This is a genomic window from Burkholderia oklahomensis C6786, assembly GCF_000959365.1.
Taxonomy (GTDB): Bacteria; Pseudomonadota; Gammaproteobacteria; order Burkholderiales; family Burkholderiaceae; genus Burkholderia; species Burkholderia oklahomensis.
Genome location: NZ_CP009555.1, coordinates 568,383 through 623,375, shown reverse-complemented (window position 1 = coordinate 623,375; position 54,993 = coordinate 568,383). Strand labels below are relative to the sequence as shown.

Sequence of the window (54,993 nt, the reverse complement as noted above, 5' to 3'; positions counted from 1 at the left end):
AGCCCGTACGGCGTGCCGTTCGCGAGCGCGAGCGCTTCGTCCTCGTCGGCGAACTTCATCGCGGCGAGCACGGGGCCGAACACTTCCTCCTGCGCGAGCCGGTGCGCGTGCGGGACGTCGCGCAGCAGCGCGGGCGCCTGGTAGAAGCCCGTTTCGGGGGCGTCCGGCACGACTTCGCCGTGCGCGGCCATCACGATGCCGTCGTGCTGCGCGTCGGACAGGAAGTCCCACACGCGCTGCTGCTGCCTCGCGCTGATGAGCGGCCCGCAATCGAGATCGGCCCGGCCGGGGCCGACCTTCAACCCGTTGAACGCGGTGGCGAGCCGCTCGACGAGCGGCTCGTAGACCGCCTTGTCGATCAGCACGCGGCTGCCGGCCGAACAGGTCTGGCCGCTGTTCTGCACGATCGCGGACACGAGAACGGGCAGCGCGGCGTCGAGGTCCGCGTCGGCGAACACGATCTGCGGCGACTTGCCGCCGAGCTCGAGCGTGACGGGCGCGTGGTGTTCGGCCGCCATCTGCGCGACGAGGCGGCCCGTGTCCGGCGAGCCGGTGAACGAAATGTGGTCGATGCCGGGATGGCGCGCGAGCGCCGCGCCGGCTTCATGGCCGTAGCCCGTCACGACGTTGAACGTGCCGGCGGGGAGCCCGGCCTCGGCCGCAAGCGTCGCGACGCGCAGGATCGACAGGCACGCGTCCTCCGACGGCTTGACGACGCACGCGTTGCCCGCGGCGAGCGCCGCGCCGACGCTGCGCCCGAGGATCTGCATTGGGTAGTTCCACGGCACGATGTGCCCGGTGACGCCGTGCGGCTCGCGCAGCGTGAGCACCGTGTAGCCGTCACGGTAGGGCAGCGTCTCGCCGTGCAGCTTGTCCGCCGCGCCCGCGTAGAACTCGAAGTAGCGGGCGAGCGCGTCGGCGTCCGCGCGCGCCTGCGTGAGCGGCTTGCCGGTGTCGCGCGACTCGATGAGCGCGAGTTCTTCGCGGCACGCGGCGACGAGCATCGACAGCCGGTACAGCATGCGCCCGCGCTCGGCCGCGCTCGCCGCGCCCCACGGGCCGTCGAACGCCGCGCGGGCCGCGTGCGCGGCCGCGTCGACGTCGGGCGCCGTGCCGCGCGCGAGCCGCGCGAACGGCTCGCCGTCGGACGGATCGATCACGGCGATCGTCTCGCCGCCCGCGGGCGCCGCCCATGCGCCCGCGATGAAGTGCTTCGCCTCTTCCATGCTCGCTCCCGGCTCGTCCGCCGTGTCTGATCGTTGCCCGATTATCGGCCGAACGCGACCGGAGCGCCATCGGGCGATTGGCTATAATGCGCATTCCATCGGAGGCGCCCGCGAGGCCGCCATCCGTCCCGATTCCCATCCGAACTTCAGAGAACGCTCATGAGCTTCAGCAACGTCCCGGCCGGCAAGGATCTGCCGCAAGACTTCAACGTGATCATCGAGATCCCGGCGCAAAGCGAGCCGGTCAAGTACGAAGCCGACAAGGAACTCGGTCTCCTCGTCGTCGATCGCTTCATCGGCACGGGCATGCGCTATCCGGTGAACTACGGCTTCATTCCGCAGACGCTGTCGGGCGACGGCGACCCCGTCGACGTGCTCGTCATCACGCCGTTCCCGCTGCTCGCGGGCTCGGTCGTCCGCGCGCGCGCGCTCGGCATGCTGAAGATGACCGACGAATCGGGCGTCGACGCGAAGCTCGTCGCGGTGCCGCACGACAAGGTCTGCCCGATGACGGCCAACCTCAAGTCGATCGACGACGTGCCCGGTTACCTGAAGGACCAGATCAAGCACTTCTTCGAGCAGTACAAGGCGCTCGAGAAGGGCAAGTGGGTGAAGGTCGAAGGCTGGGACGGCATCGACGCCGCGCACAAGGAAATCACCGAAGGCGTCGCGAACTTCAAGAAGTAAGCCGGCGCCCGCGGCGCCGTCCGGTTGCGCGAAACCGCGCGTGTCTCGTCACGAGGCCGCGCGGTTTTGTTTGGTGCGCGCGCGGCGGAGGCGGAGTGACGCGGCGGATTCGGTCGTGTGCTTGTTTTTGTTCGTGTCCGCGGTCGTGTTCGCGCTTGCCGCGGCCGCGCGAATGGTTTTTGCTCCATTGGCGGCACCCGAAACCGCTGATGGCTTCGATGGCTTCGATGGCTTCGATGGCTTCGATGGCTTCGACACCTTTTGCACTTCAGCCACTTCAGCCGCCTCGATCGCATCAGACGTACCGAGCGCCCGAGCAACATCGCGACGAGACGCCGCCCTCGATGCTCCCGACGCCGCGACCGCCGCGACGACGTTCGCCGCATCCGCGACTTCGCTCGCGCCCGCCGCCGCCCCGGCATCCGTCGCCGCCGCGTCGCCTTCTTCGACGACAACCGCCGCCGGCAGCACCGACTCGAGCGTGCGCCCGCCCGCCGCGAGCTCGCGCTTTTGCGCGGCGGTGAGCCGCTTGACCCAATATTCGGCGCGCGACGCGCTCGAGCGATCGGCGAGCTCGAACGACGCGAGCACGGCCTTCGGCTTGCGCGCGCGCGTGTAGCGCGCGCCCTTGCCTTGCGCGTGCTGCGCGAAGCGTGCGGCGACGTCGGTCGTGATGCCGGTGTAGACGCTGCCGTCCGCGCATTCGATCAGATACAGGTACCAGGACATGAAGGGCGGCGTGATGCGAAGCCGCCAGTGTCGCAGAAATTGCGCGGCGCGAGCGCGCGATTCGCCCGTCGGTTCATCTGGCGGCGGCCCCCCGGTCGCGCGGCTAGCGGTGCGCGACCGCGTGGCCGGGCCGCGTGCGCGTCACGGGCGCTTCCTGGATTCGCCGGAAGATCGCCGCGGACACGAGCGTCACCGCGCCGACGCAGACGAAGCTCAGCTTGAAGCCGAGCAGCGCCGAGCCGGTCTGCTCGCCGAACAGGCTCGTGAGCCCGCTTCCCACCGACGCGCCGAGCCCCATCGACAACATCTGCACCATCGAATACAGGCTGTTGCCGCTCGCCGCGTCGCGGTGCGGCAGGCCTTTCAGCGTCACGCTGTTCATTGCCGCGATCTGAATCGAGTTGATCGCGCCGAAGATCGCAATCAGCGCCATTTCGGCGACGAGCGGCGTGTCGGGGCCGATGGCCGCGAACAGCGCGATCACGGCGCCGACGATCAGTGTGTTGACGAACAGAAACGTACGATAGCCGTAGCGGCGAACGAGCGGCGCGATCCACGGCTTCGCGATCACACCCGCGATGGCGGCTGGCACGAGCATGAGCCCCGAGCGCAACGGAGAATAGCCGAATTCGAGCTGCATCATCAGCGGCAGCAGGAAGGGCGTCGCGCCGATGCCGATCCGCGAGACTAGGTTGCCGGCGAGGCCGACTGCGAAGTTCGGTTCGCGCAAGAGTTCGAGCCGGAAGAGCGGATTCGCGCGCCTGCGCGCATGGGCGACGTACACGATCGCCGCAGCCGCGGCGATCGCGGTCACGCCGACGGTCCAGTCCGTGTAGCCGCCGTCGGACAACGAGTCGATCGCGAGCGAGCCGGCGATCATCGCGATCGACAGCAGCGTGTAGCCCGTGTAGTCGAACGGCGGAGGATCGATCGGCTCGTCGCGCGGCATGTAGCGGTGGACGGCGACGAGGCCGACCGCGCAGATCGGCAGGTTGACGAGGAACACCCAGTACCACGACATCGACTGCGTGAGCCAGCCGCCGAGCGTTGGGCCGAGGATCGGCCCGATCTGGCCGAAGATCGACACGAACGCGAGCGCGGCCACGTATTCGTCGCCGGGCACGCCGCGCAGTACCGCGAGCCGGCCGATCGGCAGCAGCATCGAGCCGCCGATGCCTTGTAGCACCCGGGCGACGATGAGCTGCGTCGCGCTCGTCGCGGCCGAGCAGCACAGCGAGCCGAGCGCGAACACGACAATCGCGACGAAGAACACGCGACGCGTGCCAAAGCGATCCGCGAACCAGCCGGACGCGGGTGTGAGTGTGGCCATCGTCAGTGTGTAGGCGGTGACGACGCCGTGCATCGAGAGCGCGTCCTGGCCGAGCGCGTGGGCGATCGACGGCAGCGCCGTGTTGACGATGGTCGTGTCGACGGACTGCATGAAGAACGCGGTGGCGACGATCCATAGCAGCGTCGTTCGGGAAGAGGTGTTGGGCATGAGCGCGGACCGATGAGTTGGGTGCGTCGCGCCTGGCGCGCGCGACGCAAGCCCCGCCGCCTCGGGCGGCGCGCAGCGCTTGCCCGAGATCGTCGGGGGCGTTGGTTAGTGGGCGCGCGTGTCGAGGCGCGTGGCGGGCGGCAGGCCAGTGGCCGGAGCGGCGCTCGCCGCGCGGGCCGCTCGGCGAGCGCCGGGGGGCGGGAAGCCCGATGGCTTGCGCCGCCACGCTGGTTTCGAAGACGCCATTTCAAACGGCGTTTCGGGACTGATATCGAGCGATAAGAATGGTCGGCGCATGCCGTTTGGAATCGGCAGATGGAATGACATCATTTAATACTCCTAATTGATAATCCGCGTGAAGATTCTCAACCAAAAGATCAAAATGTCTCCCCATCCTCTCCGACCGCGTCAGGCGGTGCGCCGAAGGGTGAAGCTAGCGGGTGGCCCTGGAATTTGAACGTTTTTATCGATTTTCAGAATATCGATTCTGAAAATCAGAAACAGGGACGAAAGCGAATGAAATCCGTTTCTCTCTATTTCGGTGCGCATTAAGCGCAACGAAAGTCTGGGGGTTTTGTACGAATATTGCAACCGAATAATCTTTCAATTTCCGATTTGGAACGAATGATAATCAAATATCTCGCATAACCTGTTAAGGGAAATGAATGGCAATGCCGTTTTGGAAGCCGGTGTGCCGCGCGAGCGCGACTGCCGGCCGCGGGACGAGGCGCGCGCGGGCGTCGCGTCGTGGTCAGCGCTCGCCGTCCTTGAACGGATTGTGCTCGCGCAGCTCGTCGACGTACGCGTGGATCTGGTTCGTCTCCTGCGCGAGGAAGCGGCCGACCGCGTCGGCGAACGCCGGATGCGCGAGCCAGTGCGCGGAGCGCGTGACGGTCGGCATGAAGCCGCGCGCGAGCTTGTGCTCGCCTTGCGCGCCGCCTTCGAACGTGTCGAGCCGCTCGTCGATGCAGAACTCGAGCAACTGGTAGTACGCGGCCTCGAAGTGCAGGCACGGCACGTGTTCGAGCGCGCCCCAGTAACGGCCGTACAGCGTGCCGCCGCCCGCCGCTTCGCGCTGATAGACGGCGAGCGCGCTCGCGATCGGCCGGCCGTCGCGCTCGGCGATCACGAGCAGCAGGTTCTCCGGCATCGTCGCGCCGATCTCGCGGAAGAAGCCGAGATTCAGGTACGGGCTCGAAAAGTGCTCGCGGTACGTCTGCCGGTAGCAGCGCGTGAAGAAGCGCCAGTCGGCGTCGGTCGCGTGCTCGCCGCGCACGCGGCGGAACGTGACGCCGGCTTCCGCGACCTTGCGGCGCTCCGCGCGGATGTTCTTGCGCTTCTTCTGTTCGAGCGTGCCGAGAAATTCGTCGAAGTCGCGATAGCCGTCGTTCAGCCAATGGAACTGGACGCCTTCGCGCAGCATCATCCCCATGTCGGCGAGCACGCGCGCCTCGTCGTCGCTCGGAAACAGCACGTGCAGCGACGACACGTCGCTCTGCTCGGCGAGCGCGACGAGCGTCGCGGCGAGCCGGCGGCGCGCGTCGTCGCCGACGGCGAGGAGCCGGCTGCCTTGCACGGGCATGAACGGCACCGCGCACAGCAGCTTCGGGTAGTACGGCAGCGCGTTGCGCTGATACGCGTCGGCCCACGCCCAGTCGAACACGTATTCGCCATACGAATGGCTCTTCGTGTAGACGGGCGCGGCCGCGACGAGCGCGCCCGCCGCGCCGTCCGTCAGCGTGACGAAGCGGGGCGCCCAGCCGGTGCCGTCGACCGCGCAGCCCGCGCGGTGCAGCGCGCTCAGGAAGGCGTGCTTCAGAAAGGGCGTCGGGCGCTCGGCGCGCGCGACGAGCGCGTCCCACTCGGTGGCGCTCGCGTCGAGCGGAGACGACAGGATGCCCATGCGATAATCGCAGCGTTCGTGTTTCAACGATCTGAATCCGTTTCGTTCGTGCCCGGTTGTATCCGTTCGTACCCGTTTGCACCGTCGGTCGGGCGCGCTGCCGCGCCGGCCCTCCGTGCGTTTGATCAAAGCCGTACGCGCTGCGGTCCGAGGAGGCCGCGCTGATCCCGTGATGAAGACCCGTATCGCACTTGCCCAACTCAACGTCACCGTCGGCGATTTCGCCGGCAACGTCGCCAAGATCGTCGCCGCCGCGCGCGCCGCGCACGACGCCGGCGCGCAGCTCCTGATCGCGCCGGAACTCGCGCTGTCCGGCTATCCGCCGGAGGACCTGCTGCTGCGCCCCGCGTTCTACGCGGCGTCCGACGCGGCGCTCGCCGAGCTCGCCGCGCTGCTGAAGCCGCTCGCGGGGCTCGCGGTGCTGGTCGGCCATCCGCAGCGCGCGGCCGGCTCGGGCGCGTCAAGCGCCGATGGTAATGCAAACCGTCCGATCGAGCGCGGCGTCTCGCCGACCGATACCTACAACGCGGCGTCGCTGATCGTCGACGGCGAGGTCGTCGGCACGTACCGGAAGCAGGACCTGCCGAACACCGAGGTGTTCGACGAGAAGCGCTATTTCGCGACCGACGCCGCGCCGTACGTGTTCGAGCTGAACGGCGTGAAGTTCGGCGTCGTGATCTGCGAGGACGTGTGGCATGCGTCGGCCGCGCAGCTCGCGAAGGCGGCGGGCGCGCAGGTGCTGATCGTGCCGAACGGCTCGCCGTATCACATGAACAAGGAAGCGGTGCGGATCGACATCCTGCGCGCGCGGATTCGCGAGACCGGCCTGCCGATGATCTACGTGAATCTCGTCGGCGGCCAGGACGAACTCGTGTTCGACGGCGGCTCGTTCGTGCTCGACGGCGCGGGCGAGCTCGTCGCGAAGATGCCGCAGTTCGAGGAAGGCAACGCGGTCGTCGAATTCGACGGCGCGCGGCCGCTGCCTGCGCGAATCGCGCCGGAGCTGTCCGTCGAGGCGCAGGTGTATCGCGCGCTCGTGCTCGGCGTGCACGACTACATCGGCAAGAACGGCTTTCCGGGCGCGATCATCGGGCTGTCGGGCGGCGTCGATTCGGCGCTCGTGCTCGCGGTCGCGGTCGACGCGCTCGGCGCCGACCGCGTGCGCGCGGTGATGATGCCGTCGCGCTACACGGCCGACATCTCGACGACCGACGCGGCCGCGATGGCGAAGCGCGTCGGCGTGCGCTACGACGAGATCGCGATCGCGCCGATGTTCGACGCGTTCCGCACGTCGCTCGCGGGCGAATTCGCGGGCCGCGCCGAGGATGCGACGGAGGAGAACATCCAGGCGCGGATCCGCGGCACGCTCTTGATGGCGCTGTCGAACAAGTTCGGCTCGATCGTGCTGACGACGGGCAACAAGAGCGAGATGGCGGTCGGCTACTGCACGCTGTACGGCGACATGGCGGGCGGCTTCGCTGTGATCAAGGACATCGCGAAGACGCTCGTCTACCGGCTCTGCCGCTACCGAAACGCCGCGGCCGAATACGGCAAGCTCGACGTCATTCCGGAGCGGATCCTGACGCGCGCGCCGTCCGCCGAGCTGCGCGAGAACCAGACCGACCAGGACAGTCTGCCGCCGTACGACGTGCTCGACGCGATCATGCGGATGTACATGGAAGAGGACCGGCCGCTCGCGGAGATCGTCGCGGCGGGCTACTCGGAGGCGGACGTCAAGCGCGTCACGCGGCTCATCAAGATCAACGAGTACAAGCGCCGCCAAGCGCCCGTCGGCATTCGGGTCACGCATCGCGCGTTCGGGCGCGACTGGCGCTATCCGATCACGTCGTGCTTCACCGAGAGCATCGACTGATGCGGCGCGCGGCGTAGAATCGGCTGACGATTTTCATTCATTCGAAGCAAGGGGCACATCATGAAACGCATCACCGCCATCATCAAGCCGTTCAAGCTGGACGAAGTGCGCGAAGCGCTCGCCGAAGTCGGCCTGACGGGGCTCACCGTGACGGAAGTGAAGGGCTTCGGCCGCCAGAAGGGCCACACGGAGCTCTACCGCGGCGCCGAGTACGTGGTCGACTTCCTGCCGAAGATGAAGATCGAGGTGGTGGTCGCGAACGATCTCGTCGATCAGGTGATCGACGCGGTGATCGGCGCCGCGCGCACCGGCAAGATCGGCGACGGCAAGATCTTCGTGTCGGACGTCGAGCGCGTGATCCGGATTCGGACGGGCGAGGAGAACGAAGCGGCCGTCTGAGGCCGGATCGCTCGGAAGCGGGAGACCGTCGGCGCGGCGGGGCCGCGCGGCTTCGGCCCGCGCGGCATAAAAAAAACGGTGCGATACCCATGGGCATCGCACCGGTACGCGCCTCTCGCAGCAGCGTGAAAAGACTCGCTATCGGTTCAGACGATCCGGCGTTTGTGCTTAGAACAGATGCTGGATGCCGGCGTACACGCCCGTCTGGCTGCCGCCGAACTTCGGATTGCCGGTCGAGATGTCGGTGCCCGCGCCGTTGGCGTTCAGGCCGAAGTTCGCGGTCTTGCTGTTGCGCACCGTCGCGACCTGAACGTCGAACAGTGTGCGCTTCGAGATGTTGTACGAGCCGCCGACCGTGTAGATGTTCGCGTTGCCGCCGCCGTGGTTCGCGTTGACGTGATACACGGCTGCGATCAGCGCGGCTGCCGGCGTGGCTTGCCACGTCACGCCGCCCCAGACCTGCTGGGTGCCCGTGATGCCGTTGTTGGCGACCGGGCCGCCGCTGCCGTCGGCGTGCGACGACTGGTAGGCCGCCTGCAGCTTGAACTGGCCGAGGAACACGTTCGCACCCGCGAAGTATTCGCGCGAGTAGTTGAACACGTCGGAGAACTTGCCGTTGCTGTCGCGCGTTTCATCGTAGATGCCGCGCAACTGGAACAGCGACGTCGTGTAGGTGATCTGCGCACCGGCCGCGCGGCCCGGCTGGCCGGCCGTGGTGTTGCCGTTGAAGCTCGTCGAGTTCGAGAACGAGAACTGGCCGTAGAAATCGAGGCCGTAGTACTTCGGCGACTGGTACGACACGTTGTTGCTGGTCTTGTTCCAGTTGCGGCCGCGCACGAGCGAAGCCGTCGACCACGACGACTGGCCGAACGGGTCGAAGTCCCACACGCCGTTCGCGATCGCGAGTTCGCGGCCGAGCAGCAGGGTACCGTATGCGTCGTTGGAGATGCCGATCGTCGCCCAGCGATTCCAGAGGCTGCCGCCGCCCGGGCCGTTGCCGCTCATCGTGTCGAAGCTGCCTTCCAGCTGGAACACGATCTTGTTGCCGCCGCCGATGTCTTCGGAGCCCTTCAGGCCCCAGAGGCTCGTGCCCCAGTCGCCGCTTTCCGCGCGCCAGCGGCTCGAGCTGCCGCCGTTCGCGCTCGGCAGGCCGCTCATGTATTCGATGCCGGCGTCGAGACGGCCGTACAGCGTCACGCTGCTTTGAGCGTGAGCCGCCACTCCGGCAGTCGCCAGTACTGCCGCGAGCATAACTTTCTTCATCATCTCCTCCATACCCTGTCAAAAAGTCAACCCAGAACTGCGCAACATGTCCGGCTTTGCATGCCGGACAAAATGGGTAACCAGAGAGACCGCGTGCAGGCCGGGTGGGCGACGCACTGAGCGAGCGGACGGAATGCCGTTTGCGGGCCCGTGCGGCCGGGATGGCCTACCGGGGTCTCCTGTCGTCATGAAGTAAAACTACATTTCATGACTTTCGTTTTGCTACTTTGGTTACTAATTTAGCAAAAATACACTTTTGTGGCGACGAAAATCGTTGTTTGACTAGCACGTGTCGCCAAATTGCCATATACGTGTGCGCAAACACGCCGAGCGACGTTCGTGGAGGCAGTCGGATCCCTTGTCTACCAAGGCACTCGCGGAACCCGGCGGGATGGGTCAAGGATTGCCACTATTGACGCTGGAAAAACGGGGGAGTAAGTGCGTCGGCGCCGATTGTGTCGGGAATTCGTAATGAAAATGCGCGGCCGCGGACCGCGCGCGAACGTCGTCCGGCCGGCCTCGGCGCGTTCGACGGCGGCCGGCGTCAGCGCGCGTGCGCGGGCGCCGACTCGATCAGTTGCGCGCGAATCCAGCGATGCGCATCGGTGCGTGCGTGCTTCGCGTGCGAATACACCTTCACCGTGTAGCGCGGGATCTCGAACGGCGCGGCGAAGATCCGGATCGGCGCAGCGTGGCGCAGCACCTCGGCCGCGTGGCGCGGGACCGTCATCAGCAAGTCGGAATCGGCGACGATGAACGGCGCCGCGAGCACCGTCGGCAACTGCACGGCGACCTGCCGCTCGAGTCCGAGCTTGTCGAGCACGTGGTCGATCACGCCGCGCGTCTCGTTCCACGGCGTGACGACAACGTGCCGCGCCGCGAGATACTGCGCGACGCTCAGGCGGCGCCGGATCGACGGATGGCGTTCGCTCGCGATCACGACGTAGTCGTCGGCGAACCAGTCGAAGTTCTCGATGCCGGGCGCGACCGCGCTCGTTTCTTCGTGATAGCCGAGCGCGAAGTCGAGCCGGCCTGCCGCGAGATCCTCGGTCGCGATCTTGCGGCCCGAATAGACGATCCGGAAGCGCAATTGCGGCGCGACGCGCTGTATCCTCGCGATGAACGCGGGCAGCACGGCGAACGCCGTGTAGTCGGTCGCGGCGAACACGAACGTGTGCGTGCTGCGTTCGGGCTCGAAGCGGTGCGCGCGCTGCATGCCCTTCGACAGCACGTCGAGCGCCTCGCCGACGAAGCCGGCCATGTCCTCGGCGCGCACGGTCGGCTGCATCTCGTTGCCGAAGCGCACGAACAGTTCGTCGCCGAGCGCGTCGCGCAGCCGCGCGAGCGCGTGACTCATCGCGGACGGGCTGATCGCGATCTCGTTTGCCGCGGTCGTGACCGAGCGATGGCGAAAGAGCGCGTCGAAGACGAGCAGCAGATTCAGATCGAGACGGCGCAGTGCAGGATGCATAGCATTCAATTAACGATGAAGAAAATGCACTTCTTGCATGAATCATTCGAACGTAGCATGACTGCCTCGACAGCGCTAGCCGGCATGGCATGTGCATTCTCATCGCGATCGGGCCAGGAGGGCCGCCACATGAATATCCGGATTCGCGCAGCCGCGGCGGGCGACGCCGCGCTGATTCTGCGCTTCATCAAAGAACTCGCGATCTACGAAGAGGCCGAGGACCAGGTGGTCGCGACGGTCGAATCGATCGAAGCGAGCCTATTTCGCGGCGCGTCGCCCGCGTGTGCGCTGATCTGCGAGGTGGACGGCGAGCCGGCCGGCTTCGCGGTCTACTTCTTCTCGTATTCGACGTGGCTCGGCCGGCAGGGGCTGTATCTCGAGGATCTATACGTGTCGCCGCGTTTTCGTGGCGCCGGCGCGGGCAAGCGCCTGCTGCACGCGCTCGCGCGGATCGCGGTCGACAACGGCTGCGGACGGTTCGAATGGAGCGTGCTCGACTGGAACGAGCCCGCGATCCGCTTCTACGAAGGGATCGGCGCGAGCGCGCAGAGCGAATGGGTGCGTTACCGGCTCGCGGGCGACGCGCTGCGCGCGTTCGCGAGCGAAGCGCCCGCGGACGTGGTCTGACGAGGCGGCAGGGCGGAGCGAGGCGCGGCATGCGCCGCGCCCGCCCGGCGGTTTACTTGAGGCTGCCGGACAGGAACTGCTTCAGGCGCTCGCTCTTCGTGCTGCCGAACACGTCGGCGGGCGCGCCTTCCTCCTCGACGCGTCCCTGGTGCAGGAACATCACATGGTTCGACACGTTGCGCGCGAAACCCATCTCGTGCGTGACGACGATCATCGTCCGGCCTTCTTCGGCGAGCTTTTGCATCACCTTCAGCACTTCGCCGACGAGTTCCGGGTCGAGCGCCGACGTCGGCTCGTCGAACAGCATCACGTCGGGATGCATCGCCAGCGCGCGCGCGATCGCGACGCGCTGCTGCTGGCCGCCCGACAGGTGCGACGGATACTGCTTCTCGACGCGCGGCGCCAGCCCCACTTTCTCGAGGTATTCGCGCGCGCGCTCCTCGGCCTCGCGCCGCGACAGCCCGAGCACGTGCACGGGCGCTTCCATCACGTTCTCGAGCACGTTCATGTGCGCCCACAGATTGAAGTGCTGGAACACCATCGCGAGCTTCGTGCGCACGCGCTGCAATTGCTTGGAATCGGCCGCCTTGAGCGCGCCCGTCTTGTCCTGCGCGGTGCGCACTTCTTCGCCGTCGACGAAGATGCGGCCCGCGTTGGGCTGCTCGAGGAAGTTGATGCAGCGGAGCATCGTGCTCTTGCCCGAACCGGACGAGCCGATCACGCTGATCACGTCGCCCGCGTTCGCGCGCAGCGAGACGCCTTTCAAAACTTCGTTGTTGCCGTAGCGCTTGTGGAGATCGTCGACGAATAGCTTGTGCATCTGGGTGTTCATCCGAGGCGGATCCGGAAATTCATTTGCCCTGCGGGCGCAGATACGCGAGCCAGCGACGCTCGGCGCGGCGGAACAGCCACACGAGCGTAAACGAGATCGCGAGGTAGAGAAGGGCGGCGATGCCGAACGCGTGGAACGACATGTAGGTCGCCGAATTGACGTCGCGCGCGATCTTCAGGATGTCGGGCACGGTCGCCGTGAATGCGACCGTCGTCGCGTGCAGCATCAGGATCACTTCGTTGCTGTAGAGCGGCAGCGCGCGGCGCAGCGCCGACGGCAGCACGACCCGCCGATACAGCGTGAACGTCGACATCCCGTACGCGCGCGCGGCTTCGATCTCGCCGTACGTGGTCGCCTTGATCGCGCCCGCGAAGATCTCGGTCGTGTAGGCGCAGGTGTTCAGCGTGAACGCGAGCAGCGTGCAGTTCATCCCGTCGCGGAAGAACGCGTCGAGCATCGGCGCGCCGCGCACGACCTGCAGGCTGTAGAGCCCGGTGTAGCAGAGGAGCAGCTGCACGTAGAGCGGCGTGCCGCGGAACACGTACGTGTAGAGCCAGACGGCGCCCGCGAGCCACTTCTTCTTCGACACGCGCGCCACCGCGAGCGGCACGGACAGGCAGAAGCCGATGCCGATCGACACGACGAGCAGCCACAGCGTGATCGCGAGGCCCGTGAAGCGATAGCCGTCGGTATACAGGTAGTTGCGCCAGTATTCTTGGATCAGTTCGATCATAGGTCAGCCTTGCGTACGCCCGTCGAATAACGCTTTTCGAGCCACATCAGCACGAAGTTCGAGATCGTCGTGATCGCGAGATAGATCGCGCCGGCGAGCAGCGTGAAGAAGAAGAACCGCAGCGTGCCCTTGCCCGCGTCCTGCGACGCCTTCACGACGTCGGCGAGGCCGATGATCGACACGAGCGCCGTCGACTTCACGAGCACCTGCCAGTTGTTGCCGATGCCGGGCAGCGCGAAGCGCATCATCTGCGGGAACATGATCCGCGCGAACACCTGCCAGTTCGTCATCCCGTACGCGCTGCCCGCTTCGAGCTGGCCGCGCGGCACCGACAGGAACGCGCCGCGGAACGTCTCGGTGAAGTACGCGCCGTAGATGAAGCCGAGCACGAGCACGCCGGCCGCGAACGGATCGATGTCGATCTGATCCCAGTTCATCAGATCGGTGAGCTGGTTCAGCCAGATCTGCAGGCTGTAGAAGAGGAGCAGCATCAGCACGAGGTCCGGCACGCCGCGAATGAGCGTCGTGTAGAGCGTGCCGATTCCGCTCGACAAGCGGTTCTTCGACAGTTTCGCAGCCGCACCGACGAGGCCGAGCAGAAACGACAGCGCGAGCGACAGCACCGCGAGCTTGACGGTCTGCCAGGTGCCGGAGAGTATCAGCGGGCCGTAGCCTTGAAGAAACATATGTAGTCCTCGACGACGCGTCGTGCGCGCCGCGAAAGACGCGTCCCGCGTGTTGCGCGAGACGCCCCGTGCGTATCATTGCCGCTCCGCCTTCGCGGATCGCGCCGCCGCCTGCGTTCGGGCAGGGGACGGCGCTTCGCAGCGCGTGGTGTCGACCGCTGGTGCTGCACGGGCCGCGCGCCGGTCGCGACGCGCGGCCCGCTCGGCGCCTACTTCGCCGAATAGATGCTGTACGGGAAGTACTTGTGCGACAGCTTGTCGTACGTGCCGTCCTTGTGCATCGCCGCGAGCGCGCGGTCGATCGCGTCCTTCAGGTCCGCGTCTTCCTTGCGCAGGCCCATCGCGGTGCCGTCGCCGAGCGTCTTCGGATCCTTGACGGCCGGGCCCGCCCACGCGAAGCCCTTGCCGCGCGGCGTGCGCAGAAAGCCGTAGTCGGCCTGCAGCTCGTCTTGCAGCGTCGCGTCGAGGCGGCCCGAGCCGAGATCCGCGTACACCTGATCCTGGTTCTGGTACGACACGACCGTCACGCCCTTCGGCTCCCAGTGCGCTTTCGCGAAGGTCTCCTGGGTCGAGCCCTGCTCGACGCCGACGTGCTTGCCCTTCAGCGATTCGACGCTCGGCGCGAGCGGCGAGCCCGCCTTCGCGATCATCCGCGCGGGCGCGTCGTACAGCTTGTCGGAGAAATCGATCTGCTCGCGGCGCTTGGCGGTGACGGTCAGCGACGACACGATCACGTCGAACTTCTTCGCCTTCAGCGCGGGGATGATTCCGTCGAGATCCTGCGGCGTCCAGACGCACTTCACATTGATCCGCTTGCAGACTTCCTTCGCGAGATCGACGTCGAATCCGACGATCTCGCCGCTCGGCGCGGTCGATTCGAACGGCGGATAACTGGCGTCGACGCCGATCCGCACGGTCTTCCACTCCTTCGCGAAGGCGCCGGCCGCCGCGAAGGCGAGGGCCGCGCACAAGGCGAGCTTCTTCATGTCGTTCCTTATCCTGACTTCCCCGCCGCGCGGCCGGATGCACCCGGGCATGCGCGCGCCGGGCGTATTCTAGGCGGCCAAAATTCGCGTTCGTCGATGCCGGCGCGGCCCGCTTTGGGGCGAAGCGCCGTCGACGGCGGCCAAAAGCGCGGTATTTTACCCGAACGCCGGCCGCGGCTTCGAAGAAACGGCGAGCGCGTCTCGGCGGCCGCTCGGCCGCCCGGCGCACGAGGCCGCGCGACGCATCGCGCCGGCTCGTTGGCGTCGCTGCATTCATATGCGCGGCGCGTTGCTTGCTCGGACGATTGCACGGATCGGCGCAACGATCCGGTGCGCGCGCGCAGGATTGTTGCGGATGCGCGCCGCCCCTACATTCGAGGAAGTCGATTTTTCAGTGGGAGGCGCCATGTTCCAGATCCGCCGCGCAGGCGACCGCGGTCATGCCAATCATGGCTGGCTCGATACGCGTCACAGCTTTTCGTTCGCCGACTATCGCGATCCCGATCACATGCACTTCGGCGCGCTGCGCGTGCTGAACGACGACCGCATCGCGCCGACGCGGGGCTTCGGCATGCATCCGCACCGCGACATGGAGATCATCACGTACGTGCTCGACGGCGCGCTCGCGCACCGCGACAGCATGGGCAACGGCTCGATCGTCCGCGCGGGCGACGTGCAGCGGATGAGCGCGGGCACGGGGATCGTGCACAGCGAATACAACGCGTCGCGGGACGCGCCGCTGCATCTGCTGCAGATCTGGCTGCTGCCGACCGAGCCGGGCGGCAAGCCCGGCTATCAGGAGGTGCGCTTCACCGACGCAGACAAGCGCGGCCGGCTGCGGCTCGTCGCGTCGCCGGACGGGCGCGACGGGTCGGTGTCGATGCGGGCGGACGCGTCGATCTACGCGGGCCTCGTCGACGGCGGCGAGCGTGCCGAGTTCGCGGTGCCGGCCGGGCGGCGCGTGTACGTGCACGTCGCGCGCGGCAGCGTGACGGTGAACGGCGAGGCGCTGGCGGCAGGCGACGGCGCACGCATCGCCGACGTCGAGACCGTTGCGTTCGAGCGCGGCGAGCGCGCGGAGGTGCTGTTGTTCGATCTCGCGTGACGCGATCGGCGGTGGGCGGGATGTCGGCTGGGATGTCGGCCGCGCGCTCGATCCCGGCACGGAGAGACCGGGCAACGAGAGGACGAGGCAAGCCGCGTGCCGATGCGAAAACACCGCGAGCGGGTGTGAGTCCGTTCGCGGTGTTTGCTTCAACGGCGGCCGGCCACCCGGCCGATAGCCGCGGACGAGATGCGGCCGACGAGATGCGCTCGGTCGGGGCGCGTCGTCGCTCCGATGAAGCCGGCCGGGCAGGGGATCGTCATGCAAAGCCGATCAAGCGGAACCGATCAAGCGGAACCGATCAAGCGGAACCGATCAAGCGGAACCGATCAAGCGGATCGATCCCGCGCGATCGCCCGGCGCTCGGCGGCCGAGCGCACCCATACCCGCCGAAAGCCATCCGGCCGGTCGCCCAAGGCCGCATCATGCAGCCGCAACGCGATCGATGGCCGGCACGACCCGCCCGAACCCGCCGGGCCAGGCCGCGCCGCCCGGCGTCACTGCTGCGGCGCGGGCGCCGACGCGCCCTTCGCCGCGCGGCGCTGCTCCCAGCGCTCCTTCATCTTCGCGTGACGTTCCTCCATCTTCGCGAACTGCTGCTTGAGCGCCGTGCTGACCGTCGCCTTCTGCTGGTCGTTCAGGCCGTTGTAGAACGCGAGCCACGCGGACGCCGTCTGCTCGCGCAACTGGGCGTTCTGCTGCTCGGCCTGCTGGCGCGCCGCGTGCATCGCGTTCAGGTCGAGGATCGGCTGGTTCCGCTGCGCCTGGAACTGCTGGCGCAGCGCCTCGTGGCTCTTGCGCATCGCCTCGCGGTTCTGCTTCATCGTGTTGACGGCGGCCTGCCACTGCTGCTCCTGCGCGGCGCTCAGGTTCAGCTTGTCGTGCACGCGCTGCATCATCATGAACGGGCCGCCGTCCATGTGGTGAGGTTCGCCGTGGCCGCCCGGCGGCGGCATGTCGGGCGGCGCGGCGTGCGAGACGGCGCTGAACGAAAGGGCGAGCACGGCGGCGGCGATGGCCAGGCGGGAAGTCTTCTTATACATTGAGCAACTCCTGTATTGAAAAGTCCGGTGCTGCGGCCGGCTCGGCGCCCGGGCGTTCGCGCCCCGCCGTCTGCCGGCATATCCGGTAAGGCGCAGCGTAGCCAAGCGGCGCCGCCGCCGTGTTACGCGCGCCGCGGTCGCGTTTACCGCGCATTACATTTTCCTTGCGCGGTAATCCGCAGTAACCCTTTCCGGCATTTGTTTCGTTCAGCCCCGCCAACCCGCACGGTAAACTTCACGCCATGACTACTCAGATCCTCATCGTCGACGACGACCAAGAACTGCGCGACCTGCTGCGCGACTACCTCGTGCGGCAAGGCATCGAGGTGTCCGTGCTGCACGACGCCGCTTCGCTCGAAAAGCGCCTCGAACGCGAGCGCCCCGATCTCATCGTGCTCGACCTGATGATGCCGGGCGTCGACGGCCTGACCGCGCTGCGTCAGCTCCGCGCGGCGGGCGACGACATTCCGGTGATCATGCTGACGGCGCGTGCGGACGACGTCGACCGCATCGTCGGCCTCGAGCTCGGCGCGGACGATTACCTCGGCAAGCCGTTCAACCCGCGCGAGCTGCTCGCGCGCGCGCAGGCGGTGCTGCGCCGCCGCCGCGCGACGCCGTCGGCGGCCGCGCCCGAGCAGCGCGAGCCGTACGCGTTCGGCCGTTTCGTGCTCGATTTCCAGGCGCGCACGCTGTCGGTCGACGGCAAGCCGGCAACACTGTCGAGCAGCGAATTCGCGCTCCTGAAGATCTTCGTCAACCATGCGCTGCGCACGCTGACCCGCGAGCGCCTGCTCGAACTGCTGCACGGCCCCGAGTACGACGGCACCGACCGCGGGATCGACGTGCAGGTCTGGCGACTGCGCCGGATCCTCGAAACCGATCCGTCGACGCCGCGCTTCATCCAGACGGTGCGCGGACGCGGCTACGTGTTCGTGCCGAACGGCGAGGCTCATGCGCAAACCCATTGATTCGCTGTTCGGGCGGCTCGCGCTCCTCGTCGTCTGCGTGCTGCTGCTGTCGCACTTCGCGTGGTATTTCGCGATCCGGCTCGAGCGCAATCAGTTCCAGACGCGCTATGCGGTCGAGGAGGCCGCGTTCCTCGTCGACGCGGTGCGCCAGCACGTCGAGCGTTCGCCCGACCAGCCGCTGCCGTCGCGCGTGCGGCTCGTCGCGCCGGGCAGCAGCGACGTGCCGGAGGCGAATCAGAATCTACCGCCCGCGTTGAAGCGCTTCGCCGACGACCTGCGCGACCGCCTGCCGCCCGGCACGCTGGTGCGCATCGGCCGGCCGGGCCATCCGCCCGTGCTGTGGGTGAAGCAGCCGACCGACCGCGACTGGATCGTCGTGCCGGTGCAGCCGCTGCGACCGCCGCGCCCGCTCGACCGGATGGTGCTCTGGCTCGTGATGATCTTTTCCGCCGCGGTGATGGCGGCGCTCTTCGCCGCGTGGCAGCTGCAGCAGCCGCTCAGCTCGCTCGCGCGCGCGGTCGCGCGCTTCGGCCGCGGGATGGCGGTGCCGCCGCTGCCCGAGCGCGGGCCGCGCGAGCTGCGCCAGCTCACGCACGGCTTCAATCAGATGGTTCAGCAGGTGTCGCGCGCGGAGAACGACCGTGCGGTGATGCTCGCGGGCGTCGCGCACGACCTGCGCACGCCGCTCGCGCGGATGCGGCTGCGCGCCGAGATGATGGAGGACGCGCGGCTGCGCGATGGCGTGGTGCGCGACGTCGACTCGATGACGCACATCGTCGACCAGTTCCTCGTATTCGCGCACGGCGACGCCGATCGCAGCGAGGCCGTGCCTGTCGATCAGGCGTGCGAGCGGATCGCGCGCACCTATCGCGCGGTGTCGCCGAACGCGCCCACCGTGCAGACCGATCTCGCGGCGGGGCCGGGCTTTCGCCTGTCGACGGCGACGCTCGACCGGGTGCTGTCGAACCTGCTCGACAACGCGCACGCATACGGCGCGCCGCCCGTCGTGATCGCGACCGCGCGCACCGCGACGGGCTACACGCTGACCGTCAGCGACCACGGCAAGGGCATCGCGCCGCGCGACCTGGCGGATGCGACGCGCCCGTTCGTGCGGCTCGATCCGGCGCGCGGCGGCAACGGGCACAGCGGTCTCGGGCTCGCGATCGTCGAGCGGCTCGTGCAGCGCACGGGCGGTTCATGTGAGATCGGCAACCGGGAGGAAGGGGGGCTGCGGGTTGCGATGTCGTTTCCGTTCGACGTCGTGCCGAAGGCGGAACCGCAGGTGGCGGCGTCCTGACGCGCCGCCGCCGCCCGGGCGGCGCGGGATCCTCGGGCGCCCGGCGCGACCCCGCCGGACGGCCGCGGGCGGCGGGTCACTCGCCGAAGAGCGTGCTGAGCGTCTCGGCGGCGTTGCTGTCGATCGTGTTGTAGGTGACGCTCGTCGCCTCGAAGATGTAGAGCGTCGTGTATTTGCCGACACGGTCGAGGATGTCCTCCTGGAGCGTCTCCGGCACGATGTTCATGTTCAGATACCAGGCCGTCGACGACAGCCGCGTCTGGAACGAGCCGTACTCTTGCATCAGTTGATCGAACGCTTCGGCGTCCTGGTCCCGGCACACGATAACCAGATTTCCTGCCATTCACTCCTCCTGATTGACCATCGGCCCTCTCGGGCAAGTACCGATCATACCCGCTTCGGCGTGTCCGTTCGTCGATGAACGCCTCGCCCGGCCGGCGCGCGCGTCGCGCGCTTGCGCGAAGGCGGGTTCACGGCAGGGCCGGATCGCGGCATAATTCGGCGTTGCGGCGCAGCAGCGGCCAGCCGGCGCGCCGCCACTTCCTGCAGATTCGCCCGCCGCCCGCCCGCTTCGGGCCCGATGCGCTCGCGGCCGGGCCGGATTTCCACCGTTCGTCATCCGGAAGGTTGTGCCTGAAATGCAGGATGTAGTAGTGTCGTGCCGTCGCGAGGCCGGGAGATCCCCGCTGCGCGAGCGAAACGCCGGCGCCCGAGATGCGCGGCAGCTTTCGCGGCACCTGTAGTCAAAACGAATTACTGCGTAAGCGCGCCTTGCCATGAGTCACATTCGCTTTCTGGCCTCATTTATCGATTCGCACGGCCTTGCCGGGGAGGGCGCCTGATGGATCTCGGATTCGATCCGAACCGGATCGCCAACGCGTCTGCGTGGCGTGTCCTGCCGAACCGCTGGGACTTCGTCGCGTTCCCGCTCATCATCTGCGTGATCGCGATGGCGGCGATCGGTTTTCACGAAACGATGGCGCCCATCGCGACGCTCGGGACGCAGAAGATATCGCTCGACCCGGCCAACCTGCCCGAGTACGCGCTGCGCACGACGCTGCGGATGCTCGCGGCGATGGTCGCGTCGCTCGTCTTCACGCTCGTCTACGGCACGCTCGCGGCGAAGAGCCGCCGCGCGGGGATGGTGCTCGTGCCGATCCTCGACATCCTGCAGTCGGTGCCCGTCCTCGGCTACATCTCGTTTACGGTCACGTTCTTCCTCGCGCTCTTCCCGAGCCGCGTGCTGGGCGCCGAGCTCGCCGCGATCTTCGCGATCTTCACGAGCCAGGCGTGGAACATGACGTTCAGCTTCTACCAGTCGCTGCGCACGGTGCCGCGCGATCTCGACGAGGTGTCGCGCGGCTTCCACCTGACCGTGTGGCAGCGCTTCTGGAAGCTCGAAGTGCCGTTCTCGATGCCGGGCCTCATCTGGAACATGATGATGTCGATGTCGGGCGGCTGGTTCTTCGTCGTCGCGTCGGAGGCGATCACGGTCGGCAATCACACGATCACGCTGCCCGGCATCGGCGCTTATCTCGCTCAGGCGATCACCGATCAGAACCTGAGGGCGGTCGGCTGGGTGATTCTCACGATGACGATCGTGATCCTCGCGTACGATCAACTGCTGTTCCGTCCGCTCGTTGCGTGGGCGGACAAGTTCCGGATGGAGACGACGAGCTCCGGCAACGCGCCCGAATCGTGGCTCCTCGATCTCGTGCGCCGCACGCGCCTCATTCATCAGCTGCTCGTGCCGGCCGGCTGGTTCTTCGCGAAGGCGGCGCGCATTCCGCTGCGCGTGCCGTCGCTCGACGCCGTGCGCTTCACGATGCCGCGCGTCGAGAAGAAGGCGTCGCGCGTCGCCGACATCGCGTGGGCGATTCTCGTGATCGCCGGCACGATTTATGTCGTCTCGCGCGTGTTCGTCTACGTGAAGACGGGCGTGACGCTCGCCGAGGTTGGCCACGTGTTCGTGCTCGGGCTCATCACGCTGCTGCGCGTCATGCTGCTCATCGCGCTCGCGTCGCTCGTCTGGGTGCCGATCGGCGTGTGGATCGGCCTGCGGCCCGCGATCGCCGAGAAGGTGCAGCCGATCGCGCAGTTCCTCGCGGCGTTCCCCGCGAACCTGCTGTTCCCGGTGTTCGTGATCGTGATCGCGCGCTTTCACCTGAACGCCGACATCTGGCTGTCGCCCCTCATCGTGCTCGGCACCCAGTGGTATATCCTGTTCAACGTGATCGCGGGCGCGACCGCCTATCCGAACGACTATCGCGAAGCGGCCACCAATTTCCGCATCCGCGGCTGGCAATGGTGGCGGCAGGCGATCCTGCCCGGCATCTTCCCGTACTACGTGACGGGCGCGATCACCGCGTCGGGCGGCGCGTGGAACGCGAGCATCGTGTCGGAGTTCGTCCAGTGGGGCGACACCAAGATCCAGGCGCACGGCCTCGGCGCGTACATCGCGCAGACGACGGCCGCGGGCGACTACCCGAAGATCATCCTGGGCATCGCCGTGATGTCCCTGTTCGTCACCTTGTTCAACCGCCTGTTGTGGCGTCCGCTGTACGCGTACGCCGAAGCGAAGCTGCGTCTCGATTGAGACTGATGTCAGCCGATTGAGACCGACCGAGAGCGAAACGCGATGCAAAACCCGAATGCTGTAAACGCCCCCGTCCAGACGCCGCCCGCGCCGCCGCGGGGCGGCGAAGAAATCCTGCGCGTCGAGAACGTGAGCCGCGGCTTCAACAAGACGCAGGGCGAGCTGCTCGTGCTCGACGGCGCGAACCTGTCGCTGCGCGAAGGCGAGATCGTCGGCCTGCTCGGCCGCTCGGGCTCCGGCAAGTCGACGCTCTTGCGCATCATCGCCGGCCTCATCGAGCCGACGGGCGGCGAGATCACCTACCTCGGCAAGCCGCTCTCCGGCCCGGCCGAAGGCGTCGCGATGGTGTTCCAGACCTTCGCGCTGTTTCCGTGGCTCACCGTGCTGCAGAACGTCGAAGCGGGCCTCGAGGCGCTCGGCGTCGGCGCGCGCGAACGGCGCGAGCGCGCGCTCGCCGCGATCGACCTGATTGGTCTCGACGGCTTCGAGAACGCGTATCCGCGCGAGCTGTCGGGCGGCATGCGCCAGCGCGTCGGCTTCGCGCGCGCGCTCGTCGTCGATCCGACGCTGCTGCTGATGGACGAGCCGTTCTCCGCGCTCGACGTGCTGACGGCCGAGACGCTGCGTACCGACCTGCTCGATCTGTGGACGCAGGGCCGGATGCCGATCAAGTCGGTGCTGATCGTCACGCACAACATCGAGGAAGCGGTGTTCATGTGCGACCGGATCCTCGTGCTGTCGTCGAATCCCGGACGCGTGATCGCCGAGATCAAGGTGCCGTTCAAGCATCCGCGCAATCGCCTCGACCCGGCGTTCCGCCGGCTCGTCGACGACATCTACGCGAAGATGACCGCGCGCCAGGTCGGCGAGGCGACGAAGAAGGGGCTCGAGCTCGGCAGCTGGCTGCCGCAGGTGTCGACGAACCTGATGGCGGGTCTCATCGAAACGCTTGCCGCGCCGCCGTACCACGGCCGCGCGGACATGCCGGAAATCGCGCGCACGCTGCATCTCGAGGTCGACGACCTGTTCCCGATCGCCGAAGTGCTGCAGTACCTCGGCTTCGCCGACGTGCGCGAGGGCGACGTGTTCCTGACGCCGCCGGGCCGCGTGTTCGCCGAGTTCGGCACGCAGGAGCGCAAGATGATGTTCGCCGAGCATCTGCTGCGCCACGTGCCGCTCGCCGCGCGGATCAAGAAGGTGCTCAACGAGCGTCCGGGCCATCGCGCGCCGCGCGTGCGCTTCGAGCAGGAGCTCGAGGACTTCCTGTCGGACGGCGCGGCCGAGGAGACGCTCGACGCGGTGATCGACTGGGGCCGGTACGGCGAGATCTTCTCGTACAACGACCAGACCGAAATCTTCAGTCTCGAGGACGTCGAATCGTAAGCGGCGGCGGGCCGTTCGCGGCCCGCAGGTCGTCGAGCGGTGAGGAAGGCGGGAGGCTTGCGGTCGCCTCGTGCGTCGCCGCCGCGGCGCGCGGCCGCCGGCGCGTTCGGATTCGTTTGCGCGTCGAGCGGGAGAGGGCGGGGCGAGGGCCGTGACGGCGGGGCGGCGGTGTGATCGAGGCCGCGCCGCGTTGCCGCTGCTTGGAACGCGGCAGCCGTGCGCAATGCCGGCGTTATTGCAGATTGCCCCAGCGCTCGACGGCCGGCTCAGCCGACGCCCATTGCCAGCCGCGCGCATCCTGGCACGTGCTCGCCAAATACCAGTCGGCGCGCGCGCCGTCCCTCACCGAAAACGCGAATTCCTTGCAAAGCGCGAGCGGCGTCTGGAACGCGCGCGTCACGCGCACCTCGCCTTCGCCGTTCTCGAGCGGCACCCTGTTCCTCACCTGCCACGCGCGCGTCTCGCCGACTGCGAGACCGCCCGCCGCCTGTGCGATCGCGTCCTGCTGATTCTTGTGCAACTGCTTCATCGTCCGGTTGACGGCTTCGTCGGTCGCCGCCTGCACCGCGATGCCGACGCCGACGCCGACCGCCGGATTCGCGGTGACGAGGCCCGTCGCCGCGCCTGCGAGCGCGCCGCTCGCCGCGCCGACCGAGCCGCAGCCGGAGAGGCCGATCGCCGCCGCGGCGAGCAGCACGAGCGCGGTCGCGAGCGGCAGCGCCGCGCGCGTATTCACGCTCATTGCAGCGCTCCCCAGCGTTCGGTCGCGGGTTCCGCGGACGCCCACTTCCATGCCGGGCCGTCCCGGCAGATCGTCGCGACGTAGAAGCCCGATTGCGCGGGCGCGTTCTGCTTCGCGTCGGTATCGACCGAGAACACGATTTCCTTGCAGTCGAGCGGTCCGACGCTGATGAGCCGGCTTACGGTCACGCGGCCGTGCTCGTCGTCCTCGATCGGGAACGCGTGATGCGTCGACCAAGGCGCGACGGCGCCGACCTCGAGCGGCCCGGCCGCCTCGGCGATCCTCGCCTGCGAGTAGCGATGCGCGACGCGCTGCGTGTACTGGACGCCCGCCCGCGCGCCCGCGACGGCGCCGAGGCCGATGCCGGTCGCGACGGCGGCGTTGTTCGTGACTTTCGAGGCGATGGCTGCGCCGGCGATACCGGCGCCTGCCGTCGCGCCTTCGCTATAGAGCGAATTGCAGCCGGACAGCAGCGTGGCGATTGCGGCGGCGCCGAGCGTAGCCCACGCGGCCCAACGGCGCGTAGGCCGTGCGATGCGATGGTTCATCCCTGAATGCGGTCCTGTCTTCGTGCGTTGCGCGTGTGCGCAGCGAGCGTAGAGCGCCATTGTTCTGCAATTGTCCGACGAGAAATGCAAACAATTGACAACCGTTTGCCGCGCACGCTGAGGGCGCGCGAGCGGCAACATTGTGGTGCAAAGCCACGCCGAGGGGTCGAATCGTTACAAATTGAATGTAATTGTTACCGTGAACCAAGCCTGGAGCACCTAGACTAAAGAGCTATGGACTGTTTCACTGACGGCCTCGCGCCGCTCCGATCATGAGACACCCTGCCATGCGCCGCTCCAAGCGCCCCGAGCATCGCGGGCGCGACGCCGGCACCGGCCCGTCGCGGCCGGCCAACGTTCCGAACTCTCCCGCGCCCGCCGGCTCCGCGCCCGATACGCCTGCGGACGGCGATCACAACCAGGGCGGCGCCCGCCCGGAAGGGCTCGATTATCAACGCGACCTCGGCTCGGAGCAGGATGCATGACGAGGCCGCTGTTACATATGCTTGCATTTTTAACATTTGAACCGTCGCGAGGTGGCATGCGACTTGCCTGATTCGACGGGAAAGCTGTTTTCCTGTCCGCCGGGCAATCTGAATACAGGAGGGTAAGCCGTAATGAGCAGATTGATCGTGGTATCGAATCGCGTGGCGGCCGGCCAGGATGCGCGTCCGACTGCGGGCGGGCTGGCGGTCGGCGTGCTCGACGCGCTGAAGGAAACGGGCGGCGTCTGGTTCGGCTGGAACGGCGACATCGCCGGCGCGCCGGGCGAACCCGTGATCGAGCGGGACGGCAAGGTCACCTACGCAACCGTTGGTCTCACACGCCGCGACTACGACCAGTACTACCGCGGCTTCTCGAACGCGACGCTCTGGCCGGTATTCCACTATCGCGGCGATCTCGCGCGCTTCGATCGCCAGGAGTACGCGGGCTATCTGCGCGTGAACTGCTCGCTCGCGAAGCAACTGCGCGAGCTCGTCGAGCCCGACGACATCATCTGGGTGCACGACTACCACCTGCTGCCGTTCGCGCATTGCCTGCGCGAGCTCGGCGTGAAGAATCCGATCGGCTTTTTCCTGCACATCCCGTTTCCGACGCCGGAGATCCTGCGGATGGTGCCGCCGCACGAGGAGCTCGTGAAGTTCATGTGCGCGTACGACGTGGTCGGCTTCCAGACGGAAAGCGACAAGCAGGCGTTCGTCGACTACATCGAGCGGCGCGGGCACGGCACGTCGAGCGACGACGGGATGCTTCATGCGCACGGCCGCGTCGTGAAGGTCGCCGCGTATCCGATCGGTATCTATCCGGACGCGATCGGCAAGGCGGCCGTCGAATACGGCTCGCGCAAGGCGGTGAAGGCGCTGCGCGACACGACGGGCGAGCGCAAGCTCGTGATCAGCGTCGATCGTCTCGACTACTCGAAGGGGCTCGTCGAGCGCTTCCAGGCGTTCGAGCGGATGCTCGCGAACGCGCCCGGCTGGCAAGGGCGCGTGTCGCTCGTGCAGATCGCGCCGCCGACCCGCTCCGACGTGCAGACCTACCAGCGCATCCGCCAGACGCTCGAAGGCGAGGCGGGGCGCATCAACGGCCGCTTCGCGCAGCTCGACTGGACGCCGATCCAGTACCTGAACCGCAAGTACGAGCGCAACCTGCTGATGGCGCTTTTCAGGCTGTCGCAGGTCGGCTACGTGACGCCGCTGCGCGACGGGATGAATCTCGTCGCGAAGGAGTACGTCGCATCGCAGGATCCGAACGATCCGGGCGTGCTCGTGCTGTCCGAATTCGCGGGCGCGGCGGCCGAGCTGCCGGGCGCGCTGCTCGTCAATCCGTTCGACTTGTCGCAGATGGCGGAATCGCTCGAGCGCGCGCTCGCGATGCCGCTCGAGGAGCGGCAGGCGCGTCACGCGGACAACATCGCGCGGCTGCGCCAGAGCGATCTGTCGGTGTGGCGCGATTCGTTCCTGACCGATCTGCGCAGCGTCGCGACGGCGGCGTCCGTCACGCAGCGCGCGGGGCGGCGCGTCGCGAATGCTTGACGCGGGCGTCGAAGCGCGCGCCGGCGAGCCCGGCGCCGATGCCGATGCGGCCGCCGCGCGTTTCTTCGTGATCACGGGCGGGCCCGGCTCGGGCAAGAGCACGCTGATCGATGCGCTCGAAGCGCGGGGCTACGCGCGCTCGCACGAAGCCGGGCGCGGCGTGATTCAGGATCAGATGGCGATCGGCGGCCACGCGCTGCCGTGGCGCGATCCCGCCGCGTTCGCCGAATTGATGCTCGGTTGGGAAATGCGCTCGCACCGCTTCGCGCGATGCGCGCGCGGGCCCGTGTTCTTCGATCGCGGCGTGCCGGACGTGATCGGCTATCTGCGCCTGTCCGCGCGGCCCGTTCCCGCGCATCTTGCCGCGGCCGCCGAGCGGTTCCGCTATCGCCGCGACGTGTTCATCGCGCCGCCGTGGCCGGAGATCTATGCGCAGGACGCCGAACGGAAGCAGGATTACGCGGAGGCCGTGCGCACCTACGACGCAATGGTCGATACGTATGCGGCATGCGGCTATCGGCTGATCGAACTGCCGCGCGCGAGCGTCGACGAGCGTTGCCGCTTCGTGCTCGACGTCGTCGCGGCGGCGTGATTGCCGCCGCGCGCTTCGCCTCTTCTTCTGCGCGATGAGGGCGCTGATCGGCATCGCACCGGCCCCGCGCCTTTCCCATCGTCGCTTCGCTTTCCTTCCCGTTCGCTGCCGTCGTTTCGATCTCTCGTTCGACGCGGCCGCGGACGCGTCGCTCAAGCGTGGCGATGCGTCGGCTGCTGCGGTGCGCTGGTGAAAGGCTCGGGCGTGCGGGTCGGATCGAAGTCCGCCCAGCGGCCCGACTGCCAGTGTCCCGTCGCGCGCTCGATGTCGCCGCCGCCCGCCTCGGCGAGCACGCGCGCGGCTTCGCCTTGCGAATCGGCCGTCACGTGCACGGCGACGAGCATTCCCGACGCGCGCATCTCGTGATGGATCGCTTCGTGCGTGATTTCGCGCACGTGCGTGCGAGAGAAGTCTTCCTTGTGCATCATTCTGCCGAGCCATCCGCCGAGATACGCGCCGACGCCCGCCGCACAGATCGCGACGACGAGCGACGGCGTGGCGAGCGAAAACAGCGCGACGCCGAAGATTGCGCCGACGACGGCGCCGATCGTCGCGCCGTGCCTCGCGTGCTGCATCGCGCCGATGGGAGGCGGCGCGGCCGGGTGCTCGGCGTGGGACGGGTATTCCGACGATTGTCGCGCGTGCTGGCCGCGCGGATTGACGAAGAACAGACTGACGTCCTCGGCGACGAAGCCGCTGTCGAGAAGCCGCTTGGCGGCGGCCTCGGCGGCGCGCTGCGTCGTGAAGCGTGCTGCGACGATCAATGACATGGCGCCCTCCTGACGATGGCGTATGGGCCATCCGAATCCCGTCGCCCGAACGTCGGATGCGCTCGACTCGCGGCGCGGGCATGTATTGGACAGACGGCGCGGGAAGGAGTGCGGGCGAGGATGGGCCGGGTATGCGGATTCGGGCGAGGTTTGTCGCGGTGGCTGGCGGGGAATAACGGGGCGGGAATATGGCGGCGGTGGCGGGCGACGGGCGGCTGGATCGCCGATGCGTTCAATGGGCCGGATTGTCCGAATGGCCGAATCGACGGGGCTGCGGCGTGCTGCGAAAGTGGTGGGGCGCTGCGGCGGGATGCGTACGGTGACGGATCGGCCAAATCGACCTGCCGGCGAAGCGATGCGCTGGCGGTCGCGCGCCAACCCGCGCGGACGGTCTCGGCGAGCGGCTCCGCGTCACCCCGCGGCGGCGGCCGTGTCGCGCTGCGCCCTGATTCTCATCAGGCTGACGGCCGCCGCGACGGCGGCGAACGCGGTTGCGGCATAGAGCGCGATCGTCGGCCCATGTTGCGGCGCGACGCCGAAGATCAGCGCGACGAACGCGGCGCCGAGCGTCTGTCCGGTGAGCCGCGCGGTGCCGAGCATCCCGCTCGCGCCGCCCGCGCGCTCGCGCGGCGCGGACGACAGGATCGCGCGGTTGTTCGGCGACTGGAAGAGTCCGAAGCCTGCGCCGCAGAGCGCCATCCGCCAGACGATGTCGACGGGCGTCGGATGCGCGCCGATCGTCGCGAGCGCGAGCAGGCCCGATGCGAAGAGCGCGAGGCCGATGCCGCCCAGCGCGCCCGCCGAATAGCGGTCCGACAGCACGCCCGCGAGCGGGGCGGCGATCACGATGACGAGCGGCCACGGCGTCATGTAGAGCCCGGTCTGCACCTGCGAGAAGCCGAGCGTGTTCTGCAGCCAGAACGGCAGCGCAACGAACGCGAGCATTTGCGACGTGAACGACGCGACCGACGTGCCGATCGACAGCGCGAAGATCGGGATGCGCAGCAGATCGACGGGCAGGAGCGGCGCAGGCTGCGTCAGTTGCCGCTTGACGAAGAAGTAGCCGATGACGATGGCCGCGAGCGCGGTGACTGCGGCGCTCGCGTGGTTTTCGCCATGCCCGAGCGCGTCGACGGAGAGGATCAGCAGCCCGAACACGCACGCGTTCATCACGGCGCCGATGAAATCGTACGGCGCGTCGCGGCCCGGATTCACGGGCAGCGCGCGCAGGCTGCCGTACACGGCGGCGACGCCGATCGGCACGTTGATCGCGAAAAGCCACGGCCACGGCGCGACGGCGAGCACGGCGGACGCGACGGTCGGTCCGATCGCCGACGACAGCGCGACGACCATCGCGTTGATCGCGACGCCGCGTCCGAGCTGCGACGACGGATAGATCATCCGGACGAGCGCGGTGTTGACGCTCATGATGCCGGCGGCGCCGAAGCCCTGAATCACGCGCAGCGTCGCGAGCGCGGGCAGCGTGCTCGACAGCGCGCAGCCGAACGACGCCGCGGTGAAAAGCGCGAGCCCCGCGATGTAGACGCGCCGATAGCCGATCCGGTCGCCGAGCGACGCGAGCGGCAGCAGCGAAATCGTGACGGCGAGCTGGTACGCGTTGACGATCCAGATCGACGCGGCGTCGGATGCGCGCAGATCGCGGGCGATGGTGGGCAGCGCGACGTTCGCGATCGCGCCGTCGAGCACCGCGAGCGTGATGCCCAACGCGACGCAGACGATCGCCCAGTAGCGTTGCGGGAGCGGCAGTCCGGAGTCGGCGTTCATGGCGGAAGCGATGGCGAGGCGGCGAGGGGGCGGCGATTCGTTGCGAATGCAGCCGCCGGCTTGCGCGCTGACGCGCATGGCCGGCGGCGAAGGACCGGGCGGGGCGCCCGGCCCGGACGGCTTACTTCAGTTCGTAGAGGCCGGTGTAAGTCGCCGAATCGAGTTCGTTCAGATGGATCATGAAGCGGGCGACCGCGTTGGTCGTGTCCTTCGTGACGGGCAACGTGTCGACCTTCAGCGCGTGCAGGCGGAAGATGTAGCGGTGCGGCTTGTCGCCGCGCGGCGGCGCGGCGCCGCCGAAGCCTTCGTCGCCGTAGTCGTTGCGCACCTGCACGGCGCCCGCGGGCAGTGCGGCGCTGCCTGCCGCGCCCGCATCTTGAGGCAGGGTCGTCGCATCGACAGGGATGTTGACGACGGTCCAGTGCCAGAAGCCGCTGCCCGTCGGCGCGTCGGGATCGTAGACCGTCAGCGCGAGGCTCTTCGCATCGGCGGGCACGCCTTCCCAGTGAAGCGCGGGCGACCGGTTGCCGCCGTCGACGCCGAAGCCTTCGTGTTTGTATTCCTGTGCCTTCGGCATGAAGCCGTTGGCCGGAAACTCGTCAGTCCAAAGCCGGAAATCAGCCATGGGGGCCTCCTCGTGAAGTTCGACAGAAAGACGCCTGCGTCGCGGCGACGAATGCTCGCGAGCATCGGCGTGAGCCGATCGAGTGTATCACCGGCGCTCGAATCGTGAAGTCGGGCGGGGGCGTGGGGATGACCGCGCGTTGCGAGCGGCGCCGCGCGCTGTGCCGCGGCGTGGCGAAGCGGTGCGGAAGCGGCGAAGGCATGGTCGCTCGAACTCGTGCGGGGAGGCCGGGCGAGCATTCGGGATCAGGCAATCAGGTGATCGGGACTCGGGAGACCGTCGGCGAGGTGATCATGCGTGATGTGATGGCGATCGGCCGCGACGGCGAATCGCCAAGCGAATCGACAGGCCAATCGACAGGCCAATCGACGCATCGAGACGCGGCGAATCCGTCCGTCAATCGAGCGAGACGACGCGCTCCGCCACCGTCATGCCTCGAAATCAAGCCCGCCGATCAGCACGAACGCATCGGCTTGCGTGCGCGAGCCGAAGTCGATGCCGCGCGCGTTTTCCCAGGCCGGCAGCTTGCGCCCCAACGCGGCGAGATAGCGCTCGAAGCGCGCGGGCCCGTCCGCCGCCATCAGACGCTCGATCTCGTCGGTGTCCCACGTAAGCGCGATGTCGAGCGGATGCGCGTAGCCGCGCACGTGCTCGGCGGGCGGCGCGGCGATCCGCACTTGTGTCGGATGGCCGTGTCCGCCGTAGCCGACGACCTCGGCGCTCGCCCGGTGACCCAGCAAGTCGGCGATTGCGCGCGCGATGCGCGGCGCGAACTCGGTATCGAATTGGCGGGCGGTGTCTGGGCTCATCGAGGGCGTCTCCTGGGTGCCGAAAATCGTAGCACGGCCCACGCGGCGCGAGCACGGATGTGACACGCGTAATTCCACGTTACCACTTGCTGCATCTATTACGGTCGACGGCGCCCACAATGGGTTTCGTCATGCACCACGTTTGGCGGAGTCCGACATGAAGAAGATCGCGGCAGTTCTGGTGACGGCGGGCAGTCTCGCGCTTGCCGGCCCGGCTAGCGCGCACGATCGCGGCGGCGATATCGTCGGCGCGCTGATCGGCGGCGCTGTGCTGGGCGCGATCGTCACTTCTGCGCTGAATCCCGCGCCGGCCGTCGCGTACCCGGCGCCCGTATATCAGGCGCCCGCGTATCAGGCGCCTGCGTATCAGTCGCCTGCCTATCAGCCGGCGCAGTACCAACCCGCGCCTGCGTACGGCGGTCCGCCCGCGGGCTATTGCTACGACCGGTATCGACGCGCATACGTCGGTTGCGGCGCACAAGCGTACGACGACGGCTACGGCGCGTATGGCTACGCGCAGCCGCAGCCTGCCGGGTGGTAACGGGAACGACGCGCCCGGGGGAGTCGGCGCGATGCGCGGCCCGGCGCGCGCGATCCGGCGGCCGCATCCATGCGGTGTGGGTCGGATCGCGCTGATTCGATCGGGCGGATTTTGCGGCTGCCGGACGCCTTGGATGCCCATGCCGATCGAGCAGCGACGCGCTATCGAAACGCGCGAAGCAGTCCGCTTGGACGTTCTTCGAGAGGCGCGAGGAGAGCGAATGCTGTGATCGTCGGCGTCGGACGATGGCGCTGCCGACGCGCCGAGCCCCGTTCTTCAGACAGCAGGTCGATAGTCAGCGCGTCCGCTGCAATCGTCGCAGCGGTCCGCGACCGCAGCCGCCGCGCGCTTCTTCGATACAACTCGTTGCAAATCGACGGCGGGCGTCAATGTCGCCCGCCGTGGCCGCCGCCATTGCCGCCCCCGTTGCCCGGCCAATCGTTGCCGCCGCGGACGTTGCGGCCGCCCGCGGGGCCACGGCCGCCTTGCCAGCCGTTGCCGCGCCCGCCGCGCGACTGATCGCCGTGCCAATTGCCGCCGCCGCCGCGCCAGCCGCCTCGCCAGCGGTCGTCGTCGCCCCGCCAATGGTCGCGGTCCCGCCATCCGCCGCCGCCCCAGATGTTCACCGTTCCGTACACGGGCGAATAACCCGGTCCGTACACATAGCCGCCCGGATAGTACGGCTGCGCGTAGCCATAGCCGTAACCGTCGTCCGGCACGGCAACGCAGCCGGCAAGGAGCGCCGCGGCTCCGAGCGAAGCGACAAGTTTCAGCATGACATGCTCCTTTCTCTCTGTTTTCACTGCCGTTTCCATTGTGAAGCGCGCAGACCCGCTTGGTTCGAAGCGAATTGTGTCTGCACATTACAATCACGAAAGCAGTCGAAATGCGGAAGTTGGCTGCGCGTGACGCTTCCGTCCATATTCAACCACTCTTCAGGAGCACCGTATGAAATCAGCCTCTCGCTTGGTCGCCTGGGCGGCGTGCGCCGCACTCGTCGGCTTCTCCGGCGTCGCGGTGGCGGCGAGCGCGCCGACGTCCGCCACGGGCGTCGACGCCGCGTCCGCGCCCAAGCCGTCAGCGGAAGACATCAAGATGTTCCCGGCCGCGCAGGCGGGACAGAAGCGCGCAGTGATCGTGCTGCCCGCCGAAAAGCTGGAGGACGACATTCGCGTCGAGCTGATCGTCGGCAAGACGATCAAGGTCGACTGCAACCAGCACTGGTTCGGCGGCGATCTCAAGCATGAGACGGTGCAGGGCTGGGGCTATTCGTATTACGTGCTCGCCGATGCGAAGGGGCCGGCCGGCACGCTGATGGCGTGCCCGGGGCAGGACGCGCAGGAGGCGTTCGTGCCCGTCCGCGGCAGCGGCTATCTGCTGCGCTACAACAGCCGCCTGCCGATCGTCGTGTACGTGCCGAACGGATTCGATGTCCGCTACCGGCTGTGGTACGGGTCGAACGAAGTGGCGCGCGCGGTCGAGAAGTAAGCGGCGCCGCGCCGATCCGACGCAATGCGGCTTGGCCGCGGCGCGCAATGTGCGGGCGGAGTGCGGGCGGTGGGCGGTGCCCCGGCGGCGGACGTCCGCCGGGGCGTCATCGCATCGAGCACGTGAGCCAGCGACGGATCTTCATCGCATCGGCGATATGGTCGCTCGACCCCGGCGCGCCGAGCAGCACGATGTCGACGGGGCGCCCCCGCACCGCGTAGCGGAACACCACGCAATGGCCGGCTTCGTTGATGAAGCCGGTCTTCTGCAACATGATGTTCGAGTCGCCCGCGCGCACGAGCGCGTCCGAATTCACGTACCGGAGCTGGCCGCGGCCGGGGAAGACGGTCTTCGACGTATCGGTCGAGAACGTTTTGATGCGCGGATAGCGGCTCGCCGCGGCGACGAGCCGCGACAGATCGTGCGCCGTCGACACGTTGCGGGGCGACAGCCCGGTCGCGTTGACGAAATGCGTGTGCTTCATCCCGAGCGTGCGCGCCTTGCGGTTCATCGCGGCGACGAATGCCGGGCGGCCGCCCGCATAGTCGCGCGACAGCGCCGCCGCCGCGCGGTTTTCCGATGACATCAGCGCGATGTGCAGCATGTCGCGGCGCGACAGCACCGAGCCGACCTTCAGGCGCGATCCCGTGAGCTTCTCGTAGTCGCGGTCCTGTGCGCTGACGCGCAGCGGCCGCGACAGCGGCGCGCGCGTGTCGAGCGCGACCATCGACGTCATCAGCTTCGTGACCGACGCGATCGGCACGACGCGATTCGCATTTTTCTCGATCAATACCGTGCCCGTCCTTTCGTCGACGACGTAGATCGCGCGCGAGCGCAGCAGGCTGCGCGCCGCGCCGGTGTAGCCGCAGCTTGCGAGCAGTTGCGGCTTCGAGGCCGCGGCGGCGACGGCGCGCGACGCGCGGTGGCGCTTGCGCGTCGGTTGATGCGGATGCGCCGAGCGCGTGCGATGCCTGGTCTTCTTGTGGATCGCCGCGGGCTTCTTCTTCACGTGCGGCCGGTGATGTCGCGCGCGCGCTGTGCGCTTGACGTGCTTCGCATGAACGCTGCGCGCGATGCGGCAGGCGTTGCCGTGCGCGGCCGACGTGCGTGCACAGGTCTTTCCCGCCGCGTGCGCGGGCGACGCGAACGCGACGCACAGAATGGACGCGATCCAGACGAGGCAAACGGCGGAGAGCAGACGGACGGCGGAGAGGCCGGAGCGTGGACGATGCGGCGTGGATGACATGGCGATCGAGCAAGGAACAGGATTCGGGCGAACGTCTCGCGCGATAGGACAGCGGACCGGCCGGGAAATTCGCGGCGACGGCGATTTCGGTTGCTTCTGCGGGCGGCGTCGTGCGAGCGGGCAGCAAGGACGGCGCGTGCGAGGCGGCGCCATCGCGAGCGAAGCCGCATCACTCCCAGATGCTGCGCACGGCGACCGCGACGATCACCGGCACCGAAAAGACGAGCGGGATCGCGAAGTACGGCGCTTCGCGATCGACGATCCACGAGTAGATCACCCACGCCGCGCCGAGGCCGAACGTCACGAGACCGACCAGCACGGCGAATAGGTTGAGCGCGAGGTTCGACGGGCGTCGGCGTTTCTTGTCGGCGGGATCGGGGGGGCTGGCTTTCATCGCGATTCGGAAGGCTTCGTGGCCGGCCGCGCGCAGGCTGCTGGCGGCGGTCGGGCGTCGGATCGGCGTGCCGCAGCAAACGCGGCGCGGGTCGCGGCAGACGGCGGCGAGCGGCCGGGCCCGTTGCTTCGCCGACGGTGTCCGGAACGGCGGATCGGCGTCAATCATCGCAGCAAAGCTTGCGGTCTTGCAAGGCAAGCATCGTGCATGCCAGGCGAAAGGGGCGATCCATGGCGAGGCGATTCGGGCGATGCGCGATGCAGGCTCGCTCGCGGCGTCGTCCGAAGGCCGCATTGCCGATGCGGACTCGCCGGCTGCGATCGACGGTGCTGCATGACGAGCGTTCGGCGTGCGCTCGTCATGCCGCCACGTACGAATCGAAGGCGCATCGCGCGCGCTCGGTCGCGCGCGTGGCGACCGGCGCCGTGGTTTCGCGCCAGCCGCCGCGCAGCCGGCGAATCGCGGCGACCGGCGCCGCTGCATCCGGAAGACTATTTGCGCTTGTCGCGCAGCCCGTTCTTTCGGATGACGATGCCGGCCGACGTCACCACGTGCGCCGCCATCAGCAGCTTCAAGTGCGTCTCCTGCCGGTACGGCGGCAGATCGATATACGAATCGAGGTAATGCGAATCCGGCGCGACGACGAACGGCTGCACTTCATGCCCGAGATCCTGCAGACGCTCGACGAGCGCCAGTATGTCCCGCTTCCGATAGAAGACGACGGGCCCGTGATCCAGCGTGCTCTCGTTCGACGACAGATTGAATTCGGTCGTGTGGCACGCGATGCCGCCGTCCTTCAGCGTCTGCTCGACGCTGTCGACGACGAACTGCATGCCCGCCTCGAGCGAGCCGAGATGCTCGAAGCAGCACGACGACCACGTGAAATCGAAGCCGGTGAGTGTCTTGTCGATCGCGGTCATGTCGCAGATCCGATACGACACGTGGCGATCGAACTGCTCGTTGGACACGATGTCCGGATAGCGCAGCTGATCGCGCGAGCTGCTGTGCTCGAACGACTTCGTCCAGCCGGCCTGCTCGCCGATTTCTTCGGGCGCGTCGGTCGCGACGACCGATACGCCGCGGCTCGCGAAGTATGCGGGCAGCCGTTCGCGCCCGACGCCGAACACGAGCCCGCGCTTGCCCGCGGCCAGCATGCCGGCCTGTTCCAGCTTGTGGATGATGAACGCCCATTCCCAAACCTTGCGGTGAAAGCGCGGCTCGATGCCGAGGCGCGCGCAGATTCGCCGATATTCGGGGTGCAGAAGATCCGATGCGCCGCAGGTCGAGGCCGACATGAACCGGTGCGTGTCCACGGCATCGGCGATGTCGAATCTCGGTACGAACATCTGCTTGCGGAGGCTCGTCTCGACCTGCACGTCGAGCGTTTCCTTCAACTGGGCCACTTGGGATTCGAGCCCTTGGATGCGCGCCAGGAGAGCGGCATGGCTTTCCGTTTGGCTCACGTCGTTGTCGTTCACTTGATGTCGTCCTGGTAATAGTTTTAATGACGCGACTGCCGGGTAATGCCGATTGGAGCAGCGACGATCATAGCGCAAAAATACACGAATGCCAGAGCCTTCCGCGGGAGTCGAAGGGGGCATGGAAGCGGGCGTCGGCGGCGATACGGCGCGGGTGTTTATTGCACGTTTTCGCATCGGAGGCGAATGGCCGGCAGGATTCGCGCAACGCGACCGGAACTTGCCGGCGGAGCTTACGTCTCATTCGAAACGAATAATCCCGGGGGGCATTCATGATCTTTCAACTCTTGCGTTCGTCCGCATGCGCCGCAGCAGTGGCCGTACTGATCGTCGGCGCGGCGGGTCCGGCGATCGCCGCCGACGAGCCGGCGCCGACTTTCTCCGAGGCCATTGCGCAAAGCGCGAACCGCACCGCGTGGCAGCGGATGCTCGCGAAGGAAACGCGCGTGCCGGGCTGGCTCGCGAGCGACAACCGGGTCAGTTCGCCGTACAAGCGCGAGCAGGTCGACGGCGCGTCATATCTGGTGGGATGGATGTGCAAGCCGCACGATTGCGCGGCCAACCAGTTCTACGGCGTGATCGACGAAGACGCACACCGGATGTGGGGGATGCTCGTGACGCTGCCGGAGATGCCGGGCGCCTACGACGCGCCGAGCAAGTACGCGAGCTTCCGCTGGTTCGGCAAGCCGGACGAACGGATGAAGGCGTATCTGCAGGAGCAGTTGAAGCAGGATCCGAACTGGAAGTGACTTGCGCGATGCGGTTCAGACGTGCGTTCGCAAGTACTGCGTGCATTTCGCGCGAAGCATCAGCGCTTCGATCGTCGTGTTGTCGACGTCATGGCGGCAGAGTTGAAGCAGCGAAGAGGCTGAAGGGGGCGCCCGTTCGTCGACGGAATACATCGAGCGCGCGATTTCGCCGGACGCGCGCGCGAGCCAGATTCGGTCGCGCCAGTCGCATTGGGTCTGCTGCGACGACAGCCACGCGCGCATCGATTCGACCAGATAGTCGGGGCGCAACCACCTGCGGGTCAGCGTCCGGGTGACAAGCTGGTTGATCACGAGAAAGCACAGCAAGTCGACGTAACGGGTATGAATCGGCGGGTGCATGTCGTGTCCAGGTTACGCGTCCGGCGCCCGGCCGGACGCGACGGCATCGCTAGTATGATTTCTTGGGCGGCATCGACCGCTTGAGGCGTGCTCGCTGGCGCGCGACGGCGCTGGCCTTCTTGCGTTTTCGCATCGCGGTCGGTTTTTCATAGCTGCGGCGGTCGCGCAATTCGCGAATCAGGCCAACGCGTTCGATTTCTCTTCGAAAGCGCCTGAGCGTGACGTCGATGGGTTCGTTGAGCCTGGGCGTGATGGTCGTCACAAGTTTCCTTGGCGTGAGTAGGAAGACGGGGCGAAGTGCGTTCATCGGGGCGGGCACATGATCTTGCCGGCCATGCCGTCCGATTCGCGCTCCGAATTTCCGACGCCGAGCGACAGCGCCCGGACGGCGGCGTACGTCAGGGATGCGCGATAACGGGATCGAACGTCGTCGAAGGTTCCGGACGGCGGTTTGCAGTCGACCTGTGCGATTTCGTTCGGCGGCACGAGACAAGGAACCTCGTCGATGAGCATTTCATCGGGCAGGAATCGTGTGAGGCGCCCTCGTCGAATCGAGATTTTCTGCGGAATGCGAAGAAGCGACGCCGGTCAGCCGGCTTCGGAAAACACCCAGTGCTCGCCTTCGTTCCGGTCGATGATCTCCTCCGCGTACAGCAGCGATGCTCGTCGCGCATCGCCGGCGTTGGAGAACGGAGAGCGATCGGCGAGCTTGAAGATGCGGCCTTGGGAGGAGGCCGTTTGCTGCGAGCGCGGGCAGATTCGCACGGCGGCGTCGAAGCCCGCTTCGTAGTTGTGGCCGCGGCCCTCTCCGGCGGGCACATGGGGATAGATGAGCGGATGAATTTCGAATCCGCGATACACATGCATGCTCATGGCGAACTCCTGGCGATCGTGAGCAGCGGATCGCGATGATCGGATGGCTTCGGCTTCGTGCGCGTGCGACGCATCGAGCGTCCTGTGCAGCGCGGAAGGCGTCGATTGCGTGAGAGGCAGCGACGCACGAGGGGAAGGGTGCGACGAACAATCTGGAGCGTTTGCGTAAGGAACGCGAGCAGATCGGACCCATCATACGCGCGTTGGGTGAGTTGTCCAGAAAAAACGAGCATCGGCGGGGCTGAGCGGGCTTTTTCTTGTGAAGCTTGGGAGACGTTTGGCGCTTGGCTGGTCCCCGACAGAATTCATATCTCTAGGCTGGAAGCGGTTCATGGATGCAGCGCTTTCATAGATACCAACGGAAATACCAACAGACATCTGAGCGAAGGCTCGATCGGCCGAAGCAGATACTATAGGAACCATATGTCGCGCCGCCGGAGGCAAAAATCTTTGGAGATTTGGAGACAAGTACTCGTATCGGCTTGTCTGCCTTGTCTGGCGGGGGCGTGGCCATCTCCAAGTGTGTCTCCAAAATACACATTTTCTTGGAGACAACGTTGGAGACAGGCGAGTGAGCGTACAGTGTTTGCGCGCTCGCTTTGTAAATTGTCCCGCCGTCTGGGACGCTGCGCGCAAAGGAGTCCCCGCGCCGCCGCCTTCTCGGCCCATGACAAAAGAAGCGGATTTCGATCTCATGCGAGATTTTTCTGCACCCGCCGGATTCACCCGATTTCGTATAATGGGTGCCTTGTTGATGCGGGCAAGCGACTACGATGGAAAGAGTGGCAAACTCTTTAGCGCAGCAGGCGATCGATGCCCAAGATAAGGGGGATGCGAACCTCTACGGCCGCAGCGCATTCAATCGATACTATTACGCAGTCTATTTGTCCGTCCGAGAAATGCTCCAGTCTGGACAACCGGAGTATGCAGGAGCGTCTCACAGTGATCTCCCGGGACTCTTGGAAGGTGCGGTCCTTAAGCGCATCAAGTCAGAGGTCCAACGCCAAGTCAAACTGCAGTTGCTGACCCACGGCGAGGGCGAGGGGATGATTCATGTAGCAACGGACGCCCTCACCAGCTTGGCGGATATTCTGCGCGATGGCTATCGCATGCGAGTTATTGCTGACTACAAGCCGGCTGTTCTTGCAATCGTAGAAAACAAGCGTGTCAGGCTTGAGGATAAAAATTCGGATGCCGCTCGGAATTGGAATAAACGTGCGCGTCACGCCATTGGAAGCATTGTGAGTATTTGGAGAAAACTTGGCCAAATCTAGCGAACAGGATGTGTTGGACGCACTCGGCGATCATCGGCGGCACGTCAAGAGCATCCGCATCGCCGATGGAACCATATTTCTTTCGATGGATGCTCAGCGGGTTGCATCCAGTGCTCATGAGCAAAATCAGACTTCTCGCCGGCGATTGGCCAATCTATCTAAGGTACTCAATGCCCGCTTCAATATGGACGTACACATCGCTCTGTCATCTGACGATGAAAATGAGCGGGTCGAAGCCCTACTGCGTGACACTCTTACGCGAGCGTTTCCGGACATAATTACAGAGGTTACTGTTGGCTTCATTGAAGCCGATCAAGGTGTTGTCTGGATTGACGCGGAAGACGTGACGTCGATCGAACGTGCTAATGAGATAAGGGACGCCGCGCAGGCCGTGCTCGATGCTGTGGCACTTCCAAACGGTACGATCCACATACAGGCGCCAGTGGCGCAAGAGCCGACCATAGTTGCCATCCTTGTGCAGGCGAAGATCATGTCTCCCGCCACCGTCAACGAGTTGCACACGGTCCTTGCGCAAAATTTCTGGATGCCGTCAGAACGTTGGTTGTCGACAAAGCTGGATACTCTGAGAAAGAAGGGTCTTTTGTTGCGTGATCGTGATGGCCGGTTCTACATGACGGAGTTGGGCCTCGTGACGGTGCCTCATGGACGACGCAGGAGTTCCACGGACGTCGTTCGGGCACTTAGACTGAGCAGAAGGAAATGGCAGTGATATACTCGCCCCGGTGGCGTGTTTCGCGAGAGTGCGTATCGCGCTCATTTGCGAAGACCATGGACAGAAGGGTGCCTGCCGAACGGCGGCCGCTCCCTCGGATCGTCCGCCGTTCGGCAGGCGACTCAACGAAAGCAATCTCAGCTTTGCTCTTCCCGTGAACACGCCACCACTTCTTGTAAATTTCCCGTCTTTGGACTTCCTCCTCAAGGCTCTTGCGGAGGAGACGCGAGAGATCCATGCTGACGAGATTCGTTTCCTCATTGAGCGGCAACTTCCCCCGGCCGTTTCGACTCGCGTTATCGCCACACTATTCGGGTTCAGTCCGCTTTTTTTGAGCGCTATCGCCCGGCGACCAGACCGCTACTATCGGCAATTTGAAATCCGCTCTGGTGCAAAGCTGCGGCAAATCCAGTCTCCAAAAGTTGCTTTGAAGCTTATTCAGCGATGGATAGGTGGAAATTTAGCGACATCGTTGACGTATCCGGACTGTGTCTACGGATTCGTACCAGGCCGCTCGCACATCGAGGCAGCAGCGAAACACTGCGGTGCGGATTGGGTGTACTCCGCTGACGTGAAGGATTTCTTCCAGAGCACTAGCTTCGATGCCGTACAGCGAGCATTGACGGAAGTGGGTTACCAGCCGAAAGCTGCGCAACTCGTCGCGACCTATAGTTGTTTCAAGGGCTTTCTTGCTCAGGGCGCTCCGTCAAGCCCAGTGCTATCCAATCTGGTGTTTCTCCCGTACGATCGTCAACTGCTAGAGTACGCTGTTCAGTGCGATATTACGTACACACGTTATGCCGATGACGTTGTGCTTTCTGGTCGAGGCCAACCGCCTGAGGATCTGAAGGCGTTTATTCATCAAACGATCGAAGCTGGTGGATGGGTGCTCTCCGAAAGGAAAGAGAAACTCTCCGTGAAGCCGCATCGCCTCAAGGTGCATGGATTGTTGGTGGACGGCGATAGCCCTCGACTCACAAAGGGATATCGGCATCGCATTCGAGCACTGACGCATTTGCTTGAGAAGGGCTCAGTGTCTCCGGAAACGATGTCGAAGGTACTGGGGCATATCAACTATGCGAAGCTGGTGGCGGAAAAAGGTCGGGACGAAGGGCAAGGTGGCGATTAATGAAACTTTGATGGTGTCCGCCAGCACGTCAATTGTGGTTTGGTGCGCTCGCCTGCCGGCAGTCGTCAGCGATACGATCTTGATGGCTGCTGGACAAGGCTTATCCGGTAGTGCGTATCCGCATTATCGTTTGGCGGCTTGTGCCGTATTCCCTCGCCAGTCTGGCTATAGGTAAACCTTCACCAAGTTTCTGTAACACCTCCGCTTGTTGTTGTTTGATTAGGGTGGACGGTCGACCCATTGCTTTCCCTTCCGCTTTTGCGCGGGTAATGCCTGCGCGCGTCCGCTCAATCAGCAAGTCGCGTTCAAATTCAGCGACGGCATTCAATACCTGCATCGTCATCCGGCCGGCCGCGCTGGTTAGGTCGACACCGCCGAGCGCGAGGCAATGAATCCGGATGCCGCGATCCGCCAACGCTTCGACGGTCGCGCGCACGTCCATCGCGTTCCGGCCCAGTCGATCGAGCTTTGTCACGATCAACACGTCGCCTTCTTCCATCTTGAGAAGCAACTCCGCAAACCCCGGCCGCTGATTCGCGCTGATGCTGCCGGAAATGCTCTCCGTAACAACCCTGCGCTTGTCGACAGAAAATCCGGCCGCCTCGATCTCGCGGAGTTGGTTGGCTGTCGTCTGGTCAGTCGTGCTTACGCGGGCGTATGCGAAGGTCCGGGACATGCTGGGCTCTCAATGTGTTCGAAATGGATGTACGAATCGCACACCATGTCCAAAAATAGTAAGGCCTTGCTTTCGTACATGGCTTCGCACCAATGTCCAAAAGGGAACGGTTTCGGACACTGTGAATCCTGAGCAACCGATTTGGATTGCGGAGATTCTGAAGTTGGTGAGCGGCGCTTCGTTTAATTAGGGCTGCAAGTAGCTTTGCGCGGGCCCACGGGTAATGCCCATTTTTGCGAAGGGTCGACTGGAACTGGCGTCGACGGCCCAGTTTCCCGATGCAGTAACGCTATTGAGCAACGGATGTGTTCCAGAGTTCGAATGGCGCTGCGCGTGCGGTAGAGCGCGGAAGCGATGTTGCGGACAGGGCGGCTGAAACAGCGTCCGGCACGGGACGCGCCGGTGTGCAGTCACTGTCTGTCTCAACGTAACGATCCGACCCCATCCAGCGTTCCATGGTGTTCGTTAATTCTTTCTTGTACGTTTTCGGGGGACGCAACGTAAAAACATACAGCAACACCTCACGCATCGCGGGCCACAATCGCAAGAGGGATTTCGGTCTGTCTGTACGTTATTTTGAATTTGTACGTTTTTGGCGTACACTGAAAATTATCGTACAAGGAAATTCTTCGATGGCTTCCCTTGATCGCCTTACCGCTACACAGCAGCAAGCGCTAACGCTAGCTTGCGAAGCATTTTCTGACGCGACGCACCACTATCGCGCTGCGCCCATGACTGCAAACGAGAAGAAAGATCTCGCGCATGCTCGGGTTTCGGCAAGCTACGGGGCAGATGCGTGGATCCGATTCACCGTTGCGGGGAAGCGCTTCGACATGCCAGTGGTTATCAACGCGGGTACCCGTTCGCTAGGCGCAAGTATCATCGTCAACCGCATGCTCTCGCGGCGCGCGCCGAACGATGCGCGCCCGCTGATGCTTGTCACACAGCACATAACGTCGAGGATGGCGGATGATCTTATAGCGCAGGGCATCCCGTTTCTCGATACAGCGGGCAACGCATATCTCCAAGAGCCCGAAGCAACCATCATGATCGTCGGGCGTGATAAACCCGCACTGAATCTCAAGGAACCGACGTCGCGCTCGACGACGCCCAAGGGACTGCGCGTGACCTTCGCGCTCCTGACCCAGCCGGGCCTCGTGCACGCCCCCTATCGCACGATTGCGGATTGCTCGGCTGTTGCCTTGAACACAGTCAACGTGGCGATGGACGATTTGATGTACAGAGGACTAGTCGTGCACAAAGGCGCGCGCCGGGTCATTGCCGATCGCCGCCGGCTCATCGAGGAGTGGGTGAGTCTATTTCCAACGCGTTTGCGTCCGAAGCTCAGCCCACGTCGCTTTACCAGTTGGACCAAGGAGAGTAATTGGTGGAGCGGACCCGGGGTTCTCGACATCGATGCTCGCTTGGGCGGCGAAGCGGGCGCGGACATCCTGACCCACGAGATCAAGCCCGCGTCGTTGACGATCTACTCTCACGGGGGGGTAACGCCGCGCTTGATGATGAATGGGATGCTTCGGCCTGATGAGCGCGGTAACGTTGAAGTGCTCGATACGTTCTGGCCGCTCAAGGCGGAAGAAGGTTGGAATCTGCCTCACCGGGAAGTGGTCCATCCACTCCTTGTCTATAGCGACCTAATCACTTCTGGCGACGACCGGAATCGTGCCGTTGCCCAGACTATTTATGATCGATACCTTGCAAAAGAACGCGCTTGAAGTTCCTGTCGAACGGCCTGTCGAGGCGCCCACAATCGCGTTGCTGCGCGACGTGAAAGACGCGTGTGCACGACTTGGTGCGAAATTCGTGCTCGCGGGGGCGACCGCGCGTGACATCCTCATGTGGCATCTGCACGATATCAGAGCCCCCGTCGCCACGCGCGACGTGGACGTCGCTGTGTGCGCCGTTAGTTGGGAGTCCCACGACGCGCTAATCGAACTGTTGGTGCAAACGCAGCGCTTCAGGCGTCATTCCAAGCAGCAGCAGAAGCTGCTGTTCAAGCGCAGCGCGGAAGACTACGAAGGTGAGCTTGATATTGTGCCCTTCGGTCAGATCGAGAGCCCGCCGGGCGAGATCCACTGGCCCCCAGATGGTGACATCGTGATGACGGTTCTTGGGTTCCAAGAGGCGGTCGATACCGCGCAGCCGGTGAGCATCGGTGAAGGTCTTGTCGTGCCCGTCGTAACGCTGCCGGCGTTCGTCCTGCTCAAGCTCATCGCGTGGAAGGACAGGCGACTGACGAAAAATACGGACTCCGCCGACCTGCTGTTCGTCCTGCGCAACTACGTCGATGCCGGAAATATCGAGCGAACCTACGAGCAGGCGACGGACCTGCTCAAGGCCGCGAATTTTGATGTGGGCTTGGCAGCAGCGGGGCTGCTCGGGCGTGACGTACGTGGCCTTGCGTATCCAGACACGCGAGCTGAGCTGCGCGCATTGCTGCGACCGGCTGACGCCTATGAAGCGCTGCGGCTGGATCTCCAAGCGCGTGCCGCGACGCAACTGGGGGGCTTCGTCGATGACTCCGACGCCCTCCTCGCAGCATTCGCGAGAGAGCTTTTGACGGAGGACGACGGGAGTCAGAACGGCACCGGTCCGCAGGTTGGCTCGACAGGTGCCGGTGTCTGATACAAGCGGCACGATCCACCCTCGATATTTTCCTAGGCGAGTTGTCGATGCATCCGGCTTCTCGCCTGGTTGCTATGCGTTGGACGGTCTGAAGCTTTGCGCCCAGAATAGTTGGCGTGGCAAGTCGTGAGAAAATGTGGCCCGTCGAGCCTAGGGCGGCCACCCGAAAACCGGACACCTTCGCCGTCTGGCTTGGCGTTCTTCGTGAAGGCCGCACAGAAGGGGGCGCTATTTATTGCCAAGTACAAAAATACCTTGTCCATTTTTCACACATAAAGCACGCTCCGGTTTTCGTCCACGGCGATCGAGGCAGCGTGTCAGAAGTCCGCCAGATGGGCTTGAGCGGGTAATTTCTTGTGAATCTTGGGGGTGGTTTGGCGCTTGACTGGTCCCCCCGACAGGAATCGAACCTGTATCTAGCGCTTAGGAGGCGCTTGTTCTATCCATTGAACTACGGGGAGCGGATAGGTCTCGCCGGGATCGTCGGAAGCATCGCATATCGACTGCTAACCGTTTCCAAACCTGTCCCGCCGAACTTTGCGATTTTAACGAATTCGCGTGAGATGTGGTGCCGCCGAGCACGGAGTGCGTACGTTCCTCGTCGACCGGTCGATTGCGGCCCCCGGCCGTGCGACGCGGACGACTCAGCACCCTTCGCCGGCTCGATCACTCTCGAATCCTGCCTCGAGTCCGCCGATCGGCGAGGGCAGAGTATAGCAAAGACGTTTCGAGCGAAGATCGCCGTCGATACGTTGATCGCCTCGCCGCGTGAATCAGAACTCCACGACGACGAAATCTTCCTTGCCGACGTCGCACAGCGGGCAGCGCCAGCTGTTCGGGATGTCGGCGAAGCGGGTGCCGGCCGCGATGCCTTCGTCCGGCAAGCCTTCCTCTTCGTTATAGATCCAGCCGCAAATCAGGCAGACCCAGCTCTTGTATTCGACCACTTCGCTCATGTTGCACTCTTGAAGAACCGTTGCATTCGACGCCGCCCGATCGCGCGAACGCGGCGGTCGAGCGGCGAAAGGCGCAATGGTACCGGAATTGTCGCGCGCGCTCGTCGGAGCGCGGCGCGGACCGGGCGCGCACGCTTTTCGTCCGCGCGCGTCGCGAGCCCGGCCGTCACACATGTTGCGCGCGTCGGCCGGGCGTCCGAGCCGGACCCAAACCCGCGACGCGCCCGCCGGTCGCGGTGTATCCTTCGATGGCCTTTCAACCCAAAAGGAGAGAGCGATGCTCAACAACAAATGGCTGGCCGGCGCAATCACCGCGGCCGCGCTGTTCGCGTCCGCCTCGGCGCACGCGGAAGCGAGGGTGTATTTCGTCGAGCCGACCGACGGCGCGTCCGTCACGAACCCCGTCCACGTCAAATTCGGTCTCGAAGGCGATATCGTCTTGAGGCCTGCGGGCGACATGACGCCCCACACCGGCCATCATCATCTGCTGATCGACGGCAAGCCGGTGCCGAAGGGCGAGGTGATCCCCGTCAGCGATCATTCGCTGCACTTCGGCAAGCCCCAGACCGAGACCGACGTCAGGCTGCCGCCCGGCCGCCACACGCTGACGCTGCAGTTCGGCGACGGCGCGCATCGTTCGTACGGGCCGGAGCTCAGCCACACGATCTCGGTCGACGTCAAGTAAGCCCGTCCGGCCGTTCGCCATGCGAGGGCCGCGCCCGGTCCTCGCAGCCTCCGCCGCACGCCGCGTCGCCCGGCCTGTCGCCCTAGGCCATTGTGCCGTGTCGGCGGCGCGCGCCGCCGCCGGTACAATGTGCGCTTCCGATTCTTCTCCGCCGTCTTCCCCATGTCGCTTTATTCCATCACCGGCGCGCAACTCGCGTTCGGCCACGTCGCGCTGCTCGATCACGCGGATTTCTCGCTCGAAGCCGGCGAGCGCGTCGGGCTCATCGGCCGCAACGGCGCCGGCAAGTCGTCGCTGCTCAAGATCGTCGCCGATCTCGCGAGGCTCGACGACGGGCTCGTCACGCGGCAGCAGAGCCTCGTGACGGTCTACGTGCCGCAGGAGCCCGAATTCGAAGCCGGGCAGACGGTGTTCGACGCGGTCGCGTCGGGGCTGACCGAGACGCGCGCGCTCCTCGCCGAGTACGACGGGATCTCGCACCGGCTCGCGGACGCGCCCGAAGGCGCGGAGCACGACGCGCTGCTCGCGCGGATGAACGCGCTGCAATCGTCGCTCGACGCGACGGACGCGTGGAGCTGGCGCACGCGGGTCGCGACGACGCTCGCGCAGATCGGGCTCGACGGCGACACGCGGGTCGATGCGCTGTCGGGCGGGATGCAGAAGCGCGCGGCGCTCGCGCGCGCGCTCGTCGTGCAGCCGGACGTGCTGCTTCTCGACGAGCCGACCAACCACCTCGACTTCGACGGCATCCGCTGGCTCGAAGCGTTGCTCGTCACGCAGCGCTCGGGCCTGTTGTTCATCACGCACGACCGCGCGTTCCTCGATCGCGTCGCGACGCGCATCGTCGAGCTCGACCGCGGGCGTCTCCTGTCGTATCCGGGCAACTTCTCCGCGTATCAAACCCGCAAGGCGCAGCAGCTCGAAGTCGAGCGCGTCGAGAACGAGAAGTTCGACAAGCTGCTCGCGCAAGAAGAGGTCTGGATCCGCAAGGGCGTCGAGGCGCGGCGCACGCGCAGCGTCGGCCGCGTCGCGCGGCTCGAGCAGATGCGCCGCGAGCGCGCGGAGCGCCGCAACGCGCAGGGCAACGTGAGGCTCGACGTCGCGCAGGGCGAGAAGTCCGGCAAGATCGTGGCCGAGCTGACCGACGTGACGAAGCGCTACGGCGACCGCACGGTCGTCGACCGCTTCTCGACGACGGTGATGCGCGGCGACAAGATCGGCTTCATCGGCCCGAACGGCGCCGGCAAGACGACGCTGCTCAAGCTGATCCTGGGCGGGCTTTCGCCCGACGCGGGCACGGTGCGCATCGGCACGAACCTGCAGGTCGCGTACTTCGACCAGATGCGCGCGCAGCTCGACCAGGAAAAGAGCCTGTCGGACACGATCAGCCCCGGCAGCGAGTGGGTCGAGATCGGCGGCGTGCGCAAGCACGTGATGAGCTATCTCGGCGACTTCCTGTTCGCGCCCGAACGCGCGCGGTCGCCCGTCAAGTCGCTGTCGGGCGGCGAGCGCAACCGTCTCCTGCTCGCGCGTCTCTTTGCGCGGCCGGCGAACGTGCTCGTGCTCGACGAGCCGACCAACGACCTCGACATCCCGACGCTCGAACTGCTCGAAGAGCTGCTGACCGACTACGACGGCACGGTGCTGCTCGTCAGCCACGACCGCGCGTTCCTCGACAACGTCGTCACGTCGGTGATCGCGTCGGAGGGCAACGGGCAGTGGCGCGAATACGTCGGCGGCTTCACCGACTGGCAGATCCAGCGCGACCGCGCACAGCGGATCGCCGACGAGGACGCGGCGAAGCGCGCCGCGAAGGAGCCCGCGCCCGCGAAGGACGACGCGCCGAAGAGCGCGGCGGGCCGCAACGCGCAGCGCGCGGTCAAGCTGTCGTTCAACGAGCAGCGCGAGCTCGACGCGCTGCCCGAGAGGATCGCCGGGCTCGAGGCCGAGCAGAAGACGATCGGCGCGCGGCTCGAAGACGGCTCGATCTTCTCGAAGGATCCGCACGAGGGCGCGCGCCTCACCGAACGCTTCGCCGCGCTCGACGACGAGCTGCTCGCCGCGCTCGAGCGCTGGGAGGCGCTCGAAGCGAAACGTAAGCCTTCATGAGTTCGCCGTTGCGGAACCAGTAAAATACGCCGCGTTCCGGGTGGGACCCGCGCCGCCGTCGCGCGCGGCGCGCCGCCCGCTTTCGAAGCAATCCAAGCACGGCATTGTTTCGATTCGAAATTTTATCGAATTCAACGTTTTGTCCACGACGTTATCCACACGAGTTGGGGATAACGTCAAGGTGAATGACGAACCTGAGCTTCTATGTCTACGAAAAAGCCCGCAGCGGCGTATAGCGAAGCATCGATCAAGGTGCTGAAGGGCCTCGAGCCCGTCAAGCAGCGGCCCGGCATGTACACGCGCACCGAGAATCCGCTGCACATCATCCAGGAAGTGATCGACAACGCGTCCGACGAGGCGCTCGGCGGTTACGGCAAGCAGATCACGGTCACGCTGCATCCCGACCAGTCGGTGTCCGTCGAGGACGACGGGCGCGGCATCCCGTTCGGGCTGCATCCGGAAGAGCGCGTGCCCGTCGTCGAAATCGTGTTCACCCGGCTGCACGCGGGCGGCAAGTTCGACAAGGCCAAGGGCGGCGCGTACACGTTCTCGGGCGGTCTGCACGGCGTCGGCGTGTCGGTGACGAACGCGCTCGCGACGCGGCTCGACGTGACCGTCTGGCGCGACGGCAAGATCGCGCAGCTCGGCTTCGCCGACGGCGACGTCGTCAAGCCGCTCGCGACGCAGGCGGCCGGCCGCGGCGAGAAGAAATCCGGCACGCGCGTGACCGTGTGGCCGAATCCGAAATACTTCGATTCGCCGAACCTGCCGACGGGCGAGTTGCAGCGGCTGTTGCGCTCGAAGGCGGTGCTGCTGCCGGGCGTCGAAGTCGTGTTCGTCAACGAGAAGACGGGCGAGCGCCAGAGCTGGAGGTACGAAGACGGCCTGCGCGGCTATCTGCTCGAAGGGATGAACGGCAGCGAGCTGCTGATTCCGCTCTTCGAGGGCGAGCGCTTCGCCGATTCTCGTTCGGGCGACGACACGTTCGCCGAGGGCGAGGGCGCGTCGTGGGTCGTCGCATGGAGCGAGGAAGGCTCGCTCGTGCGCGAGTCGTACGTGAACCTGATTCCGACGCCCGCGGGCGGCACGCACGAATCCGGCCTGCGCGACGGCCTCTATCAGGCGGTGAAGAGCTTCGTCGAGCTGCACAACCTGCAGCCGAAGGGCGTGAAGCTGCTCGCCGAGGACGTGTTCGCGCGCGTGTCGTTCGTGCTGTCGGCGAAGGTGCTCGATCCGCAGTTCCAGGGGCAGATCAAGGAGCGCCTGAACAGCCGCGACGCGGTGAAGCTCGTGTCGTCGTTCACGCGTCCCGCGCTCGAACTGTGGCTCAACCAGCACGTCGAGCACGGCAAGAAGCTCGCCGAGCTCGTGATCAAGCAGGCGCAGGCGCGCACGCGCGCGGGCCAGAAGGTCGAGAAGAAGAAGAGCTCCGGCGTCGCGGTGCTGCCCGGCAAGCTGACCGATTGCGAGACCGAGGACCTCGCGCGCAACGAGCTCTTCCTCGTCGAGGGCGATTCGGCGGGCGGCTCCGCGAAGATGGGCCGCGACAAGGAATACCAGGCGATCCTGCCGCTGCGCGGCAAGGTGCTCAACACGTGGGAGACCGAGCGCGATCGCCTGTTCGCGAACAACGAGGTGCACGACATCTCGGTCGCGATCGGCGTCGATCCGCACAGCCCGGACGACGGCGTCGACCTGTCGAACCTGCGCTACGGCAAGATCTGCATCCTGTCGGACGCGGACGTCGACGGCGCGCACATCCAGGTGCTCCTGCTCACGCTCTTCTTCAAGCATTTCCCGCAGCTGATCGAGCGCGGCCACGTGTTCGTCGCGCGGCCGCCGCTGTTTCGCGTCGACGCGCCCGCGCGCGGCAAGAAGCCCGCGCAGAAGCTCTATGCGCTCGACGAAGGCGAGCTCGAGGCGATCCTCGACAAGCTGCGCAAGGACGGCGTGCGCGAAACGCAGTGGAGCATCAGCCGCTTCAAGGGCTTGGGCGAAATGAGCGCCGAGCAGCTGTGGGACACGACGATGAATCCCGACACGCGGCGTCTGATGCCGATCGCGCTCGGCGACCTCGATTTCGAGGCGACCGTCGAGCGGATGACGATGCTGATGGGCAAGGGCGAGGCCGCTGCGCGCCGCAACTGGCTCGAGGAAAAGGGCAACGACGTCGAAGCGGATATCTGAGCGAAGCCGGGCGCGCGCCCGGCTTCGCACGCATCGCATACGCATACACGGACACGAAATCTAGATGGACGACAACACTCCCGATCTTTTTGCCGAGCCGGCCGCGCCCGAGGGCGATTCGCTGACGCTCGGCCGCTATGCGGAGAGCGCGTATCTCAGCTATGCAGTGAGCGTCGTGAAGGGACGCGCGCTGCCCGACGTCTGCGACGGCCAGAAGCCCGTGCAGCGGCGGATCCTCTTCGCGATGAACGAGATGGGCCTCGGCAACAACGCGAAGCCCGTGAAGTCCGCGCGCGTCGTCGGCGACGTGCTCGGCAAGTACCATCCGCACGGCGACCAGTCCGCGTACGACGCGCTCGTGCGTCTCGCGCAGGACTTCTCGATGCGCTATCCGCTGATCGACGGCCAGGGCAACTTCGGCTCGCGCGACGGCGACGGCGCGGCGGCGATGCGCTACACCGAAGCGCGCTTGACGCCGATCGCGCAGCTCCTCCTCGACGAGATCGGCGAGGGCACGGTCGACTTCATGCCGAACTACGACGGCTCGTTCGACGAGCCGAAGCTGCTGCCGGGGCGGTTGCCGTTCGTGCTGCTGAACGGCGCGTCGGGGATCGCGGTCGGTCTCGCGACCGAGATCCCGTCGCACAACCTGCGTGAAGTCGCGGCGGCCGCGGTCGCGCTGATCCGCAATCCGAAGCTGCCGCACGCGGAGCTGATGCAGCTCGTGCCGGGGCCGGATTTCCCGGGCGGCGGCCAGATCATCTCGAGCGACGCGGAGATTTCGGCCGCGTACGAAACCGGCCGCGGCAGCCTGAAGGTGCGCGCGCGCTGGAAGATCGAGGAGCTCGCACGCGGCCAGTGGCAGCTCGTCGTCACCGAGCTGCCGCCGAACACGTCGGGCCAGAAGGTGCTCGAGGAAATCGAGGAACTGACGAACCCGAAGCTCAAGGCGGGCAAGAAGACGCTCACGCAGGAGCAGATCAACACGAAGAAGTCGATGCTCGACCTGCTCGACGCGGTGCGCGACGAATCGGGCAAGGACGCACCCGTGCGGCTCGTGTTCGAGCCGAAGACGCGCACGATCGACCAGAGCGACTTCGTCAATTCGCTGCTCGCGCACACGAGCCTCGAATCGAATGCGACGCTCAACCTCGTGATGATCGGCGAGGACGGCCGGCCCGCGCAGAAGGGGCTCGCGGCGATCCTCGGCGAGTGGGTGCGGTTCCGCCAGGGCACGGTCACGCGGCGCTGCCGCCACCGGCTCGGCAAGGTGAACGACCGGATCCACATCCTCGAAGGGCGGATGATCGTCTTCCTGAACATCGACGAGGTGATCCGCATCATTCGCGAGTCCGACGAGCCGAAGCAGGCGCTCATCGGCGCGTTCGGCCTGACCGAGCGGCAGGCCGAGGACATTCTCGAGATTCGTCTGCGCCAGTTGGCGCGGCTCGAGAAGATCAAGATCGAGAAGGAGCTCGAGGAACTGCGCGCGGAGAAGGCGAAGCTCGAAGAGCTGCTCGCGAACGAAAGCGCGATGAAGCGGCTGATGATCAAGGAGATCGAAGCCGACGCGAAGCAGTTCGGCGACGAGCGCCGCACGCTGATCCAGCAGGAGAAGCGCGCGACGTTCGAGACGAAGGTCGTCGACGAGCCGGTGACGGTCGTCGTGTCGCAGAAGGGCTGGGTGCGTGCGCTGAAGGGCCACGGACTCGACCCGGCGAGCTTCTCGTTCAAGGCGGGCGACGGCCTGTACGCGGCGTTCCAGTGCCGCACGCCCGACACGCTGATCGCGTGGGGCAGCACGGGCCGCGTGTACTCGGTGTCCGTCCAGGTGCTGCCGGGCGGACGCGGTGACGGCGTGCCCGTCACGTCGCTGATCGAGCTCGAGTCGGGCTCGCATCTGCTGCATTACTTCGCCGCGCCGGCCGAGCAGCCGCTGTTGCTCGCGTCGAGCAATGGCTTCGGCTTCATCGCGAAGGTGGGCGACATGGTGAGCCGCGTGAAGGCGGGCAAGTCGTTCATGACGATCGATACGGGCATAGCGGGAGGCGCGGCGCCGCTCGCGCCGATGCCGGTGCTGCCGGCTGCGTCGCGGGTCGCGTGCCTGTCGAGCGGCGGGCGTCTGCTCGTGTTCGGCATCGACGAGATGAAGACGCTCGGCGGCGGCGGGCGCGGCGTGATCCTGATGGCGCTCGATCCGAAGGAGACGCTCGTGCAGGCGCTCGCGATCGACGCGGCGGGCGTCGTGCTGACGGGCACGGGCCGCGGCGGCAAGGCGCAGGAAGAAACGCTCGCGGGCCGCGCGCTCGAGCCGCACGTCGGCAAGCGGGCGCGCAAGGGACGCGCGCCGGATACGAAGCTGAAGGTGAGCGGGCTGCGTCCGGTGCTCGGCTGACGGGGCGCGTCGTCGGTTGCCTGGTTGGGGCCGCGCGCGTGCGCTGACGTGCGCGGCCTCGGCGGCGAGGCCGCGCGAAAGCGGCGCGTGGGATGCACTGCCGTGCCGGCCGCCAGCTTGCGTCGTTCGTTGCCCTTCGCTGACGAAACGCTCGGCGACGCGCCACGCGGCCGACATGCAGCCGCGCCGTCGCCACGCGGATCGCGCGCAGCATCGCAACGCCGGTAGACAAACAATCGACAAACAAAACGCCGACGCGCAGCCCGGCTAGAGCGGGACACCCAAAAAAGCACGACCCGCGCACATTTCGCTGAACCGCCGCGCGCCGCGGCTGTCGAATGCGCTCATCGTCTCGCGCGCCGTGCGTTTCGCGCAGCGCGCCGGTCATCTGAAAACCAGAAAGGATCCCCATCATGTCTCACGCTATCGCCGTCGCCTTGTTTCTCCATCTGCTGGCGGTCGCGGTGTGGGTCGGCGGCATGGTGTTCGCGAACTTCTGTCTGCGTCCCGCGCTGTCCGACCTGTCGCCGCAGTTGCGCCTGCCGCTCGTCGAAGCCGTGTTCGGCCGCTTCTTCAACTGGGTCGCGGGCGCGGTGATCGTGATCCTGCTCACGGGCGGCTTCCTGCTCACGCAATTCGGCGGCGCGCACGCGACGTGGCCGCTGCACGCGATGGCGGGGCTCGGCGTCGTGATGATGCTGATCTTCGGCCATATCCGCTTCGCGCTGTTCCCGCGCATCCGCCGCGCGGTGCAAGCGCAGAACTGGCCGGACGGCGCGCGCGCCGTCAATGCGGTGCGCCTTCTCGTGGTCGTCAATCTCGTGCTCGGCGTCGTGACGATCGGCGCCTCCGTGCTGTCGCGCGGTTTCTGATGTTTCCGCCGGCGCACGCGCCGTGCGCCGGCTTCGCCGGTGCGCGCGCGTCACGCCGCGAGCATCGTCTCCAGCAGCCATGAGCCGGCCGGCCCGAGCGGCCGGTCGCGCGACCACACCGCATCCACCGGCACGCGCCGCGGCCAGCCGCGCGCATTGAGCTCGACGAGCCGCTCGCGCGCGAAGTGCTCGACCATCCAGCGCGGCAGCTCCGCCCAGCCGAAGCCCGCCACCGCCATTTCCAGCAGCAGCAGATAGCTCGGCGCCGACCAGCAGCGCCGCCCCGCGACGAGCCCCGTTTCGATCCGCTCGCCGTGCGGCGCGACGTAGGTGTTCAGGCGCAGCTCGCGCGCGTCGTGCAGCGCGGCGAGCGGCACTTCGGCATCGACGTACGCGGCGAACGGATGCCGCAGGCCGACGTAGAGCCCGATCTCCGAGCGCTCGGCGATCGTCGCCGCGCCGATGTCGGGCGGGTAGGTGCTGCGCGCCGCCATCAGTCCGAGCTGCGCGCGGCCTTGCTGGATCAGGTCGAGCACGTCGTCGTGCTCGGCGATCTGGCATTCGAACTCGAGCGTCGGAAAGCGGCGGTCGAGCTCCGCGAGCGTCTCCTCGTATCGGCTCGATTGATAGGTGTCCGACACGACGAGCGTGAGCCGCGCCTCCTCGCCGCCCGCAAGACGCGCGGCGACCTGGTCGATCGCCTCGCTCGCCTCGAGCACGCGCTGGACTTCGGGCAAGAGCGCGCGGGCGGCGTCGGTCAGCGTCGGCTGGCGCGTCGAGCGGTCGAACAGCGCGACGCCCAGGTCGATCTCGAGGTTCGCGATCGCCTCGCTGATCGTCGATTGCCGCTTGCCGAGCTTGCGCGCGGCGGCCGAGAACGAGCCGAGGTTGGCCGCCTCGGCGAACGCGAGCAGCGCTTCGGGAGAATGGCGCATCGCGAGTGCTCCTTCTGCATATCGGAAAAACCGATCATAACAAATTGGTTTGGCACGG

General features: G+C 66.3%; 55 protein-coding genes and 1 tRNA gene (1 of these 56 cut by a window edge). 26 read left to right on the top strand and 30 right to left on the bottom strand.

All coding sequences use genetic code 11. From position 1 onward, the window contains the following. Window positions 1-1,226 carry the 5' portion of an aldehyde dehydrogenase family protein gene (locus BG90_RS02790; RefSeq protein ID WP_038802516.1) on the bottom strand. It extends 214 nt beyond the left edge of the window, so 1,226 of the gene's 1,440 nt are visible here — the first part of the coding sequence; it begins with the start codon at window positions 1,224-1,226; the stop codon falls past the left edge of the window. Window positions 1,227-1,385: 159 nt separating this feature from the next. Here BG90_RS02790 and ppa point away from each other — a divergent pair, with 159 nt between their 5' ends. Next, the gene (ppa, locus tag BG90_RS02785) at window positions 1,386-1,913 is read left to right on the top strand and encodes an inorganic diphosphatase (RefSeq protein WP_010102263.1); all 528 of its coding nucleotides are present in this window, start codon (window positions 1,386-1,388) and stop codon (window positions 1,911-1,913) included. 48 nt (window positions 1,914-1,961) lie between these two features. Here ppa and BG90_RS02780 read toward each other — a convergent pair whose 3' ends face one another. From BG90_RS02780 to BG90_RS02770, 3 genes are all read right to left on the bottom strand, one after another. After that, a complete protein-coding gene (locus BG90_RS02780; RefSeq protein ID WP_010114412.1) occupies window positions 1,962-2,642 on the bottom strand; it encodes a GIY-YIG nuclease family protein in 681 nt (226 codons plus the stop codon). 103 nt (window positions 2,643-2,745) lie between these two features. Then, on the bottom strand, window positions 2,746-4,140 hold the full coding sequence (locus tag BG90_RS02775) for a DHA2 family efflux MFS transporter permease subunit (RefSeq protein WP_025989717.1): 1,395 nt from the start codon (window positions 4,138-4,140) through the stop codon (window positions 2,746-2,748). A gap of 751 nt (window positions 4,141-4,891) precedes the next feature. Beyond that, window positions 4,892-6,070, bottom strand: a complete 1,179-nt coding sequence (locus BG90_RS02770) for a GNAT family N-acetyltransferase (protein ID WP_025989718.1) — start codon at window positions 6,068-6,070, stop codon at window positions 4,892-4,894. Between the two features lie 145 nt (window positions 6,071-6,215). Between BG90_RS02770 and BG90_RS02765 the strand changes: the two genes are divergently transcribed. Both BG90_RS02765 and BG90_RS02760 read left to right on the top strand, forming a co-directional pair. Beyond that, window positions 6,216-7,916: an NAD+ synthase gene (locus BG90_RS02765; RefSeq protein WP_010114416.1), complete on the top strand. Its 1,701-nt coding sequence runs from the start codon at window positions 6,216-6,218 to the stop codon at window positions 7,914-7,916. Between the two features lie 60 nt (window positions 7,917-7,976). Continuing rightward, the gene (locus BG90_RS02760; RefSeq protein ID WP_010102269.1) at window positions 7,977-8,315 is read left to right on the top strand and encodes a P-II family nitrogen regulator; all 339 of its coding nucleotides are present in this window, start codon (window positions 7,977-7,979) and stop codon (window positions 8,313-8,315) included. 168 nt (window positions 8,316-8,483) lie between these two features. On the opposite strand, the gene BG90_RS02755 is transcribed toward BG90_RS02760, so the two are convergent. After that, on the bottom strand, window positions 8,484-9,578 hold the full coding sequence (locus BG90_RS02755; RefSeq protein ID WP_010114417.1) for a porin: 1,095 nt from the start codon (window positions 9,576-9,578) through the stop codon (window positions 8,484-8,486). A 544-nt stretch (window positions 9,579-10,122) separates the two neighbouring features. After that, window positions 10,123-11,049, bottom strand: coding sequence for a LysR family transcriptional regulator (locus tag BG90_RS02750; RefSeq protein ID WP_010114418.1), 927 nt, complete (start codon window positions 11,047-11,049; stop codon window positions 10,123-10,125). A gap of 129 nt (window positions 11,050-11,178) precedes the next feature. Here BG90_RS02750 and BG90_RS02745 point away from each other — a divergent pair, with 129 nt between their 5' ends. Beyond that, entirely contained in the window at window positions 11,179-11,676 is a 498-nt protein-coding gene (locus BG90_RS02745) for a GNAT family N-acetyltransferase (protein WP_010114419.1), read from the top strand. A 52-nt stretch (window positions 11,677-11,728) separates the two neighbouring features. Here the strand turns inward: BG90_RS02745 and BG90_RS02740 are convergent, their stop codons facing one another. The 4 genes from BG90_RS02740 to BG90_RS02725 all read right to left on the bottom strand — a co-directional run bounded on the left by BG90_RS02740 (window position 11,729) and on the right by BG90_RS02725 (window position 14,913). Continuing rightward, the gene (locus tag BG90_RS02740) at window positions 11,729-12,508 is read right to left on the bottom strand and encodes an ABC transporter ATP-binding protein (protein ID WP_038802518.1); all 780 of its coding nucleotides are present in this window, start codon (window positions 12,506-12,508) and stop codon (window positions 11,729-11,731) included. 19 nt (window positions 12,509-12,527) lie between these two features. Beyond that, entirely contained in the window at window positions 12,528-13,241 is a 714-nt protein-coding gene (locus BG90_RS02735; protein WP_010102276.1) for an ABC transporter permease, read from the bottom strand. Further along, complete coding sequence (locus tag BG90_RS02730; RefSeq protein ID WP_045568042.1) at window positions 13,238-13,927, bottom strand: ABC transporter permease; 690 nt, start codon at window positions 13,925-13,927, stop codon at window positions 13,238-13,240. Before BG90_RS02730 ends, BG90_RS02735 begins: the two co-directional genes overlap by 4 nt. Window positions 13,928-14,136: 209 nt before the next feature. Next, window positions 14,137-14,913: an ABC transporter substrate-binding protein gene (locus BG90_RS02725; RefSeq protein WP_010114422.1), complete on the bottom strand. Its 777-nt coding sequence runs from the start codon at window positions 14,911-14,913 to the stop codon at window positions 14,137-14,139. A gap of 406 nt (window positions 14,914-15,319) precedes the next feature. Between BG90_RS02725 and BG90_RS02720 the strand changes: the two genes are divergently transcribed. Next, window positions 15,320-16,018 (top strand): pirin family protein, encoded by a 699-nt coding sequence (locus BG90_RS02720; RefSeq protein WP_010114423.1) that lies wholly within the window; start codon window positions 15,320-15,322, stop codon window positions 16,016-16,018. Window positions 16,019-16,515: 497 nt separating this feature from the next. On the opposite strand, the gene BG90_RS02715 is transcribed toward BG90_RS02720, so the two are convergent. Further along, window positions 16,516-17,061: a Spy/CpxP family protein refolding chaperone gene (locus tag BG90_RS02715; RefSeq protein ID WP_010114424.1), complete on the bottom strand. Its 546-nt coding sequence runs from the start codon at window positions 17,059-17,061 to the stop codon at window positions 16,516-16,518. Window positions 17,062-17,303: 242 nt separating this feature from the next. Between BG90_RS02715 and BG90_RS02710 the strand changes: the two genes are divergently transcribed. Together BG90_RS02710 and BG90_RS02705 are read left to right on the top strand one after the other, a co-directional pair. Beyond that, entirely contained in the window at window positions 17,304-18,029 is a 726-nt protein-coding gene (locus BG90_RS02710) for a response regulator (protein WP_010102282.1), read from the top strand. After that, window positions 18,013-19,326 carry an ATP-binding protein gene (locus tag BG90_RS02705; RefSeq protein WP_045568041.1) on the top strand — a complete coding sequence of 438 codons (1,314 nt, stop codon included), beginning with the start codon at window positions 18,013-18,015 and terminating at the stop codon, window positions 19,324-19,326. The genes BG90_RS02710 and BG90_RS02705 overlap by 17 nt, the downstream gene beginning before the upstream one ends. 76 nt (window positions 19,327-19,402) lie before the next feature. Here the strand turns inward: BG90_RS02705 and BG90_RS02700 are convergent, their stop codons facing one another. Further along, entirely contained in the window at window positions 19,403-19,669 is a 267-nt protein-coding gene (locus BG90_RS02700; RefSeq protein WP_010102286.1) for a double-stranded DNA-specific endonuclease, read from the bottom strand. A gap of 498 nt (window positions 19,670-20,167) precedes the next feature. On the opposite strand from BG90_RS02700, the gene BG90_RS02690 reads away from it, so the two are divergent. Next, window positions 20,168-21,922: an ABC transporter permease gene (locus BG90_RS02690; RefSeq protein WP_010114426.1), complete on the top strand. Its 1,755-nt coding sequence runs from the start codon at window positions 20,168-20,170 to the stop codon at window positions 21,920-21,922. Between the two features lie 42 nt (window positions 21,923-21,964). Next, entirely contained in the window at window positions 21,965-23,305 is a 1,341-nt protein-coding gene (locus BG90_RS02685) for an ABC transporter ATP-binding protein (protein ID WP_010102290.1), read from the top strand. 232 nt (window positions 23,306-23,537) lie between these two features. Here BG90_RS02685 and BG90_RS02680 read toward each other — a convergent pair whose 3' ends face one another. Next, window positions 23,538-24,047: a hypothetical protein gene (locus BG90_RS02680; protein WP_010114427.1), complete on the bottom strand. Its 510-nt coding sequence runs from the start codon at window positions 24,045-24,047 to the stop codon at window positions 23,538-23,540. Next, the gene (locus tag BG90_RS02675; protein WP_010102293.1) at window positions 24,044-24,595 is read right to left on the bottom strand and encodes a hypothetical protein; all 552 of its coding nucleotides are present in this window, start codon (window positions 24,593-24,595) and stop codon (window positions 24,044-24,046) included. The genes BG90_RS02680 and BG90_RS02675 overlap by 4 nt, the downstream gene beginning before the upstream one ends. 287 nt (window positions 24,596-24,882) lie before the next feature. Here BG90_RS02675 and BG90_RS02670 point away from each other — a divergent pair, with 287 nt between their 5' ends. The 3 genes from BG90_RS02670 (at window position 24,883) to BG90_RS02660 (ending at window position 27,223) form a co-directional block, all read left to right on the top strand. Continuing rightward, entirely contained in the window at window positions 24,883-25,080 is a 198-nt protein-coding gene (locus BG90_RS02670) for a hypothetical protein (RefSeq protein WP_025989720.1), read from the top strand. 132 nt (window positions 25,081-25,212) lie between these two features. Further along, window positions 25,213-26,631: an alpha,alpha-trehalose-phosphate synthase (UDP-forming) gene (gene otsA, locus BG90_RS02665; protein ID WP_010102295.1), complete on the top strand. Its 1,419-nt coding sequence runs from the start codon at window positions 25,213-25,215 to the stop codon at window positions 26,629-26,631. After that, complete coding sequence (locus BG90_RS02660; protein ID WP_010102296.1) at window positions 26,624-27,223, top strand: AAA family ATPase; 600 nt, start codon at window positions 26,624-26,626, stop codon at window positions 27,221-27,223. The genes otsA and BG90_RS02660 overlap by 8 nt, the downstream gene beginning before the upstream one ends. Window positions 27,224-27,375: 152 nt before the next feature. On the opposite strand, the gene BG90_RS02655 is transcribed toward BG90_RS02660, so the two are convergent. The 4 genes from BG90_RS02655 to BG90_RS02640 all read right to left on the bottom strand — a co-directional run bounded on the left by BG90_RS02655 (window position 27,376) and on the right by BG90_RS02640 (window position 31,212). After that, window positions 27,376-27,993, bottom strand: coding sequence for a glycine zipper domain-containing protein (locus BG90_RS02655; protein ID WP_010102297.1), 618 nt, complete (start codon window positions 27,991-27,993; stop codon window positions 27,376-27,378). A gap of 411 nt (window positions 27,994-28,404) precedes the next feature. Continuing rightward, window positions 28,405-29,778, bottom strand: coding sequence for an MFS transporter (locus tag BG90_RS02650; protein WP_010114429.1), 1,374 nt, complete (start codon window positions 29,776-29,778; stop codon window positions 28,405-28,407). Window positions 29,779-29,899: 121 nt separating this feature from the next. Then, the gene (locus BG90_RS02645; protein WP_010102300.1) at window positions 29,900-30,403 is read right to left on the bottom strand and encodes a YbhB/YbcL family Raf kinase inhibitor-like protein; all 504 of its coding nucleotides are present in this window, start codon (window positions 30,401-30,403) and stop codon (window positions 29,900-29,902) included. 428 nt (window positions 30,404-30,831) lie between these two features. Continuing rightward, window positions 30,832-31,212 (bottom strand): DUF5594 family protein, encoded by a 381-nt coding sequence (locus BG90_RS02640; RefSeq protein WP_010102302.1) that lies wholly within the window; start codon window positions 31,210-31,212, stop codon window positions 30,832-30,834. Window positions 31,213-31,369: 157 nt separating this feature from the next. Here BG90_RS02640 and BG90_RS36370 point away from each other — a divergent pair, with 157 nt between their 5' ends. Then, on the top strand, window positions 31,370-31,753 hold the full coding sequence (locus tag BG90_RS36370) for a hypothetical protein (RefSeq protein ID WP_025989721.1): 384 nt from the start codon (window positions 31,370-31,372) through the stop codon (window positions 31,751-31,753). Window positions 31,754-32,139: 386 nt separating this feature from the next. On the opposite strand, the gene BG90_RS02630 is transcribed toward BG90_RS36370, so the two are convergent. Then, the gene (locus BG90_RS02630) at window positions 32,140-32,529 is read right to left on the bottom strand and encodes a hypothetical protein (protein WP_045568040.1); all 390 of its coding nucleotides are present in this window, start codon (window positions 32,527-32,529) and stop codon (window positions 32,140-32,142) included. A 172-nt stretch (window positions 32,530-32,701) separates the two neighbouring features. On the opposite strand from BG90_RS02630, the gene eco reads away from it, so the two are divergent. Next, the gene (gene eco, locus BG90_RS02625) at window positions 32,702-33,241 is read left to right on the top strand and encodes a serine protease inhibitor ecotin (protein WP_038800549.1); all 540 of its coding nucleotides are present in this window, start codon (window positions 32,702-32,704) and stop codon (window positions 33,239-33,241) included. Window positions 33,242-33,347: 106 nt separating this feature from the next. Here the strand turns inward: eco and BG90_RS02620 are convergent, their stop codons facing one another. Both BG90_RS02620 and BG90_RS02615 read right to left on the bottom strand, forming a co-directional pair. Further along, window positions 33,348-34,487 carry a serine hydrolase gene (locus tag BG90_RS02620; protein ID WP_010114432.1) on the bottom strand — a complete coding sequence of 380 codons (1,140 nt, stop codon included), beginning with the start codon at window positions 34,485-34,487 and terminating at the stop codon, window positions 33,348-33,350. A 169-nt stretch (window positions 34,488-34,656) separates the two neighbouring features. Next, window positions 34,657-34,881, bottom strand: coding sequence for a hypothetical protein (locus BG90_RS02615; protein ID WP_025989722.1), 225 nt, complete (start codon window positions 34,879-34,881; stop codon window positions 34,657-34,659). A gap of 67 nt (window positions 34,882-34,948) precedes the next feature. Here BG90_RS02615 and BG90_RS34570 point away from each other — a divergent pair, with 67 nt between their 5' ends. Further along, window positions 34,949-35,218, top strand: coding sequence for a hypothetical protein (locus BG90_RS34570; RefSeq protein ID WP_124072295.1), 270 nt, complete (start codon window positions 34,949-34,951; stop codon window positions 35,216-35,218). Between the two features lie 154 nt (window positions 35,219-35,372). Here the strand turns inward: BG90_RS34570 and BG90_RS02610 are convergent, their stop codons facing one another. After that, window positions 35,373-36,284, bottom strand: coding sequence for a class I SAM-dependent methyltransferase (locus BG90_RS02610; RefSeq protein ID WP_234419669.1), 912 nt, complete (start codon window positions 36,282-36,284; stop codon window positions 35,373-35,375). Between the two features lie 347 nt (window positions 36,285-36,631). Between BG90_RS02610 and BG90_RS02605 the strand changes: the two genes are divergently transcribed. Beyond that, window positions 36,632-37,108 carry an inhibitor of vertebrate lysozyme family protein gene (locus BG90_RS02605; RefSeq protein WP_010114435.1) on the top strand — a complete coding sequence of 159 codons (477 nt, stop codon included), beginning with the start codon at window positions 36,632-36,634 and terminating at the stop codon, window positions 37,106-37,108. Between the two features lie 15 nt (window positions 37,109-37,123). Here the strand turns inward: BG90_RS02605 and BG90_RS02600 are convergent, their stop codons facing one another. From BG90_RS02600 to BG90_RS02590, 4 genes are all read right to left on the bottom strand, one after another. Then, window positions 37,124-37,468 (bottom strand): hypothetical protein, encoded by a 345-nt coding sequence (locus BG90_RS02600; RefSeq protein WP_045568039.1) that lies wholly within the window; start codon window positions 37,466-37,468, stop codon window positions 37,124-37,126. Window positions 37,469-37,517: 49 nt separating this feature from the next. Further along, window positions 37,518-37,730, bottom strand: coding sequence for a 30S ribosomal protein S21 (gene rpsU, locus BG90_RS30950; RefSeq protein ID WP_010102313.1), 213 nt, complete (start codon window positions 37,728-37,730; stop codon window positions 37,518-37,520). A gap of 41 nt (window positions 37,731-37,771) precedes the next feature. After that, complete coding sequence (locus BG90_RS02595; RefSeq protein WP_010102314.1) at window positions 37,772-37,981, bottom strand: hypothetical protein; 210 nt, start codon at window positions 37,979-37,981, stop codon at window positions 37,772-37,774. 75 nt (window positions 37,982-38,056) lie between these two features. Beyond that, complete coding sequence (locus BG90_RS02590; RefSeq protein ID WP_010114436.1) at window positions 38,057-38,341, bottom strand: hypothetical protein; 285 nt, start codon at window positions 38,339-38,341, stop codon at window positions 38,057-38,059. Between the two features lie 773 nt (window positions 38,342-39,114). Here BG90_RS02590 and BG90_RS34565 point away from each other — a divergent pair. The 3 genes from BG90_RS34565 to BG90_RS31640 are packed head-to-tail and all read left to right on the top strand — an operon-like array spanning window position 39,115 to window position 41,477. Then, window positions 39,115-39,615, top strand: coding sequence for a hypothetical protein (locus tag BG90_RS34565; RefSeq protein WP_124072294.1), 501 nt, complete (start codon window positions 39,115-39,117; stop codon window positions 39,613-39,615). Further along, window positions 39,602-40,345 carry a hypothetical protein gene (locus BG90_RS02580; RefSeq protein WP_124072293.1) on the top strand — a complete coding sequence of 248 codons (744 nt, stop codon included), beginning with the start codon at window positions 39,602-39,604 and terminating at the stop codon, window positions 40,343-40,345. Before BG90_RS34565 ends, BG90_RS02580 begins: the two co-directional genes overlap by 14 nt. Window positions 40,346-40,376: 31 nt before the next feature. Further along, window positions 40,377-41,477, top strand: coding sequence for a reverse transcriptase family protein (locus tag BG90_RS31640; protein WP_158335882.1), 1,101 nt, complete (start codon window positions 40,377-40,379; stop codon window positions 41,475-41,477). A gap of 100 nt (window positions 41,478-41,577) precedes the next feature. Here BG90_RS31640 and BG90_RS02570 read toward each other — a convergent pair whose 3' ends face one another. Beyond that, on the bottom strand, window positions 41,578-42,153 hold the full coding sequence (locus BG90_RS02570; protein WP_010114440.1) for a recombinase family protein: 576 nt from the start codon (window positions 42,151-42,153) through the stop codon (window positions 41,578-41,580). A gap of 632 nt (window positions 42,154-42,785) precedes the next feature. Here BG90_RS02570 and BG90_RS02565 point away from each other — a divergent pair. Then, a complete protein-coding gene (locus tag BG90_RS02565; RefSeq protein WP_045568038.1) occupies window positions 42,786-43,886 on the top strand; it encodes a type IV toxin-antitoxin system AbiEi family antitoxin in 1,101 nt (366 codons plus the stop codon). Next, on the top strand, window positions 43,855-44,796 hold the full coding sequence (locus BG90_RS02560; protein ID WP_010114442.1) for a nucleotidyl transferase AbiEii/AbiGii toxin family protein: 942 nt from the start codon (window positions 43,855-43,857) through the stop codon (window positions 44,794-44,796). The genes BG90_RS02565 and BG90_RS02560 overlap by 32 nt, the downstream gene beginning before the upstream one ends. Before the next feature lie 386 nt (window positions 44,797-45,182). Here BG90_RS02560 and BG90_RS02555 read toward each other — a convergent pair. Both BG90_RS02555 and BG90_RS02550 read right to left on the bottom strand, forming a co-directional pair. Further along, a tRNA-Arg gene (locus BG90_RS02555) sits at window positions 45,183-45,257 on the bottom strand. Window positions 45,258-45,569: 312 nt separating this feature from the next. Next, complete coding sequence (locus tag BG90_RS02550; protein ID WP_010102316.1) at window positions 45,570-45,752, bottom strand: rubredoxin; 183 nt, start codon at window positions 45,750-45,752, stop codon at window positions 45,570-45,572. Window positions 45,753-46,029: 277 nt separating this feature from the next. Here BG90_RS02550 and BG90_RS02545 point away from each other — a divergent pair, with 277 nt between their 5' ends. The 5 genes from BG90_RS02545 (at window position 46,030) to BG90_RS02525 (ending at window position 54,000) form a co-directional block, all read left to right on the top strand. After that, window positions 46,030-46,437, top strand: a complete 408-nt coding sequence (locus tag BG90_RS02545) for a DUF4399 domain-containing protein (protein ID WP_010102318.1) — start codon at window positions 46,030-46,032, stop codon at window positions 46,435-46,437. Between the two features lie 162 nt (window positions 46,438-46,599). After that, entirely contained in the window at window positions 46,600-48,546 is a 1,947-nt protein-coding gene (locus BG90_RS02540) for an ATP-binding cassette domain-containing protein (protein ID WP_010114443.1), read from the top strand. 204 nt (window positions 48,547-48,750) lie between these two features. Continuing rightward, window positions 48,751-50,733: a DNA topoisomerase IV subunit B gene (gene parE / locus BG90_RS02535; RefSeq protein WP_010102321.1), complete on the top strand. Its 1,983-nt coding sequence runs from the start codon at window positions 48,751-48,753 to the stop codon at window positions 50,731-50,733. Window positions 50,734-50,797: 64 nt separating this feature from the next. After that, window positions 50,798-53,128 carry a DNA topoisomerase IV subunit A gene (gene parC / locus BG90_RS02530; protein ID WP_010114445.1) on the top strand — a complete coding sequence of 777 codons (2,331 nt, stop codon included), beginning with the start codon at window positions 50,798-50,800 and terminating at the stop codon, window positions 53,126-53,128. A 413-nt stretch (window positions 53,129-53,541) separates the two neighbouring features. Beyond that, entirely contained in the window at window positions 53,542-54,000 is a 459-nt protein-coding gene (locus BG90_RS02525; RefSeq protein ID WP_010102323.1) for a CopD family protein, read from the top strand. Window positions 54,001-54,050: 50 nt separating this feature from the next. Here BG90_RS02525 and BG90_RS02520 read toward each other — a convergent pair whose 3' ends face one another. Continuing rightward, window positions 54,051-54,935 carry a LysR family transcriptional regulator gene (locus tag BG90_RS02520; RefSeq protein WP_010102324.1) on the bottom strand — a complete coding sequence of 295 codons (885 nt, stop codon included), beginning with the start codon at window positions 54,933-54,935 and terminating at the stop codon, window positions 54,051-54,053. Window positions 54,936-54,993 lie beyond the last annotated feature (58 nt).

Bases quoted from the DNA above. Each gene is read 5' to 3' on its own strand.
- BG90_RS02675 (WP_010102293.1), bottom strand. From the start codon at position 24,595: ATGAACCATCGCATCGCACGGCCTACGCGCCGTTGGGCCGCGTGGGCT.
- parC (WP_010114445.1), top strand. From the start codon at position 50,798: ATGGACGACAACACTCCCGATCTTTTTGCCGAGCCGGCCGCGCCCGAG.
- BG90_RS02680 (WP_010114427.1), bottom strand. From the start codon at position 24,047: ATGAGCGTGAATACGCGCGCGGCGCTGCCGCTCGCGACCGCGCTCGTG.
- parE (WP_010102321.1), top strand. From the start codon at position 48,751: ATGTCTACGAAAAAGCCCGCAGCGGCGTATAGCGAAGCATCGATCAAG.
- BG90_RS02765 (WP_010114416.1), top strand. From the start codon at position 6,216: ATGAAGACCCGTATCGCACTTGCCCAACTCAACGTCACCGTCGGCGAT.
- BG90_RS02660 (WP_010102296.1), top strand. From the start codon at position 26,624: ATGCTTGACGCGGGCGTCGAAGCGCGCGCCGGCGAGCCCGGCGCCGAT.
- BG90_RS34565 (WP_124072294.1), top strand. From the start codon at position 39,115: ATGGAAAGAGTGGCAAACTCTTTAGCGCAGCAGGCGATCGATGCCCAA.
- BG90_RS02735 (WP_010102276.1), bottom strand. From the start codon at position 13,241: ATGATCGAACTGATCCAAGAATACTGGCGCAACTACCTGTATACCGAC.
- BG90_RS02710 (WP_010102282.1), top strand. From the start codon at position 17,304: ATGACTACTCAGATCCTCATCGTCGACGACGACCAAGAACTGCGCGAC.
- BG90_RS02715 (WP_010114424.1), bottom strand. From the start codon at position 17,061: ATGTATAAGAAGACTTCCCGCCTGGCCATCGCCGCCGCCGTGCTCGCC.
- BG90_RS02705 (WP_045568041.1), top strand. From the start codon at position 18,013: ATGCGCAAACCCATTGATTCGCTGTTCGGGCGGCTCGCGCTCCTCGTC.
- BG90_RS02685 (WP_010102290.1), top strand. From the start codon at position 21,965: ATGCAAAACCCGAATGCTGTAAACGCCCCCGTCCAGACGCCGCCCGCG.
- BG90_RS02615 (WP_025989722.1), bottom strand. From the start codon at position 34,881: ATGAAAGCCAGCCCCCCCGATCCCGCCGACAAGAAACGCCGACGCCCG.
- BG90_RS02720 (WP_010114423.1), top strand. From the start codon at position 15,320: ATGTTCCAGATCCGCCGCGCAGGCGACCGCGGTCATGCCAATCATGGC.
- BG90_RS02605 (WP_010114435.1), top strand. From the start codon at position 36,632: ATGATCTTTCAACTCTTGCGTTCGTCCGCATGCGCCGCAGCAGTGGCC.
- BG90_RS02750 (WP_010114418.1), bottom strand. From the start codon at position 11,049: ATGCATCCTGCACTGCGCCGTCTCGATCTGAATCTGCTGCTCGTCTTC.
- eco (WP_038800549.1), top strand. From the start codon at position 32,702: ATGAAATCAGCCTCTCGCTTGGTCGCCTGGGCGGCGTGCGCCGCACTC.
- BG90_RS02655 (WP_010102297.1), bottom strand. From the start codon at position 27,993: ATGTCATTGATCGTCGCAGCACGCTTCACGACGCAGCGCGCCGCCGAG.
- BG90_RS02565 (WP_045568038.1), top strand. From the start codon at position 42,786: ATGGCTTCCCTTGATCGCCTTACCGCTACACAGCAGCAAGCGCTAACG.
- BG90_RS02670 (WP_025989720.1), top strand. From the start codon at position 24,883: ATGCGCCGCTCCAAGCGCCCCGAGCATCGCGGGCGCGACGCCGGCACC.
- otsA (WP_010102295.1), top strand. From the start codon at position 25,213: ATGAGCAGATTGATCGTGGTATCGAATCGCGTGGCGGCCGGCCAGGAT.
- BG90_RS02700 (WP_010102286.1), bottom strand. From the start codon at position 19,669: ATGGCAGGAAATCTGGTTATCGTGTGCCGGGACCAGGACGCCGAAGCG.
- BG90_RS02620 (WP_010114432.1), bottom strand. From the start codon at position 34,487: ATGTCATCCACGCCGCATCGTCCACGCTCCGGCCTCTCCGCCGTCCGT.
- BG90_RS36370 (WP_025989721.1), top strand. From the start codon at position 31,370: ATGAAGAAGATCGCGGCAGTTCTGGTGACGGCGGGCAGTCTCGCGCTT.
- BG90_RS02780 (WP_010114412.1), bottom strand. From the start codon at position 2,642: ATGTCCTGGTACCTGTATCTGATCGAATGCGCGGACGGCAGCGTCTAC.
- BG90_RS02525 (WP_010102323.1), top strand. From the start codon at position 53,542: ATGTCTCACGCTATCGCCGTCGCCTTGTTTCTCCATCTGCTGGCGGTC.
- BG90_RS02725 (WP_010114422.1), bottom strand. From the start codon at position 14,913: ATGAAGAAGCTCGCCTTGTGCGCGGCCCTCGCCTTCGCGGCGGCCGGC.
- BG90_RS02730 (WP_045568042.1), bottom strand. From the start codon at position 13,927: ATGTTTCTTCAAGGCTACGGCCCGCTGATACTCTCCGGCACCTGGCAG.
- BG90_RS02560 (WP_010114442.1), top strand. From the start codon at position 43,855: ATGATCGATACCTTGCAAAAGAACGCGCTTGAAGTTCCTGTCGAACGG.
- BG90_RS02595 (WP_010102314.1), bottom strand. From the start codon at position 37,981: ATGCTCATCGACGAGGTTCCTTGTCTCGTGCCGCCGAACGAAATCGCA.
- BG90_RS02760 (WP_010102269.1), top strand. From the start codon at position 7,977: ATGAAACGCATCACCGCCATCATCAAGCCGTTCAAGCTGGACGAAGTG.
- BG90_RS02600 (WP_045568039.1), bottom strand. From the start codon at position 37,468: ATGCACCCGCCGATTCATACCCGTTACGTCGACTTGCTGTGCTTTCTC.
- BG90_RS02745 (WP_010114419.1), top strand. From the start codon at position 11,179: ATGAATATCCGGATTCGCGCAGCCGCGGCGGGCGACGCCGCGCTGATT.
- BG90_RS02645 (WP_010102300.1), bottom strand. From the start codon at position 30,403: ATGGCTGATTTCCGGCTTTGGACTGACGAGTTTCCGGCCAACGGCTTC.
- BG90_RS02545 (WP_010102318.1), top strand. From the start codon at position 46,030: ATGCTCAACAACAAATGGCTGGCCGGCGCAATCACCGCGGCCGCGCTG.
- BG90_RS02690 (WP_010114426.1), top strand. From the start codon at position 20,168: ATGGATCTCGGATTCGATCCGAACCGGATCGCCAACGCGTCTGCGTGG.
- ppa (WP_010102263.1), top strand. From the start codon at position 1,386: ATGAGCTTCAGCAACGTCCCGGCCGGCAAGGATCTGCCGCAAGACTTC.
- BG90_RS02540 (WP_010114443.1), top strand. From the start codon at position 46,600: ATGTCGCTTTATTCCATCACCGGCGCGCAACTCGCGTTCGGCCACGTC.
- BG90_RS02775 (WP_025989717.1), bottom strand. From the start codon at position 4,140: ATGCCCAACACCTCTTCCCGAACGACGCTGCTATGGATCGTCGCCACC.
- BG90_RS02520 (WP_010102324.1), bottom strand. From the start codon at position 54,935: ATGCGCCATTCTCCCGAAGCGCTGCTCGCGTTCGCCGAGGCGGCCAAC.
- BG90_RS02640 (WP_010102302.1), bottom strand. From the start codon at position 31,212: ATGAGCCCAGACACCGCCCGCCAATTCGATACCGAGTTCGCGCCGCGC.
- BG90_RS02550 (WP_010102316.1), bottom strand. From the start codon at position 45,752: ATGAGCGAAGTGGTCGAATACAAGAGCTGGGTCTGCCTGATTTGCGGC.
- BG90_RS02755 (WP_010114417.1), bottom strand. From the start codon at position 9,578: ATGAAGAAAGTTATGCTCGCGGCAGTACTGGCGACTGCCGGAGTGGCG.
- BG90_RS02740 (WP_038802518.1), bottom strand. From the start codon at position 12,508: ATGAACACCCAGATGCACAAGCTATTCGTCGACGATCTCCACAAGCGC.
- BG90_RS02590 (WP_010114436.1), bottom strand. From the start codon at position 38,341: ATGAGCATGCATGTGTATCGCGGATTCGAAATTCATCCGCTCATCTAT.
- BG90_RS02630 (WP_045568040.1), bottom strand. From the start codon at position 32,529: ATGCTGAAACTTGTCGCTTCGCTCGGAGCCGCGGCGCTCCTTGCCGGC.
- BG90_RS02570 (WP_010114440.1), bottom strand. From the start codon at position 42,153: ATGTCCCGGACCTTCGCATACGCCCGCGTAAGCACGACTGACCAGACG.
- BG90_RS02650 (WP_010114429.1), bottom strand. From the start codon at position 29,778: ATGAACGCCGACTCCGGACTGCCGCTCCCGCAACGCTACTGGGCGATC.